This is a genomic window from Pseudoalteromonas sp. 2CM36K (assembly GCF_023161865.1).
Lineage (GTDB): Bacteria > Pseudomonadota > Gammaproteobacteria > Enterobacterales > Alteromonadaceae > Pseudoalteromonas > Pseudoalteromonas tetraodonis.
The window spans coordinates 115,343-173,013 of sequence record NZ_JALNTK010000003.1; the positions used below are offsets into that span (position 1 = coordinate 115,343).

The following is a 57,671-nucleotide window of genomic DNA, read 5'->3' on the forward strand; positions in this document are numbered from 1 at the left end:
TAAAGCCTTCTTCAATGGCTTGGCGCATTGAATACACATGAAAGGGTAATGGCTTATTAGTATCACTTAGCGGTGCGTCTAAATCTTCAGGGCGGCCAAATAGCTCTAGAGTTTTAGCTTTAGGTGTTGCTGTAAAGGCAAAGTAACTAATATTATTAGAGCCTTTACGGGCCTCTAGCGATAAACGCAGCATATCCTCGCTGTCTAGCTCGTCATCGCCTTCAAGTTGCTCAGCCATTAGCACTTCACGCAACTTACGTGCGGTTGTTCCCGTTTGGCTAGAGTGCGCTTCATCGGCTATTACCGCAAAACTTCGCCCAGCTAGGGTAGAATCTTTACGTATTGCCTCTAAAACATGAGGAAAGGTTTGTATGGTTACAATAATAATTGAGGTACTGGCTTTTAGCTCACCGGCTAACTGGCTCGATTTACTGCCTTGTGCCTCTTCGCGGTTAACGCGCGCTATCATCCCTTCGTTATGATCAAACTGATAAATTGTGTCTTGTAGTTGGCTGTCTAAAACGGTTCTGTCGGTAATTACTATTACTGAGTCAAATACTTTGTCGCCCGCTTGTTTTTGTAATTCTGGGTGCTCAGTTAAGTAATGTTTAGAGGCCAGCTGATGCGACAACCACGCAATAGAGTTCGACTTACCCGAGCCCGCACTATGCTGAATAAGGTACTTTTTACCCGTCCCTTCAAAATCAACTGTATTTATAAGCTTAGACACCACAGCCCATTGATGATAACGCGGGAATATCATGGTTTCTTTTACTTTTATTGGGCCATCAAGTTGCTCTTCGTCTTTTACTTCTAAGTGAATATAACGGCTTAAAATAAGTAACAAGTTATCTTTTTGAAATATCTCGTTCCAAAGGTACGAGGTCGCATAGCTGCCATCAGCCGGAATATCATTTCCCGCAGCGCCTTCTGCTGTACCTTGGTCAAACGGTAAAAAGAAGGTTTTATTCCCCGCTAAACGCGTTGTCATTGCCACGTTATATTGGCTTACTGCAAAATGAACTAACGCACCGCGTTTAAAGGTCAATAATGGCTCTGCCTTTTTAGTGGTTGGATCTTTTGGCTGGCGGTCTTTCATGTATTGCACTTTGGCATTATTGAGCGACTGCTTAAATTCAGACTTTAACTCGCAAGTTACAACCGGTAACCCATTTACAAATAAAGTTAAATCTAACCGGCCATCATAACCATTCGGTGAGTATTTTAGCTCAGGTACCACGCGTAAAATATTTTTGTTATAGCGTTTACTCGCATCAGGGTTTAAATCGTGATCTGGCTTAAAACTACATAAACTAAATTTAGCGCCACGGTCTTTAATTACATTACGTAATACCCAAAGCGTGCCTTTGTTTTTTAAGTTACGCTCTAGGCTTTTAAGTAAAGCATCAGCGGTTGCATTAGGGCTTCGGTCAGTCTCTGGGTAATGTTTTTGCAATTTATCCCATTGCTCAGGCTGCGAGTCTTTTACAAAGGTAACAACATCTTCTGGGTAAAGAGCTAACTCTTTATTATATTTATTCGACTCACCCAGTAACCAGCCCTGTGCAAGCATTTGGTCAATAATGTCATTTTGAAATTGCAACTCTCTTACTGTTTTTGCTTGGCTCATTTACTCATCCTTTTGATTTAATCGTTGCTTTGCCTTGGCAATAGAGTGCTGTAATTTTTGTTCGAGTAGTTCAACATCCATCAAATGCGTTAGGTATTCTGCAACATGAATATCGCTGCCTTCCATTTCAAGTAACTCAATTTGTTCTTGTTTTTTACTGGAGCACAAAATGATCCCAAGTGGTGGGTTTTCACCCTCTTCGGTTTCATATTTTTTTAGCCAGTTGAGGTATAGCTCCATCTGGCTTTTGTGGCTGTGTTTAAACTTTTCGAGCTTTAAATCGATTGCCACCAAACGCTTTAACTTACGGTTGTAAAATAGCAAGTCGATATAAAAATCATCGTTGTCAATTTGGATACGCTTTTGACGGGCCACAAAACTAAAACCGGCACCCAGCTCTAATAAAAACTGCTCAATGTCTCTTAAAATGGCATCTTCTAAATCTTTCTCTAAGTAGCGGTCATTCAGCTCTAAAAAATCGAGAATGTAGGGGTCTTTAAGCAGCAGTTCCTGATTATACTGGCCTGTATTTCGCAGCTCAGAGAGTTCGGCCACAATGGTATCGTCTGGCTTTTTAGAAATAGCCGTGCGCTCAAACAACAAGGCACCTATGCGCTCATCCAAGGTGCGGGTTGACCAGCGTTCCTGAATGGCCATTGTGGTGTAAAAGTCTCGCTTTATGGGTTCATCAATAGCAATTAACTGGCGAATATGGGTCCAGCTCAATTGTGTACGCAGTGCGTGCACAATGTCTATATCCCAAAAAACCTCTGCAAACTTAACCATTTGCGCAAGGTTGCGCTTACTCCACCCTTTGCCAAATTGTAACGTTAGCTCATTAGAAAGCGTGGCAATCACTCGTTTGCCATAATCGGCTCGCTCGCCGCCCAGCACAGCTTGATTAATGCGATTACCCACTTGCCAATACAACAAAGTAATTTCACTGTTCACTGCGACCGCAGCGCGCTGCTTGGCACTGTGGATCAGTGCGGCCAGCTCTTGGCTTAAGGGAGCTAGGCTTGTTAGATTACTCATCCTTAAACTCCTTGTGACTCCCAATCACGCACGTCTATCTTTCCTGTTACTGCTGCTGAGATAAGGGCTATTTTGCGTTCTTTCATTAAGTCAATAGAACATGCAGCTTTACTGATCAAATCAGAGTATTGCGTATTTTTTTTCTCTATATAGGAGATTATTTCCTCAATTTCATTTTCTGGAGGTAAGCCAATTTTAATTCCTCCAACAGTATCTGTATTAAGATTCAGCTGAGTACCCATCTTCCCAAGCCCTAAATATGCTTGTCCTGCATCAAAGATATAATATAGGTATTTGTTGTTTATTCTAAGCTGTGGGAAGTAAACGAAGCCATCGTGAATACAGGCTTTAGATGTTGTAATGCAAGGCTTGCCCACTGTGCCAGCAATACTCAAAAACAACTCACCAGCTTCCAACCTAACACTTAACGATGAACCAAGCGCTGAAAGTCTCTGCGTAGTTTCAGTTAGATACATACCTGAACTCGAAACGTCAGCAATGCGTGTCCAAGAATATTCGCCGTTATCATCGAAATATTTGGGATCATCAATAGGTCTTGGACTAGCTCCACGTTTTACCTGTGATAGGTGCTTAATGAAGATTATTTCCCAATGCTCAGGCACTTCACCCAACCATTCCACACCAGAATCTTTCATTGGAGCATTTGGGTTAAGCCCTTTGGTCACTGCGTGAGAAATGACCGCTTGGCGCTTTTCTTTTAACAGCTCAATTAGCTTTTCTTGCTTGGCAATTAAGGTGTCGATTTTAGCGGTTTCGTGATCGAGAAAGCTGGCTATTTTTTGTTGTTCTTTTATTGAAGGTAAAACAATAGGAAGTCGCCTAAAATCTTCAAATTTCATTGACTGCCTCAATCCTCCCCCCATACCATAAAAAACTTTAGTGGTATCATATGAGTGAAGTAATCTATAAGCAAAACTAGGCTCTATAATATCTGTAGACCGTAACTTCAAATATGCAGAAGTAATAATTCCTCTTTGTTTTGCCTGACCAACACGTAAACTTTTTTTATCATTTTGTAAGTCTGTCAAACGAAGAATCAAATCACCATCATTCACAATTTGGTAAGTATTGAAAGATTCAGGTAGTAACCCAAAGTTTTTTTCTACGTCTCTTTTTATGATATTTCCATAGCTAAGTGATAAAACAACAGCCTCTTTGCCATCTACATTTTTTACTGTTGATGGATCAAATACTGAAAAAGTAGGCTTAACTTCCCAAGTGCTAGGGATATCTCCTACCCATTCAATTCCTGATTTCTTATATTCAGGATATGATTTATAACGACCTGTCATTATGAATGCACCTCGTTAAGCAGCTGCATAATATCGCTCGATACTTTATCTAAGTCCGCATCAATTTCGGTAAGTGATCTTGGTGGTACGTATTCGTAAAAATGGCGATTGAATGGTATTTCGTAGCCAACTATACCTACTTCACCGTCTTGCTCGTCAGTTTTTTTAGTATCAATCCACGCATTTGGTACATGGGGTAGTACTTCACGCGCAAAGTAGTCGTCAACGGATTCAGTGAGAGGTACGTTTTCGTTATCACGTAAGTCTGGGTTGGCTTCTATTTTACCTTTGGTTTTGCATATTTCGGCTTCGTCGTCGTGTTCACTTAAGTGTTTAACTATCAGCTTGAGCTGTGCAGCGCTTAGCTTAACTGCTGGTGTTGCTGTATCTAATTCAGTAGTCAGTGCTTTTAAAAACACATCGCGAGATAAATACTTGCTATTAAGTGAGGCAAGCGCTGCAAGAATAGTGTGTTGTGTATGCTCGTTTAGCTTATTCCATGATTTATCGGTTGTTAAAGCACTAATGCGTAGCTCATCTTTTGGATAAACAGCCAGTTGTAATGGGCGCTCTACTGTAATACGGCGATAACCAAATTCTTGGTAATCGAATATTTTACTAAAGTCGTTTTCTACAAATTGGCCGTATGTTTTAACAATGGTTTCTATTGCATCTTCTGTTAGTTCTTTACGTTTGCTACCGAGTGACTTACGCATAGCTGCATAGAATACATTCTCATCATTTCCTTCAACTTCACCACCACCGCTGCGGCCTCTGCCGTCTGTTTTAGCACGTTCTTTTGCCGCATTTATAAGTTGTACTTTACCTTTACGGTTAGCTGGCTTGTGGCTTGAAAGCACCCACACATAAGTTGCTATGCCGGTGTTGTAAAACATATCTGTAGGTAGGGCTACAATGGCCTCTAGCAGATCGTTTTCGAGAATGTAACGGCGTATTTCACTCTCACCACTACCCGCACCACCGGTAAATAACGGTGAGCCATTTAAAATAATACCAATGCGCGAGCCCCCTTCGTGTTGTGGGCGCATTTTGCTAACTAGGTGCATTAAAAACAGTAACGAGCCGTCAGACACGCGCGGTAAACCCGCACCAAAGCGGCCTTCAAAGCCTTTTTCGGTGTGTTCATCGTTAATTTGTTTTTGAATTTTTTTCCAATCCACGCCAAATGGCGGGTTAGATAACATGTAATCAAATTTTTCGGTGCGTAGCTGGTCGTTTGATAATGTATTACCGAGTTTTATGTTATCGACCTTTTGGCCTTTAATAAGCATATCGGCTTTACATATAGCGTATGACTCTGGGTTTAGCTCTTGCCCAAATGCTGAAAGCGATGCTTTATTGTTAAGCTCTAGTACGTATTCCATACCTGATGATAAAAACCCGCCCGTACCCGCTGTTGGGTCGTAAATTGAGCGCACTAAGCCCGATTGCGTAAGCGCATTGTCGTCATTGGTAAACACTAAAGACGTGGTTAAACGTACAATGTCGCGCGGGGTAAAGTGCTCACCTGCGGTTTCGTTAGAGCTTTCAGCAAAGCGCCTAATAAGCTCTTCAAACACTAAACCCATGCCATAGTTATTTATAACATCTGGGTGTAGGTCGGTTGTAGCAAAGCGTTTAGCTACTTTATAAAGTAGGTCGGCTTCTGCCAGCTTATCTAGGGTGTTAAAAAAATCAAAATGTTCAAAAATTTCACGCGCATTAGGGCTAAACGATTGAATATAGCTTTCTAGGTTACTGGCTACATCGGTTTCGCCAAGGCGGTTTAAATCCATTTTTGAATTATTGTAAAAGCTTAACTGCGCTGCGTGAGTAAGGAGCTTGTCTTGTGCTTCAATAGGCATGGTTTTTACTGCTTCGTACTTCTCAAGCACAGCTGGTTTAGTGGCTTCAAGCACACACTCCAAACGCCTTAACAGTGTAAAAGGTAGGATTATACGGCCATATTGAGATTGTTTAAAATCACCGCGAAGTAAGTCAGCGACTGACCATAAAAAAGCAGCGGTTGAAGAGAAATTGTTATCTGTCATTTTGACCCTTTATTATTTTGTTTTCCGTAACTTAACTTACCATATCATTAGATATGCTATTTTTTAAGCAAGATTTAAGGATTATTAACCAGCACTGAAGGCAGTGCTTTTTATTAAGGGTATTGTAACCTTTATTGTGTTGTAGGTAGAGAAGCTTTATCAGATTAAGGTAATATTCATAATTAACAAATAGTAATCTATAAATAACTCATAGCTTTAAAAGGGAATTAAATTATGAAAAAGGAAGAAGTAGACGCACATGTAAGAGGTGTAGTAGATAAGCTAATTGAGCAAATGCAGGAGAACTTGGGGGAATGGATAGCACCTTGGCATAATGGCTTTTTAGAACCTAAAAATGCCATTACACACCACCTTTTTAGTGGAATGAACGCAACATTACTTTGGGCGTCTACCCTTGATAATGCATTTCAATCGGATGAATGGGCGACACTTAAACAATGGAATACAAAAAAAGCGAAGGTAAAAATTCGTTCAAAGGGAACGCGTTTATTTCGCCCTATTTACGCTAAAAAAAATAACCCTAGTGATGAAGATTATATTATTTATTTTAAACCTTATACGGTATTCAACGCTGACCAAGTAAATAATTACAACCCCGCGCACCCTGATTTATTTGCAGATGATATAGCGATAGATCCGAGTGCTGATAAATTTATAGCTCGATGCAAAGCTAATATTACGCATGGTAATACCGATGCGTTTTATAGAGTATACGAAGATAAAATATATCTGCCATCCCCCACTAATTTTGTAGATAGTTCTCATGGCAGCAAAAAGCATAATTATTATGCGACTGCTATTCATGAGTTAATTCATTGGAGTGGTCATGACACTAGAATGAAGCGCAACTTAGCTAACAATAGTACTGAGCAGTATGCATATGAAGAGCTTGTTGCTGAACTAGGTGCTGCAATTATATGTACGCGGCTTGAAAATACAATTACACCAAGAACAGATCATGCAGCTTATTTGAAGTCTTGGATAAAGCATTTAAAAGATGATTTTCGTTACTTATTTAAAGCCGTAGATGACGCAAAAAAAGCAGTACATTTTTTGTATGAGTTAACAGGCATTGAAAACGCTGATGTGGATTGTGAAGATAAAGAGTTTGAACAACTTAATGATAGTGAAGCAGTAGAACCAGAGAAAATAATTCTTACAGGTTTTGTAAGTACGCTAAAAGTTAGTACGTGCTGTAACCACTGTCATGAAAGTTATAGTGTTACGTTAACCCGTTATGAAAATTTATCGTTTTGTGAGCAATGCTCTAAACCAAATAAACATCTTATTGAGTGGTAATTGCGAGCTTTATAATAGCTTTTACACCTAGTGCATGTTAGCTACTAGGTGGGTAGTGTTTAGAAATCTGTGTCATTTCAGTAATATTAAGAAAACAGGAGTGACACATGACTCAATCTTTCGACTTCAACAAAGCATTAGCTGAACTTCAATCTGGTAAAGGGTTAACTGGTGAAGATGGTGTTTTAACACCGCTAATTAAACAATTAACTGAAGCTGCACTCAGAGCAGAGCTAGAGCAGCATCTAGAAGCTGATCTGCAACCAAACCGTAAGAACGGCACTAGCAAAAAAACCGTTAAATCATCTGTAGGTCAATTTGAACTTGAAACACCAAGAGACCGCGCTGGCTCCTTTGAACCGCAACTCGTTAAGAAAAACCAAACTAAGTTAACGCCAGAAATTGACCAAAAAGTCCTATCTATGTTTGCGTTAGGCATGAGCTATCGTGATATTCGCAGTCACATTCAAGAAATGTATGGCATTGAAGTATCAGAAGCCACAATAACCGCTGTGACTGACCAGCTAATACCAGAGCTTAAAGCGTGGCAATCTCGCAGTCTTGATGCGTTGTATCCATTTATCTGGCTTGACGCTATTCACTATAAAATCAAGGAAAATGGTCGCTACGTTAGCAAAGCGGTTTATACTGTGCTGGGTATTAATATTGAAGGCCGTAAAGAATTACTTGGCCTCTACGTATCAGAAAGCGAAGGTGCTAACTACTGGTTATCAGTGCTGACCGATTTACATAATCGTGGCGTATCCGATATTTTAATCGCCTGTGTTGATGGACTAAAAGGTTTCCCTGAAGCCATTGGCACTATCTATCCTGAAACAGAGGTTCAACAGTGCGTTATTCATCAAATTCGTAACTCGATGAAGTACGTAGCCTCTAAGCACCAAAAAGCCTTTATGGCTGACTTAAAACCCGTTTATCGTGCAGCAACTAAAGGTGCCGCAGAAGCAGCACTGGATGAGCTAGATGATAAATGGGGCAAGCTATATCCCATTGTTATCGACTCTTGGCGTCGTAAATGGACGAACCTGTCGGTTTACTTCAAGTACCCAGATTACGTGCGAAAAGCCATTTACACCACCAATGCTATCGAGGCGGTTCACCGCCAGTTTAGGAAATTGACCAAGACTAAAGGCGCATTCCCGAATGAAAATAGCTTGATGAAATTATTGTATGCAGGCATATTGAACGCCTCGAAGAAATGGACACTGCCAATCCACAGTTGGAACCTGACATTGTCGCAATTAGCCATTCACTTCGAAGGTAGGTTAGATGGCGTGCTAGATATTTAGCAATTTAGGCTGACACAGAATTCTGAACGCCCTCTGCTACTCGTGGCGACTTAATAATTTCCCGTTCAGGAACAATCGACGAGGTGTGTGTAATACCAGATGAAACGGAAGACGGACTAATTTCAACCAATTTGCTACGTGTAACACTTTTAAAAGAGCTTATTGACCCTGAATTTTTTTGTTTTACTTTCAAGGGGAGTGAGATGGTATGAACAAAATTAAAGATATGTGCGCAGGTACTACTAGATTGTTTCTTAATCAAAAAATACTTAAGGCATTAATCTTTCCAATTCCACCTCTTAATGAGCAAAGAAGAATTATAAGTAAGGTTGAAGATTTATTCTTAGCTTGTGAAGAGTTGAAAACTAAAATTGATAAAGCGAAACTCATCCAAAAGAACCTTGCAGATTCAATATCATCTTCATTAGTAAACTAGCCAAATAGTAACAAGGACGTTAAATGAAACTCATTAACGAAAAATATCGCGCATTAAAACCTTCTTTGGGTTATTTAACTGATGAAGTTGTTATTGCCCAATCATGGAAGACAACTTTAGTTGGCCTTGATTTTGTTGCACTAAAACTGAGTTATAAGGGATAGATATAGCATGGAGCTTTTCGAAGGTATTATAAAAACGTTACTTGAACATGAAGGTTATTGGGTCAGGCAGTCCTTCAAAGTCAATTTAACGAAGGAAGAGAAGCGCGCAATCGGGAAGCATTCCATACCAAGGCCAGAAATAGACCTGTTGGCTTTTAAACCTGGCACAAACTCACTGATTGTATTAGAAGCTAAATCATATTTTGACTCTCTTGGGGTGAAAATTAGTGAGCTACTTGAACATTTTGAGATCCCCGATGGGCGCTACAAAATCTTTACCTGTGAAAATTACCGAAATATTGTTTTTTCCCGCTTAGTTAAAGATTTAGTTGAGTTAGGGTTAGCTGAAGCAGATGTTCAACCACAACTAGGCTTAGTTGCGGGCAATGTTTACCAAAATAAATCTAGTGACATAGCCGAATACTTTACCCAGAACAATTGGTTTTTTTGGTCACCTGAAATGGTGAAAGATAAAGTGAATGCTTTAGCAGAGCTTGGCTATGAAAATAATACGGCGATTATTACTGCAAAGATCCTAATGCGAGGAAGCGCTTTACCAACACCTTTAAGCCCAAACTTTACTGAAAATTCACTTTCAACCCAACAGCAAGCAAAAAACTGGCTTGAAAAGAACTTTCCATCAGAAGTTTTTAAAGGTGTTAGAACATCTAAGTATTATCAAGATAAAGATATCTGGTTCATTACGATCCCAAAAGATTTGCTTGAAAATGAAGAGTACCTAAAACTGGCTCTAGCCGAGCCTGATTTCGTGGGCTTTAATTATTTGAAAATTCCTACAGAATACCTCAAACGTAATTTAGATAAGTTAAGTGTGAGGTTGAGTGGCGATAAAATTGATTTTCATATAAATGCCACAAGTACAAATAGATACAAAGATATTAGGGGGCAGGGATTAGAATTAAAGCAGTTCTTACTAACACCTGAGTTAATGGATTAAGGAACAATCAGATGGATTTCAAGTCATTAAAAAGTAAACAACGTGAAATTAGAAATAAGTTTTCTGACAACTTAGGATTGAGAGTACATCGTGCTCTTAGCTGGCTAGAAAAATCAGAGCAATGTAACGATGACCAAGACAGTCAACTCATATTTCTATGGATTGCGTTTAACGCCGCATACGCACAAGATACCGAAGTGTTAAGGCATACCGAGTCTGAAGCTTTTTCTCTTTTCATAGCTAAACTTGTCGAACTGGATGAATCTAATAAACTATATAACCTAATATGGGCTGAGTTTTCATCAAGTGTGCGGGTGTTGCTCGATAACCAATATGTTTATCAACCATTTTGGGATTACCAAAATGGTAAGTTAACCGAACAAGAGTGGAAAGAACGATTTGCTAAGGCAAAAGTTGCAGCCAACAATGCACTTTCTTCTAAGCGCACAGATCTCTTAGTAGCCATTATCCTTCAACGCTTATACACGTTGAGAAACCAACTAATACACGGTGGTGCAACTTGGCAAAGTTCAGCAAACCGTTCGCAAATTAGAGATGGCGTAGCATTCCTAAGTAAGCTCGTTCCAATAATAGTAGATATCATGATGGATAATCCTCAAGTGCTTTGGGGAAGTGCGAATTATCCAGTGGTAAAGGAGTAACTATTCAATGTCTTATTACATAAACTTTATTGATCCTGGCAACGCTGGTGGCAGCGTCCCGATACCCGATACCAGCTACAGAGGCCCCAATAAACCAATCCAATATGGCTGTCGTTATTGTAAAGCAACATTTCTAAGTGATGCTGAACGTATTCAACATGAATGGGAAGCACACCCTACTCGCAATCCGTTACTGTTGATAGATCATATTGAAATTAGTGCAACTCGCTTAAAAGTGAGAGATATCAGCTTTTTTGAAAATATTGAATTTCTCTACGCCGATCAAATAACGATAAATGATGAGGTTGTAGAGGAAACTGAGGTTAAGCAAATATTAACTTCTTCTAATAAGAAATTCTTTAAAATTGAATTGTTGAATCAGCAAGTTTCAAGAAGCTTTGAGCTAGAAGTTGATATTGTAGATCCCAACGATATTCAAGCAATAGACGCTTTGTTTTATGAAATGCTTGCTGGTGACGATATTAAAGATGAACTAGTAAACAAATTTATCGACATATGTGAAGAGCGATATCCGAACGCTACATCGTATACAGATGCATTGGTAAAATATCTGCAAGGCATAAAAGCCAAAGATGGCAGTGCTATCCATATTACTTTTGAAGAACATGTAACCAAGCTAAATCAAGCTTTAGACACTTTGAAATGGTTTAAATCAGACCTTGCAAGATCAATTATAAATCTAATTGAGTTTAATTTTAATCGCTTTGACACAAACCAGGGGGCATATCAAAGTCCCAGCTTAGATTTTTCATTAAGTTTCTTTAATGGCAACGAACTCCCTAAAGTTAACCTTGATTTAGAAAGTAGCTCTGTCCCTATCCCAGTAGATTGGGTTACGTCACTGATCATCAATTCAATATTAAAAGAATATGACAAGCTTGAATATCAAGAAATAGAAGGTTTAGCCAGATCGTCCAAAACAACAGGGTTTACAGCTCAAGATAGAGCAAAGCTGAATTTTATTTTATACAGAAAAGCATTAGCAGAAGGGCTTTCAACGGAAGCCAAAAGACTTTTGAAGAAATTAAATCATGACGAGGTGTTTAAAGACAAACTCGTAGTAGAGAATTAAAATGAACGAAACATTATCATTAAATAAAGCAGCCAAAAAAGAAGTCGTTTTTAATAGTATTGACGAGGTTATCGTTGATGTATTTAAAGAGGGTGAAGCTGGAAAAACTAAAAAACCATTAAAACTATTATCTACTCACAAGAAGTACCTTAACAATATCGTTTTTAAAGATAGAGTGTCTGCCGATATTTTAAAGAAATATCCAGGTATTATTTTTGCCAGAGATTCAGATCTTAAGCTTACAACTGAAATTGTCACCAATGTTTATAATGCTACAAACAATGAAGCAAAGAATAGTTGTATTAACTTTTTTTGCGACGTTATTGGTGAGATATCGTTCTTAAACCCTACTAAGCATGACTCTAACGTGTTTCGCGCAATTCTGTCATCACTAGGTGACAATGAAAACGCTCTTCCTTACCTGATAAATGAGTTAAATAAGCGATTTGATAAACGTCTTGAGGGGATTAAAAAATCCAAATCAAAAGCCGAAGCAGCCAAAATTAACGAAAGTGAAATTGATTCTGCGCCTAAAGGCATGACAGCGGCTCAGTTAAAGAGTTTAAGGTATAACGTATTGGCAATAGCCGCTTTGTGGTCAGTTAGTCTTGGTAAAACAACTCAAACTAAAGCTATTGATACCCTTTCCAATATTTTAACGGCAGAAATTGATGAAAAATCACCTAGTTTGTCTATCGAGTCTTTTCTCGCTGGACACATAAACAGTAGCAGTAAAAAAGAGCTAGGTGCTCTTATAGCTCGCTTCCTAAAAACTCAGCAAGACGCCCAAGATGATAAAAGAAAAGCACAAGAACAATCTCAATATTACAAAAAGCAACTAGATAAAGCGTTAGCAGATACGCAAAGTCTAAATTTGCAACTAAGTGATAGTAATAAGAAGATTGAAGAACTTCAGTCGCAGCTACAAAAATTACAGGAAACCATTGAGTCAAAAGAGCAGCTGGGTAAAGCTGAGAGAGTACACCTGAAAGATGACACAGGAAAAGTAAAATCCAAAGCGATCAACTTGTTAGAAGAAGAGGTAATTCCCCCACTTCGCACATCTCTTAAAGCGTTAGACAGAGATGAACCTAAAGTTAAAGTAGCGATTCATAACATAGACGTAATCATTGAAGAAGTAGAAGGAGCATTACAATGGTTCAAAAAATAGGGATAGATTTCGGGACTACCAATAGTCTGATCTCAGTTGTTACTCAGCAAAATAAAATAAAATCTTTTACAGAAAAAGATAGACCTCATCCTTCTGTTGTTCATTATGAAGGGGAAAGAGTTATTTGTGGCATGAAAGCCAAGAATAAGCTTGAACAAAATACTATTGGAATACACGGTAACGCTGTTCGTGGGCCAAAAAAGTTTTTGGATAAAGATGCCATAAATGTTGGTGGAATTATCAAAAACCCGAAAGAGGTTGTTTCAAATCTAATGTCTTTTTTGATTGAGCACGCTCAAGAAGAAGATGAAGACGGCATTGCAGATTTAAAGCACGCCGTTGTGACTATTCCAGTTGCGATGGATGGCCGTGGTCGCCAAGCTCTTCGTGAAGCATTTCTAGATTCAGGTATATTAATTGAATCATTTGTACATGAACCTTTAGCAGCCTTATATGGATATTACAAAGATCTCGAAGATACTCAAAATGCGATATTAAAGGATGAAGGCCAGCTTATTTTAGTTTTTGACTGGGGCGGTGGTACGTTAGATTTAACACTCTGCCAAATCAAAAACGGAAACATAGTTCAAATTTTAAATAAGGGTAATAACAAGATAGGCGGTGATTATCTTGACGAAGCCATCTTAAAGTATGTTGAAGAACAACATGCTGAAAAATTCAATTGGACAGAAGATACTCAAAAGTCACGTAATCCAAGCATGAGGGCTAGATTACTTGAAGAATGTGAACGTGCCAAAATAACCCTTTCTAAGAGAAGTGAAGCACCAATATTTATACCGGATTACTACAACGCTGATGGTGATGAAGCTGAAATCGATTGCTGGTTATCAAGAGATGATTTGGACAAAATATCTAAACCGTTGATAGATGCTGGTCTTAGAGAGATTGATTCAATTCTCAGCCCTGAGCAAGCAGATATAGATAGACAGTGTGTCGCTTTGTGTCTTGCTACAGGTGGAATGGTTAACATGCCAGCGATAAAGCAAGGCTTACGTGAGATATTTGGAGTGTCGGCTCTTCACGTTTCGGAAAAAGGTGACAGAATAATTTCTGAGGGTGCTGCTTGGATTGCTAAAGACAATGTAGCTCTAACATTGGCAAAACCCATTGAACTTGTTGAAGCAAGGAATTCTCTACTAACTCTTATCCCCGAAGGAACATTGCTCCCTAAGCGCGGTAACACTCAAAGCACACAACAAGCTCTCTATTGCGCTGATCCGCGTGATGGTAAGGCTGTATTGAGTTTTAAACGTGCTCAAATGGTAGGAAAAACTGCCGCTGCTGACAGACGAACATCTATAGGTAACTTGGTAGTTCCTGTTAATAAAAACTTTCCTCCATTAAAAGAACGGATTGATATAGATGTTAAAATCGATGAAAACTTGATTATGACAGTTAATGCTAAATCGTTAGATGAAGACATTCCACAAGAGTTAAATGTCTATGATATTGAGTTTTCTATTAACGTATTAGGTGACTCAACTCAAAAAAAAAAGACTTCTAGGATAACGAAAGGTATTGGTGAAAAAATGGGAGTCGCAGTCAGGTCAAACGTAACCCATCAAAATGAGGGCTGGAGTTTAGTGCCTGGAGAACTTTTAAAAAAATACAACGACGACAACCCTTATTTAAAGCAAAAAATGACAAATGAACAAAGGTTGGAAGACCTTTATTATAAACCATGTTCAAACTGCGGTGCCAGATGGCAAGTGGGCTGTTGTAATAGCTTATCGACCTCTGGTGTTACCTAAATGATATTAGAAGTTAGTGGTCTGACTAAATGGTGGCATAGACTACGAGGAATAGATGTCAGAATTGCTTTAGACAATACAAGTATTGGTATTGTCAACAATGGCATCTCCTCACAAATATCCATAAATGATGTTGAGCAGATCAGTATTCACAAGGGTCTTTTGTCTAGCGACCTTGTCATAATGGCTTCTGAAACAAAGCCTCTAATTTTTAAAGGTTATAGGAGTAATCAACTTAATGAGTTTAAAAATAACTTTATTCAAGCTTTGTTAGCTTTTGTTGCATCAAGTGAAAAGTGGAAAGCTTTTGAAAAATCACTAGAGAACCGAAAAAATAAGGATGTTTACTTATCTAGTTATGAATGGCAACCATTGGCCCAGTTACACCAACTTGTTACCCGCTTTTTAGATTTAGGTATAAATCCCGAACTCTTAAAAACAGATACACAACGAGCTGTATTTAAACAAGCGCAAACACTCAGTAAAAATGACGTTAGTGAGCTTGGCCGAGAATTACACAATCAAAACGTTGTCCCTGTTTTGGTCGATAAATATAAAGGTTTTTTCGATACTGTTGAAAAGCTACCTTTAACAGAAAAACAGCGTATAGCTTGTGTTACTAATGATGACCATAATTTAGTTATCGCGGGTGCCGGAACTGGAAAAACTTCAACATTAGTTGGAAAAGCAGGATTTCTTATAGAAGCAGGCATTGCTAAGCCCAAGAACATTCTAATGTTAGCCTTTGGTAATAAGGCTGCGGCAGAAATGAATGAAAGAATACAAGAACGTATCCCTGACGTAGCTAGCGACATAAGGGCTAGTACATTTCACGCTTTGGGAAATGACATTGTAGCTAATACCTTTGGCTACAAAAAATCAGTTACAGCGTTTGCTGAGCAACCTCACCTATTTTCAAAATTTATAGATAGTACCATTGAAAAAATAGCGGAAGAAAATAGTGACTACAAAGCACTATTAGTGCATTACTTTTCTAGTCTAGGTACACCAGCAAAATCTGAACTAGATTTTCAGTCTATTGATGATTACCACGAATTTTTATCGAGTTGCAGGCTGATAACATTAAAAGGTGAGTGGGTAAAAAGTGTTGGTGAATTACGCATTGCTAATTTTCTCACATTAAATGGGATTAGCTACGAATATGAAGCACATTACAAATTTGACACTCGAAGTATCTCAAGACGTCAATACCAACCAGATTTTTACCTGCCAGAAGCTGAACTCTACATTGAGTATTTAGGGTTAAATGAAAATAACGAAACGGCACCGTTTGTCGATCAAGATAGGTACTTAGAAGACCTTGCGTGGAAGCGAGAACTTCACAAATCCAAAGGTACAAAAATGGCCGAGCTATATTCGTACCAATTAATGCAAGGTAGTCTATCAAAATGTTTAGCTGAGGTTTTAGAAGAGAATGAAATAGCATTAAAACCAATGCCGCTAAATGACATATTCGAACAGTTAAGAAAAGAAAACGAAACTCAGTGGTCTGGTTTTATAGAGCTACTTCAACGATTTTTAGGTTTGTTTAAAGAAGGTAACTTCTCTATTGAATATTTAAAGCAAAGCTTAAACCCTGCTTTATACGATATAGAGAGAACAAATGCATTTCTTAACATTTTTCAGCCTATTTTTGAGGGTTACCAAAAGCAGTTAAAAGATACTGATTGTGTAGACTTTAGCGATATGATCGCATTAGCTGTAGACATAGTGGAAGAAGGTAATTTTCACCATAGCTATACCCATATACTAGTCGATGAATTTCAAGACATTTCTGGCGGCAGAGTTAAACTTTTGAAGGCTATATTGGCATCGTCCACTAATATAAGACTTTTTGCTGTTGGGGATGACTGGCAGTCGATATATCGTTTTAATGGTGCTGACATCGCACTTTTTACAGAATTTAACCAAGCATTTTCTCCATCTACAGCTATCCCATTAGACAAAACTTTTAGGTTCAATAATAAAATCCATAATGTCAGTAGTCAGTTTGTCATGGCAAACCCAGGACAAATAAAAAAAGACATTGTGACTCATTCACAAGTTGATGTTCCCGCACTTAGATTAGTGGATATAAAACAAGCAGTGGAAAATAGCTCGTTATCAATTAGAGAGCAGAAGTTATGTGCTTATCAGCAAAGCTTAATTAGAAGCTTAAATACCTTTAATAAAAGTGGGCAGCAAAAAGATAAAAAACATACGGTTTTGATCATTGGTCGATATAAACAAGAAAATATGCAAATGTTAAAAGGCTTTAAAATTAATAAAGGTCAGTTTCCATATTTAGATATCAACTATGTAACAGCTCATGCAAGTAAGGGATTAGAAGCTGATTTTGTTGTGGTGTTAGGAGTCGAATCAGGAAGTTTTCCTTCTTCTAAAGAAAATGATGAATTAATTGATTTGGTTCTTCCCCATAAAGAAAGCTACTTATATGCCGAAGAGCGCCGTTTGTTCTATGTGGCCTTAACAAGAGCAAAGCATTTTATTTATATATTGTTCGATTCAGATCAGGGGAGTCCTTTCTTAGTAGAAATAAACAAATATGGAAATAAACTGATCGACAACAAACTAGCTAGCTCATTTGCCAAATGGCATTGCCCTTCTTGTGATTCAGGGACACTTAAAGCTATTCAAACAAAACACAATAGAGTGTTCTATAAATGTTCATTAGCACCAGCATGTGATGCAACTCTAAAAGCCTGTAAGCACTGTAATTCTCCTATGCATGTAGATACTAAAGGTTTTAGGTACTGTATTGGCTGCGGTGAAATCGAAATTGGTTGTGTCCGTTGTGGTATTGGTACTATGGTAGCCAGATTAGAAAATGATCCTAATCGAGAAACTTTTTACGGATGTAATCGTTTCAGGCGAGGAGCAACCGATTCCTGTGGAGAAAATATAAAAGTGGAAGCTTTTGAACGTAGATATAAGGAAGCCAAAGTACAATTATCTAAAATGCATTAAAAGTGAAATTTAAGCAGTGTTAATCTCCTTCATTCGTAGCTATTTAGTCATGCAGGACAAAACAAAAGAGGACTGCATGACTTCGAATCAAAGACTTAAGTTGTTTTTCATTAGTGAATTGGCAACGATCTTCAAGATATTATCAACTGTGATTTTAATCACCATCGTTCTTGAACGAGTTGTTGGTATGGAGCTACATAAATCGCATCCATTTCAAGGTGGATATGCCCTCATAGCTTGGTTTTTAACAAGTTTATTGGAACTTAGTCTGAGGATTTTCAAACTCAAACTTAAGAAGAAATATCGACAATAATCTGAAGCGCTCAATTGAGCGCTTTTTTTGTTTGCATCTCATTCAATTTTCATTAAGTTTAAGAAGTACCGAAACAAAACAGGTATAGAATTATGAATTTATTAAGTTACCAACTATTTGATCATTGCACTGTTGAGTATGATTCACCAAGCTCGGAACCAATGGCCCTTACAGAGACTTTTGAGGTTACTGTTACAGGAGTCAATCCATCAACTGGATTAGCATTAATAGACAATAGCTGCATTGATGTTGGCGTTAATCCATTTGGCGAATCAATTGATGTCGGCGTTAGCGATGCATTGGATACTAGTTGTTCAGCAATGGATATTACTGATACCTGTTTTGATGACTCAATGCTTAATGGAAATTCAGAGTTTTTCATAAGAGTGTATATAGTTGAACGTTATAGGCCAGTCATAGTTATAACTTCTTCGCGTCTTATCAGATCGTTTGGACTTGTTGGTCGAGGTGAGTAAGTTTCATTTTGTACTAATTCTTTTATTTGCTCATAGTTCGGTTGCTGAACATTATTACTTTTAATTAGTTCTTTAATGGAGTCAATTTGACTAACGAGGTGTTGAAGTTCATCAATGGTATGTTTAGAACGTAACTCTATATTATCGAGTAACATAACAATCGCTTTTTTATCTTTGGAATTCATGTTTATCACCAGCTATTAAAGAGACTTTAGGCTAGTAGTAAACACTAAATATGGCGACTTTCTCGTGCATTAATAGTGTGTTTTGGCTTATTTTTGATGAACAGCAAAAATGCATCAAACACTCTGAATCCCTTTAAAACCGTGGTGTGCGATTAAATTGTGGTTTGTAATGAGTTACTAGTGGGTGAGTAGTAGTGAAAACCCCTTCCAAGCCCCGTGTAGTGGGGGCTTGGTGGGTTTTAAAGTGGTGGAGCTGGGGGGATTTGAACCCCCGTCCGAAAAGCCTCGACCGTCGGTACTACATGTTTAGTATTGTCATTTAATTAACCTTTAAATCCCGGACAAACACGGTAGATAAAGGCGAGGCCGCTTAGTTTTAACGCTTCAACCCCGGCCAGGGTTTCCGTCGCGATCAGGTGTTAGGGTGACACTCCAAAATCCAGTCCACAAGAATACATGGAAGGAGCGCTAGCCAGCCTAAGCTGCTAGAGAGTAGTTATCGTCGTTTGCGATTACTTTAAATTGCGGCTTTTTTACGAGGCAAACCGCACCTCGACATGCACCTCGGGCTTCTTGAATTCCGTCGAATCCTAATCAGCCCCTGAATAAGGTTACTCATTCAGAGTGTGCAAGCAGTATAACCGAGTAACCTACGAATACTCAACACCTTAGGCGTTTTATTTTATCAATTGGTTAATCATGCATCAAACACACATGTAAATGTAAAATATCGAACAATCAAGAAACAATTACTTAACAAGTGTGATGCTTTATGCTCAAATGCAAGGCTAAACCTTGGTCTAATAAATTATAAAAAATAATAACAGACATATTACCTAGAGGATTTATAAATGTCGGTTTTTTCTTTTGATGAGCAAACGGGGTATATCTCTTTAGTTTCACACCCTCATGTATCAGGTTTAGCCTCAACAGCAACACAGCTTATTGAATTAATTAGGCAGTCAGAATATTGCGAGTGTGAGGTTATTGCTAGCAATATTGGTAAGCTGTTTGCTCAAAATAACGCCGAAGAAGCCCCCTCTTTAGTAATTGCTCAAGCCATTGATGCAAAGCTAACCATTAACATTGATGAAAAAAATATGCTTGTTGAAGCTACTCTTATTACTGCTAAGGGCGGTAAATTACTTAACATGGAACAAGCAATTGACGTGTTAGCTCAGGCAGGGATTGTAAAGGGTATTAGCTCTCATGCATTAGAACAGTTATTGGCGCAACAGTTTGAACAACTCTCAGGAAGCACGCATTGCGCTGAAGTCGCTTTTGGTCGTGCACCTAAAGTGGGTAACGATGCCAAATTTGTGCGTCTTTGCTGCACAGCGCAAGACCGCGTACTTAGCCCACAAGCTAAAGGCGGTGGTAAAGTCGATATGAGAAACCTAGGTGATATTATTACTGTAAAACCTGGTTGTGAATTAATGCGGCGCATTCCAGCAACATCGGGGGTTGATGGGTTTACTGTGTTTGGAGATGTGCTAACTGCAATCCCTGGCAAAGAGCATAAATTACAACCTTTTGACGGTACTAAAATTGCGCCCGATAACCCCAACTTACTAATTGCCGACTGTACTGGTGTACCGGTTGCCCTTCCCCGTGGTATGCGTGTTGATGATGTTTTATGTTTTCATAATATTGATCCCAGTACTGGCCATGTTGAATTTGATGGCAGTATTATAGTCAGTGGTGATATAAAAGATGGCATGCGCGTGACTGCTACCGGCGATATTACTGTTTTAGGTTTTGTTGAATCGGCGCAGTTAAAAAGTAATAGCGCTATCACAATAGTAAAGGGAGCAATTGGCAGAAAACGAGAAGCCGATGAGCCATTCACCTGTTCTATTTTTGCTAAACGAACTGTTGCACTTGGTTACTCTCAATACTGTGACATAAAAACGGAGCAAAACTTATTAATAGAACGCCAATCATTACATTGTGACTTGAGTGCTGGAAATTTAATTAGGGTTGGCAGCGCAAAAGCTCCTAAAGGGAAAATTATTGGTGGCCATATTCTAGACGCAATGCGCATTGAAACAGGTGAATTGGGCGCACCAGCAGGAACTAAAACCCGTGTTTGCATTGCACAGCGGTGGTATGTGCTAAAACAAAAACAAGCGCAAATCACTGACTTTGAAAAAGTTTTAATCAGTAAGTCAATTGAACTACAGCAAGCGCGCCAGCGAATTAATAAACAAGTTGCAAGCGCACAGCGTCAGCAGTTCTTGAATAAAATAACAACGAATGAAGAACACATAGCAAACCGAAGCGCCAGTATCAGTCAGCAAAAGCAGTTGCTAAGAAAGAAAATGGCGCAGCTTTTAGCGCTCAGTCGTTTAAAAGTTAATGAGCTTATGCACCCCGGGGTGGAGCTTAAAATTGCACGAGAATCAATTAGCTTTTCGCGTAATTATCCACCACATTTAATCACTCACAGTGAAGGTAAAATAACGCAATCTTTTTAATAACGCTTATTGAGACTGGCTCAACTCAAAAAGTAAGTATTCACTATTGTGAACTTAATCTTGGTTGCTTGCTTCGTCTAAGTTTTGTTGTGTTTCATCTATAGCAAGTGGCCAACCACCTAGTTGCTGCCAACGATTAACAATTAAACAATATAATTCAGCGGTGCGTTCTGTATCGTATAACGCAGAGTGTGCTTGTTTGTTATCAAACTCTATTCCTGCCGCGCGGCACGCTTTAGCCAATACTGTTTGCCCTAATGCTAAGCCTGCAAGTGATGTGGTATCAAAACTAACAAACGGATGAAATGGTGTGCGCTTGATGTTATTACGCTCAATAGCGGCATTTAAAAAGCCATGGTCAAAAGCGGCATTATGAGCAACCACCACAGAGCGCTGACACCCTGCGGCTTTTTGCGCTTTGCGCACTACTTTACAAATTTCTTTAATCGCCTCTTCTTCAGGGACAGCCCCTCGAAGTGCTGAAAAAGGTTCAATACCATTAAACTCAATGGCGGCTTGTTCAATGTTTGCGCCCTCAAACGGTTGCACATGAAAATGAACGGTATGATCGATACTAAGCAGTCCTTCGTCATCCATTTTTAAAACGGATGCTGCAATTTCTAGTAGTGCGTCGGTTTCTTTGTTAAAACCGGCGGTTTCAACATCAATAACCACAGGAAAAAAGCCACGAAAGCGTTGTGCGAAAAGTGTTTGCTCAGTATTTGCCATAGTATTCTTGGTTTATAGGGATTAGCTGTCTATTATGTCAAAATTGAGCCCCTGTCGGCTAGGGGATTTATTGATTAATTGCAGTTAAACTATAGGCATGTTACTTGCTTTGTAATTAGCGTTTGCGCTGAATTATTTGCTGTTGCGTAATATTTTACGGTTTTTGTCATTTTTTTGGCAGAACTAGATAACTGGAGAATTCTCGATGAAGTGTAAGTTGTTATTTATTAGCCTAGGCATTAGTAGTGTGCTGTATAGTTTGAATACAACTGCAGCAATGCGCCAGTACACGGCTAACCAAGATAATTCAAACTGGAACTTGGTTAAAACAACTCGCTTACAATGCCAATTAAATCATGAAGTTCCCTACTATGGCGAGGCTATTTTTAAAGCATCTGCAAGTAAAAATAAAGATCTTACCTTTAATTTAGACATGGTGGTACGCCCAGAAAATTACGCGATTGCCGGTTTAAAAGCGGTGCCACCTAGTTGGCGAGCAGGTCGCCCTGCCCGTGATATTGCTGATATGAAATTACTTAAAAAGTTTGATGGTGAACTAGGTAATAAAACAGCGTGGGAAATGCTAACTGAACTTGAAAAAGGCAACCAACCTACCTTTTACTATCAAGACTGGCAAAATAGTGCCGACAAAATTGCCGTGGGAATGTCTAATATCAACTTTAAACAAGCTTATTGGGCCTTTTTACAATGCCGAGACGAATTGCTGCCATACAATTTTGAAGATATTTCGTTCACTATAATGAACTACGAATCGAATAGCAGTAAATTAACCAAATCATCGCAGCAGCGCCTTGATAAAATTGCTGAGTATTTAAAAAACGATCCCAGTGTAGAATCAATTAGTATTGCATCGTACACCGATAGTTATGGCGGTCGTTGGAATAACCTCGATTTATCAAGAAAGCGTGCTAAGGAGATTAAAGATTACATGGTTGGCTTAGGCGTTGATGAAGCTAAGGTGGTTACTGAAGGCTTTGGCGAAAAACGCTTTGTAGACACCAATGATAATATTTTAGGCCGTGATAAAAACCGCCGCTTGGTAATTCAAATAGCAAAAATGTAAATTGTCGTATTCCTTTTCGACCGACGGTGTAATGGATAACGCTTTCGGTCAATACATACCATTTTTGTGATGCCTATTTTATACATAGCAAACAGCCTCCCTTTTAATTATTAACATTTAGCTTTTTATTTTTTCATTTATATTAATAAGTTAAATTTCCTTTTTTTGATGATTTTGGCTTTTTTAGTACAGTTGTAAATAGAAGATTACATTTTATTTTGTCTCTTTTATGACAAAACTATTTAAGTTTTACACAACTAGTTATATCTTGCGTGTCTCTCACGTTTGATCAGGATCATTAAGTGCTTAAAAATAAAACAATAGGTAGCATGTTAATTGTTGCAGGAACCACCATAGGTGCAGGTATGCTTGCCCTGCCTATCGCCTCTGCAGGGCTTGGATTTAATACCGCGATGGTATTAATTATCGGTTGTTGGTTACTTATGACCTACACCGCTTTACTTATGTTGGAACTACATCAATACGCCCCTCGCGACGCCACTTTAAATACCTTGGCTAAGCTTTGGCTAGGTAAGCGCGGTCAGTATGTGGCTAACTTTTCAATGATATTTTTATTTTATGCGTTATGCGCGGCCTACATAGCAGGTGGCGGAGCCCAGCTACAAGAACGTATAAACACTGGTTTCAACTTAAGTATTGCCCCACAGTTAGGCTCCGTTATTTTAGCGGTGGTGATTGCAGGTGTTGTCACTTTAGGCACCAGCAAGGTAGATAAGCTTAATAGAGTGCTGTTTAGTATAAAAATAGTGGTATTGGGTAGCTTATTTTATATGCTTACGCCTTATGTGCATGGCCAGCACTTACTTGAAATGCCAGTTGAGCAAGGGCTGATACTTTCGGCTATTCCTGTGGTATTTACCTCTTTTGGTTTTCATGGCTCTATCCCTTCTATTGTTAAATACGTTGGCCTTGAAATAAAAACTTTACGCAAAGTAATGATTGCAGGTGCCTCTTTACCACTGGTTATTTATGTATTTTGGCAAGTATTAAGCCAAGGCATAATGAGCCAAGCCCAACTTCTCGAAAGTGAAGGCTTAAGCGGGTTTGTAGCCAGTGTGGCAAATATTGCTAACAACACGAGCGTTTCTACAGCGGTTAAGCTTTTTGCTGATTTAGCGCTGGCTACGTCATTTTTGGGAGTGAGCTTGGGGTTATTTGACTTTTTTGCTGACACATTCAAAAAAGCAGATACGGGCGCAGATAGAATAAAAACCGCATTTATTACTTTTATCCCTCCTCTTGGGTTTGCCTTATTTTATCCGCAAGGGTTTATTATGGCATTAGGTTATGCCGCTATTGCATTGGTGATATTGGCTGTATTTTTGCCGGTGAGTATGGTGTATAAACAGCGTCAAGGTGTTGAAAAAAGCGGTTATAAAGTACGAAGCGGTAATATTGGTTTAGCCATAGCAGCATTGTGTGGCATTTCAATTATTAGTGCGCAATGCCTGCAAATGGCAGGCCTAATACCTGCAATAGGTTAATACCCAATAATAAGTAATATTCTATTGGCAGTCCCCCCAAACAAGAGTTTGGGGGGATTGCCATGCAAACGCTAATGTTAAAACACGATTGCTTTTCCTCTACCGCTTTGCTCTGACGCCGCATCTAATTTACCATTACGATTAATAATCACATGCATATCACCAAAGTGGCGTTCGTCCACTGTGTAACCCATTTTTATCAGCTGTTGTTTTACTGATGGCTCCAAGCCGGCATGTGCTCTGATCACATTTTTTGGCCATAACTGATGATGAAAACGCGGGCTATTTACCACATCATCGGCGCTCATATTAAATTCAATCGCGTTGAGTATCGATTGATACACCGAGCTAATAATAGTAGTTCCACCTGGCGATCCTGTTACCATTTTCACTTGGTTATTACTTAATAAAATAGTGGGGGTCATAGAGCTGAGCATACGTTTATGTGGCTGAATTTCATTTGCTTTGCCGCCAATGGCACCAAATACATTCATAACCCCGGGTTTAGCGCTAAAGTCATCCATTTCATCATTTAAAATGAAGCCTGCGCCTTCTACGACTACGCCACTACCAAACCCTAAATTAATGGTGGTGGTATTAGCTACAGCGTTACCCATGTTATCGACAATGGAAAAGTGAGTGGTTTGCTCGCTTTCTTTTAAACCGGGTTTAACGTTTTCGGTGGTTGAAATAGCCTTTAAATCTATACTGTTACTACGGTTTTTAAGATAGTTTTCTGCAAGTAGCTTAGCTGTAGGCACTTGGTAAAAATCAGGATCGCCTAAGTATTCTGCTCTATCGGCAAATACTCGCTTACCTATTTCAGCCAATAAATGCACATACCCTACTGAATTATGTTGTTGTGCAGGCGTTGGTTTTTTAAGCTCATACATCTTAAGCCATTGCAATATAGCAATGCCGCCTGAGCTTGGTGGCGGTGAAGTAAGCACTTGGTAGCCATTCCAATTCGCTTTTATAGGAGTCCGCGATTTAGCACGATAACGTTTTAAGTCATCTTGGTTAATGATCCCGCCATGTTGGTGCATAAATTTTGCAATAATTGCGGCAGTTTCACCTTGATAAAAGCCATCTTGACCCTCATCGCGAATGCGTTTGAGTGTGGCAGCTAGCTCTGGTTGTTTAAAAAGCGCACCTGCCGTAGCGGTTGCAAAATAACTGGCAAAATTTACATTAATGTTTTTATTATTTAGATGCGCTATATAGTCCTCAATCAGCTGAGCCAACTTTTCAGGCACAACAAAGCCCTGCTCTGCTAATATTACTGCCGGTTGCACTAACGCTTTCCACGGTAACGTACCATGCTTTTTATGGGCTAACCACATTCCTGCGACACTGCCAGGCACGCCACTAGCGTGTATGCCGTAAATAGATTTATTTTCAATTACTTGCCCCTGCTCATCTAAATACATATCACGATGCGCGGCACTGGGCGCGGTTTCGCGGTAATCTATAAAATCACCTTTTCCATCTTTATGGATAAGCATAAACCCACCGCCACCAATATTACCCGCTTCGGGGAGCGTAACGGCTAATACAAACTGAGCAGCAATAGCGGCATCAACCGCGTTGCCGCCTTGCTCTAATACGGCTTTTGCAGCGTGCGCACTAAATGTGTCGGGCATCGCCACCGCACTTTGTTTAGCCGCTACATTAAAAAAGCCTACTTGTATTATTAAGACACTGCTAATAATTAGCTTGCGTGGTGAAAAAAGTGTTCCCATCCCATATCCTTAGTTTATTTTTATACATTGATGGCAAACATTAATGCACAGTAACAAACACTAGGTCAATATTTATACGTCGCATTTAAAGAGCTTAGGATTGTTGTTAGATTATCCACATGACTTTGAATAAAGCACGGCTGTTAAATTTGAGCCATCCTCTGTATGAATATAATAATGTTTAAGCTGCATACCGAGTTTTTTCATAACATTAATTGAGCCAACATTTGAGGTCAGTGCTGTAGCGCTAATTACCTTTACTTGGCGTTGTTTTTCAAGCTCTGAACAAATAGCGCCTGCAGCTTCAATAGCATACCCTTTGCCCCAACTCGCTCGTTTAAACCGCCAGCCTACTTCAATATCACTAAAGTCAGGTGTATCTGAAAAAAAGCCCATCGGCCGAACAAGCACCCAGCCAATAAAAGTATTACTTTCACGCAATGTTACTTGCCATAGCCCCCAACCTTGTTGCTCATTGCGATAAGCGAGCATTCTTGGAATGGCTTTCGTTTTTATCTCTTCAAGAGTGGTAGGTTTACCTTGAGTCAAATACTGCATAACGGCTGGGTCTTGATCGAGCTCATATAATTGCTGCCAATCATTTTCGTCCATTAATTTAAAACTTAATCGTGTTGTTACAGCTATGTTCATTTTCATTGTTGTATAGTTACCTCTGAAATATATTTTTCACTAAAGGAGATAGTCAATGAAGAAATTAGCAGGTTTAGCATTATTAGGCACTTTAATTACACTAACAGGGTGTGAAGATGCCAACGAAGTGAAACAAGACGCCAAACAAACGAGCGCTGAAGTTCAAGAAAAGCTAAACGAAACGTGGAACGACGTTAAAGAAAAAACCAATGAGCTTAAAAATGACGAGTCATTAAATGAGCTACTTGAAGAGAGTAAAGCGATGGGCTTAGACATGTACGATGACGGCAAAGAAGTAGCTGTTGATGCATGGATCAAAAGCAAAGAAGCGGCTGGCGAGCTAACTGAAAAAACCAAGCAAAAAGCACGTGAAATTGCCGCAGAAATTGAGCAGGCACGTAAAGAACATAAAGAAGGTTAATTATTTTTAACCATAAAAAAGGTAAGCCATGGCTTACCTTTTTTGTTTTACTTTTAAAGTAAATAGACTTTGGTAATCTCTGAATAGTAAAGTCATCAGTTATTGCAATTGTGGTTCAAGTTCAATACATTGTGCTTTAGACTGACCTGTATTCTCAACGATAGTTACAAAGCCACCACACCCGCAGTTGGATCTGAGAATGGTAGTGCTTTGGTAATCTCTGAGTCTAAATAACCTACCCTGCGAAAAGTGTCCGGCTGGAGTTGAATAGAACACTAAGCGAGTTGAGTTTTTTCTATTAGTGCTTCACACACCGCGATTACTTCAAGTACAGTTTTTCAAAAGGGCCATAAAGGAGTTGAACTTGATTGATACTTGGCCAATTTCATCCTCTGAATTTACGCGCAGATTAGTGCTCAGTGATCCTTTACCATTTGCCAGTAAACTGAGGTTATTCGCGGTATCACTTGCTAATAGCCATAAAATTAACGACACAATAGATACTACCAGCATCAATGTGAGTGCCTGATCTGAGCGCTCTTTAGTACTTGCAACCAACTTAAAAAAAGTGAGCATCTGCTTTTGCCTGAGCTACTTTAAATTTTTCAAGCACATCATTGTACAGCGATGCTTTTCTTTGCGCCTGTTGCTGGATTTTACTAAAGTCGGCCGTACCATTTACCATACCGTTTGCAATATTTGATGATATTTTTTCGTAATATGCTAACTGAACTTTTGTGTCACTATGAATATACGAAGCGTTTATTTGCTCAACCGCACTTATGTTGCTGATTAATGTGTTGTATATATTAACAGCTTTCTCTATTAACTCTTGCTCGTCAAATGTAACGGCTGCGTATACAGCTCATCGAGTTTTCCGACAGGCTTACATTAGCAGAAGTAAGCTTAACAACTTGATAGGAAAGCTTTTCCATTTCATCAAGTGCAGCCCTATTATCATTCATTGCAAAGTAATTGATTAAAACAATTACTAAAAATGCGACTACAGCGATACTGGTCATAGCATGAATTTCTTACTTATGCTGAGGTTTTTTTAAAAGAGAAACCTGAAGCTATACTCATTTACTCCGTTTAATTATCTATAGTTATTATCGGCTTAAGATGCAGAAATGTTAACTTTATTTTTAACTTTAGACGCTTTTTATACATAAAGTTAAATACCGTAACATTCGTTCGTAAACACTAACAACTGAAATATAGAGTGTTCTACTCAATGATCAACATTACTTCTAAAAGAGTTGTTTAATATTTTAAATTTTAGGCACAAAAAAACCAGTAACATTGCTGTTACTGGTTTTTGTATTTGGTGCGGATGGGGGGACTTGAACCCCCACGCCCGAAAGCACTACCCCCTCAAGGTAGCGTGTCTACCAATTCCACCACATCCGCATTTTTTAAGCTATTGCTTAGTGCTAAGTCAGCATGTTTATTTGAGGGAAATAAACAACTTAACGATTTAAAACTAAATTAATTTGGTACGTCAGAGCTTTGCTCTTTAGTTGATGTTACTGGCACATCTTCTTCAATTGGAGTCACTGTTTCAACAGCTGGAGCCGCTTCTAGGTTTTCCCATTCGTCAGTCTTTTTAATTTGACCGGCAGTTAGGTTACCTAACACAATACTAAGCACAAAAAAGATTGTAGCTAGTACCGTTGTTGTTTTCGTCATGAAATTTCCAGCCCCAGAAGAACCGAAAACTGTAGACGATGCGCCGGCACCAAATGATGACCCCATGTCCGCACCTTTACCTTGTTGGATCAAAACCATACCAACAAGCGCTAAAGCTACAATTAAATACACTACTAATAAAATTTCGTACATCTTATACGGTCCCTTTTGCACTATTGCAGATAGCAGTAAATGATTTTGCTTTTAAACTTGCGCCTCCAATTAGGCCGCCGTCTATATCTGTTTGCGCAAATAATAATTCGCTATTTTTTTCATTAACGCTACCACCATATAAGATGGTTAGCCCTTGTGCTAAATCGCTATCTAGTTCAGCAATTTTGTCACGGATAAATTTGTGAACGCTTTGTGCCTGTTCAGGCGATGCAGTCTTACCTGTGCCTATAGCCCAAACGGGCTCATATGCTATCACAGATTCTTTTAGTGCTGCTACACCTAATTTATTAATTACTGCGTCAATCTGCGCAGCAACTACTTGTTCTGTTTGACCGCTTTCTTGCTCTGTTTCGCTTTCGCCAACACATAAAATAGGCGTTAGACCTACTTGTTGCGCGCGAGCAAATTTTGCAGCAACGGTATCATTGCTTTCTTTATATATACTGCGTCGTTCAGAGTGACCAACCAGTACATATTTCGCACCTAGCTGCTTAATTAGCTCTGCATCTACTTCACCAGTAAACGCACCTGGGGTATTCTCAGACACTGTTTGCGTGCCTGTTGTTACACCACTTGCAATCATTGCTGGGACTAGAGGAAACGGAGGAAATAAAACAATGTTTACTTCAGAAGATTTAACATCGTTAATAGCATCAGACAGTTGTTGAACGAGTTCTAATGAACCATTCATTTTCCAGTTGCCTGCGACCATCGCTTTGCGTGCTGCCATTTTTCCACTCCACATTAGAAAGCGGGCGAGATATTAACTCGACTCGCCCAAAGTTACAAGAGGTTATTGTTATCAATCAGTTTGTTTGCTCATAGATTCGACAACCGCTGCTATTTTCTGTGCACTATCTATTACTATTTTTTCTTGCTCAGCTTCAACCATTACTCGTACTACAGGCTCAGTGCCTGATTTACGCAGTAATACGCGCCCTTTATCTGCTAAGCTTTGCTCTACTTCAGCAACTGCGGCAAGCACCTCTGGAGCTTGGGTCGGATCAGTACCGGCAGTGTAACGTACGTTAATCATTTTCATTGGGTACTTTGTAAAACCGGATCCTAAGTCTTGAAGTGTACGGTTTTGTGCTACCATAGCCGCAAGTACTTGTAAGCTTGAGATGATGCCATCACCCGTGCTGATTAAATCTAGATTCAACACATGCCCAGAGCTTTCACCGCCAATTTTCCAGCCTTTTTGCTGCAGCAGTTCCATCACATAACGATCACCGACTTTACTGCGAGCAAAAGCAATGTTTTTTGCTTTTAACGCATTTTCAAGTCCCATATTCGACATAACCGTGCCAACAACACCACCGCCTAAATTGTCATCTTGTGCAGCTTGGCAAGCAATAATATAAACCAAATCATCACCGTCGAATACGCGGCCATTATGATCAACCATCATCACACGGTCGCCGTCGCCATCATAGGCGATACCGACATCAGCTTTGTGTTCAAGTACTTTACGCTTTAATGTGTCAACATGGGTTGCGCCACATTCATGGTTAATGTTTACACCGTTTGGCTCACATGCATGGGTGATCACCTCTGCACCAAGCTCTCGCATTACAGAAGGAGCAATATGGTATGTAGCACCATTAGCACAATCTAAAACAATTTTAATTCCTTCAAGGGATAACCCTTGTGGAAACTGGCTTTTACAAAATTCAATATAACGGCCATCAGCGCTAGATAAACGTGTTGCTTTACCTAACTTGTCAGAAGCAACACAGGTCATAGGCTCGTCAAGCATCGCTTCAATTTCTAGCTCTACCTCATCATCTAACTTTAAACCTTGGCCATTGAAAAACTTAATGCCGTTATCATAATAAGGATTATGTGATGCGCTGATCACTATCCCCGCTTCAGCGCGAAACGTTTGCGCTAAATAAGCAACTGCAGGCGTTGGCATGGGCCCTAAAAGAATAACATCAATACCTGCTGCAATTAATCCAGCCTCTAGGGCAGTCTCCAGCATGTAACCTGAAATACGAGTGTCTTTACCTATAATGACTTTTTTAGTGCCATGAAGTGAGAGTACACGCCCTGCGGCCCAACCCAATTTCATCGCAAACTCTGGGTTAATAGGACCTTGACCTACTAAACCACGCACACCGTCCGTGCCAAAATATTTTCTTTCTTTCATTTAAAGTACTCCTTGTTTGCAGGCTTGATATACGCCAAGCACATCTGCGGTTTCTTTTACATCATGCACACGAATAATGTGTGCACCGTTTTGTGCGGCGATCAGTGCTCCAGCTAAACTGCCTGCCAATCTATCGTCTGTGTCTCTATTTAATAATTTACCAATCATTGACTTACGCGATAATCCCGCGAGCAAAGGAAGTCCCAATTTTGCATAATCGTTAAATTGAGCCAATATTTGATAATTATGCTTTAGTGTTTTTCCAAAACCAAAACCAGGATCTAAAATTAACTGGCTTTGTTTAATGCCAGCAGCTTCACATGCGGCTATTCGCTGGCTAAAAAAATCATTTATCTCACCCGCTAAGTCATTATAGTGAGGAGCGTGTTGCATACTACGAGGTTGTCCTTGCATATGCATTAAGCACACTGCTACCTCAGGAAACTGTGCAACCACATCGATTGCGCCGGGCTCTTGCAATGCCCGTACGTCGTTGACAATATCAGCACCGGCTTCAATCGCTTGGCGCATCACCTCGGCTTTACTGGTATCGATTGAAATAACGCAGTCACTTTGCTCACGAATAGCTTTAATAATAGGAATAACACGCTTTAACTCATCTTCAAGGCTAACATCAGGTGCGCCTGGGCGTGTTGACTCGCCACCGATATCTAAAATGGTCGCACCATCATCAAGTAGTTGCATCGCATGACTCAGCGCGGCAGTTGTATTTAAGAACTGACCGCCATCAGAAAATGAATCAGGGGTAACATTCACGATCCCCATAATCACAGGCTCTGCAAAATCAAGCGTTCGGCCGCGCGCAAGGTTAATTTTATTATTCATCGCTAACCTTAATATGTGATAATTTTGGTTATTAACATCAAACTGATACAAAAAAGCCCCGAACTTCGGGGCTTTTGGATACGTTATTTTAACGATTATTCAGCTTTATCATCAAGGTTTGTTTCATCTTTTTTAGATTCATCAGCTGGTTTTTGTACTTCATCAACTGATTTGTCTTTAGAAACACCTTCTTTTTCTGGTTTAGCTTCATGACGATCATGCGCATCACGTGGTTCACGTACAGGCTGACGAGCCATTAAATCATCAATTTGCTTCGCATCAATGGTTTCATACTTCATTAGTGCATCTTTCATTGCATGCAGAATATCAATGTTTTCTTTCAATATTGATTCTGCACGTTGATAGTTGCGGTCTGAGAATAAACGCACTTCTGAATCGATTACTTTCGCCGTCTCATCAGACATGCTCATAGAGCGACCACCGCCGCCACCCATGTACATCTCGTTTTGATCTTCAGCGTAAAGTAACGGACCTAGTTTTTCACTCAAGCCCCACTGCGTTACCATTTTACGTGCAATATCTGTAGCACGTTCGATGTCGTTACTCGCACCCGTTGTTACTTTGTCTTCACCATAAATAAGTGCTTCAGCAATTCGGCCACCGTAAAGACTTGAAATCATTGATTCTAAAAGCTCTTTAGAGTGACTAACACGATCTTGTTCTGGTAAATACATAGTCACACCTAGCGCTCGGCCACGTGGGATAATAGATACTTTATAAACTGGGTCGTGCTCTGGCACCATACGGCCAACAATAGCATGGCCCGCTTCATGATACGCCGTCATTTCTTTCTCTTGCTCACTCATTACCATGGTCTTGCGCTCAGCACCCATCATGATTTTATCTTTAGCAGCATCAAATTCAGCCATACTTACAACACGTTTATTACCACGTGCGGCATAAAGTGCAGCTTCGTTTACAAGGTTTGCTAAATCAGCACCAGAGAAACCAGGCGTACCACGCGCAATTACTGCCGCTTCTACGTTATCGCCTAATGGCACTTTACGCATATGTACTTTAAGGATTTGCTCACGTCCACGAATATCAGGCAAGCCAACCACTACTTGACGGTCAAAACGACCAGGACGAAGTAATGCAGGGTCTAGTACGTCAGGGCGGTTAGTTGCCGCTATCACGATAATACCTTCGTTACCTTCAAAACCATCCATTTCGACAAGCATTTGGTTTAGTGTTTGTTCACGTTCGTCGTGTCCACCGCCCATGCCAGCGCCACGTTTACGCCCTACCGCATCAATTTCATCGATAAAAATTATACAAGGAGCTGCTTTTTTAGCTTGTTCGAACATGTCACGTACACGTGATGCACCTACACCTACAAACATTTCAACAAAGTCAGAACCCGAAATAGTAAAGAACGGTACTTTTGCTTCACCAGCAACAGCCTTAGCAAGTAATGTTTTACCTGTACCTGGAGGACCGACCATAAGTACGCCTTTAGGAATACTACCGCCTAATTTCTGAAACTTAGAAGGGTCACGTAAAAAGTCCACCAGCTCGGTTACATCGTCTTTGGCTTCATCACAGCCAGCTACATCAGCAAAGGTCGTTTTGACTTGATCTTCACTCATTAAGCGGGCTTTACTTTTACCAAATGACATGGCGCCTTTGCCACCGCCACCTTGCATTTGACGCATGAAGAAAATCCACACACCAATAAGCAGGATCATAGGGAACCAAGAAATAAAAATGCTTGCTAAAAACGATTGTTCTTCAGGTTTAACACCTTTAACGTTCACATCGCTTTTTAACAAATCATTCAAAATGTCTTTGTCATAAATAGGCATAATGGTTTGAAAACGCTCGCCACTATTTTTTATGCCAGTAATTGTGCCACTAGTACTTTCGATAGACACTTCTTGTATAGAGCCGCTACGGGCGTCTTTTACAAATTGACTGTAACTTGTTTGACGATCAACTTGATCGCCGCCATTAAAGCTCTGAAATACTGACATAAGCACTACTGCAATAACCAGCCAGAGTATTAGATTTTTCGCCATATCGCTCAAGGGGTTAACCTCTTGTATCCAATTAATTTAAATTCAACTAAACGCCAAGCAACTGTACTACAGTTTGTATCCAGTCGCTACTATATATACTTCCCGAGAACGGGGACGCGAGGCATCCGGTTTACGTATCTTCACTGCTTTAAAACTATTACGTACATCTTGCAAATATTGATCAAAGCCTTCACCTTGGAATACTTTAACAATAAACGCGCCATTTTTCTTTAAAACTTGGTTGCACATATCAAGTGCAAGCTCAACCAAGTACATGCTACCTGCCTGATCAACCGAGTTATTGCCACTCATGTTAGGTGCCATATCAGACAATACCACATCTACATTTTTACCATCAATACGTTTTAACAATGCATCAAGTACCGCTTCTTCACGAAAATCGCCTTGTAAAAAGTCAACACCCGCTAAAGAGTCCATAGGTAAAATATCACACGCAACCACTTGGCCTTTGTCACCCACTTTTTCAGCTAAGTATTGTGACCAACTCCCTGGGGCTGCGCCTAAATCAACAACGGTCATCGCTGGGCGCAATAACTTATCTTTGTTTTGGATTTCGTCTAATTTGAAAACAGCTCGAGAGCGCCAGCCTTTTTTTTGCGCTTCTTGAACATATTTATCATCAAAATGTTCTTTAAGCCAACGTTGTGAACTGGCTGACTGTTTTTTATTTGTCATAAATTAACACGCAACTAATTAGTAATATTCTCTAGATGGCGTTAGAATACCCTTAATTCAAGCCATATTCAGCAAAATTTGTAATATCATGACATTATCAAACAAACAAAAGCAGTTTTTAAAAGGTCAGGCGCATAGCCTTAAGCCCGTAGTTTTACTAGGTTCTAACGGTTTAACCGAAGGCGTAGTAGTTGAAATCCAAAGCGCACTAGAAATTCACGAATTAATTAAAGTGAAGGTGCCAACAGACGATCGTGAAACCAAAAAGCTTATTTTTGATGCCATTGTTCGCGAAACAGGGGCTACTAAATTACAGACTATCGGTCATACGATTGTGCTTTATCGTCAAAGCCCTGAGAAAAAAATTCAATTACCTCGTGGCTAATAAGGTCATTTAAAGGTAAAACAAAAAAACCAGCCATTGCTGGTTTTTTTATGCCTGCTTAAAAACCCATTGTCAGCGTTTTAACTTCATAACTATTATTTTCTAGTTTACTCACTAAATAATAATGCCCGTACTGACTCTCATCCATACTTTCAATAGCTTGGTTACTCAATAATGAAGCCAACTGCGGTGTGGTATTACTATGCCCTATTACTACCACAACGCCATTTTGTGCTAATAATTGTTTTTTCAATGTCATTAGATCAGCAGCATCATAGGTAATAACTTTAATATTATAATACGCGGCTAATGGCGCTGCCGTGCTTAGGGTGCGGTTATAGTTACTGCTGAATAACGTTATGTTTGGGTAAGTGTTAACTAACGAAACCAAGTGCTTAGCACGCGCTTGGCCTTGGGCAGTTAGAAATGGATTTTCCCCTGTTTGTTTTTCGCTATGTCGAAACAAGTAAACCTGTTCAGGGGCAGAAAAGGCGGGTTGGCAAATAAATAATAATGCTATCAACAATGTTTTTATGTGGGCGTTCATTATTGCTTCTCTCGTTTATATACTAATAGGCGATTTATAAACTCAGTTGTAAGCTCATTTATGAGTCCAGTTTCTGCATTTAAAATTAAGCTAAAGCCAACATTTAAGTGTGGAAACACAACCAAATCACTGCGATAACCTTGCACCCAACCACTGTGGTAATAAAGCGTTTCATCATCATAATCATACACACGCCAGCCTAGCCCATAGTAGGCTTCGTTCATGTGCTCTCGCCATACTCGTCTGTAGCGTTCTTTTTTAGTATGTGTATAAGGACGCGTTTGCGTGATCAATGCATCTAAGGATAATACCGATGGATATTGCCCTAATTGCGCATTTAACCAAATAGCCATATCTGACGCACTGGCGTTTACTCCAGCTGCCGGAGCGACTTTATAATAATTCTTTTTTAAACGGGCACTGTACCAACGCTTTTTTCCACGCACATGAGGGTGTGCGTAGTTACTATCTTGCACCATGGCATCGTAGCCTAAGCTTGCATCGTTCATTTTTAGAGGGATAAAAAATGCGTCATTGAGCCACTGAGTATAAGTTTTGTTGGTGCTTTTTAAAATCACGTCATCAATTAAACTAAACATGACATTTTGATAGCCATAACAGTCACCGGGTTCGCATATAGGTTTTACACTTAATAGCTTTTCTACAATATCGCTATACCCCATTCGCGATTCGATTAAATTATCGTATGCATTCGGTACTAGCCCACTAGAATGGCTTAAAATATGAAAAACCTTTAAATCATCTTTGTAGTCGGTTTGTTTAAATTCAGGAATGTAATGACTAACAGGAAAATACAAATTAAGTTGTTCTTCATTTGCAAGTTTTGCCGCTAACGACCCTGCAAACGTTTTAGATACTGAGGCCAAACGAAACCGAGTGTGTGGATTAATTTTTTGCCCACTGCGCACTTTGGTATGCCCCATAGTATGTATATAGTCACGCGCTTGTGCGTTGACGATGGAAAGCGCTCCGCCCGGAATCTTTTTTACTTTTAGTTTTTTTTCTACGTAGCGTCCATAATTTTTAACAAAAGCTTCCCAGTCAGGATCTGTGCTTGCGCTTGCCTGTAAATGCGTCCCTAAAATACATAAAGCAAAAAAATAAAAGGGTAAGGAGTTAAGATACTTCATTCTTAGCTAATTTTTCTTTTTTAGTCATAATCAGCCTCTATAATATCATGAACTTTTGCTCGGACTAACGTACAATATGTTCGATTAATGGCTTTTGAGTGGATGTAAAATATTTATGCGTTTTTTAGTTGTATCACTTTTTATTGTATTAGCTTCAGGTTGTGCCGTAGTTAAGCAGCCTGCAGAACCTTTAGCAATGCCTGCAAAACCTTTGCTTAAGAGTCAAACTTACCAACTTAAATATGAAACCGAGCATGCTTCACCGAAAGTAAAATCGGTGCAATTACCTGCACATAACATCAAAAAAAATCAGACTGTCAGAGTGATCGTAGACCGTGCAAGTGTCACCGACACATTAGTATCTCAAATTAGCCAAGCACTTAACGATAAACAACTAAAAGTTACCACAACCGATAACAGTGATTACACGTTAGCTATTCATCAAGTTGACCTTGAGTTTATAGATGATGCAAAGTACATCCTAGCGCAGCCAGAAAAACCTTATTCATTGTTTTCAAAAGTAGCACAACAATTCCCTTCTCAACAATGCGCAAATATACTGGCACAAGTTAGTATGCGCCTTACACACAAAGCATCGGGAGATGTAGTGTGGTTTGCCAAATCATCAATAGATAGTGCAAGCTTTCACCGTGAGCCCCTAATCTATAGCTTTACTGAAGAAAAGAAGATCACTAACGAGTTAGAAGTTGTTGCGTTTATTCATAAACATAACACCGAACAGGCTCGGCTTAAGCGTGCTGAACTTGAAAATGAAGTAACGGCCCCTGCTTATAAAACCATCACTAAATTGAGTCGTTTAACTAAATTAAATGGGCCATGCACACGTACTGAGATCAGCGCGTTAACTCCCATGATGCAATTTTACTTGAGCAGCATACTTATCGATAAAATTAAGGTTCAGTAAATTCAGGACGACTGCTACATTTTTTTACAGATTTAGCCTAGAGTTTGACAATATACTACCCTTTTAAGCAAACTCTAATTTAGGTTCCAAGGATGAAGCATTTCCCACAAAGACATTTTTTTCGTTGTGCAGCCTTATTGTTTGCGCTCATTTTTAGTGGCCAGAGCACAGCAAGCAATCGTTACTATGCCGATAACACATTGGAACCCACTACAGGGTTTGCCTGGGACTGGAGTGCGGGAGCAGGTTATTACATAGAAGATTCTTATTTGGTGGGCATGAATTCTTATGATGTTGGCGCCGAGTTAGATTTAAGCCTTGCAGTTTCTTACGATAATTTTTACCTTGATTTTGATCATAATCAACTCAGCGGTGGACTTGTTTTAGGCTATAGCTTAATTAACAAATACGATTGGGGCCTTGATTTATTAGGCACTAATTCGCAAGCCGGGTTTGACGAACAAGGCTTAGGTATTTATAACGATGGCATTATTGAGCCACTACGCGGTATTAAAAAACGTAACTATGATTTTGATACCGGCCTTCGATTAACACGTCGATTTGAAAACTCACAAATTTCCCTTGAATACTTACATGATATATCTGGTGCTCATAATGGCTGGGTGGCAAACGTATTTTTTAGTCATATTCAGCCTTGGCGTAATTGGGAGTTTCGCTCTGGTATTGGCCTAAGTGCCTACTCTGCAGATTTTACAAACTATTATTTTGGTATTGATAGCGATGAAGCAAACGCAACTCGCCCTATTTATCAAACCAATGCCAGTACTAGTATTATGTTTGAATTTCATGCTGAATACCCCATTAATCAAGATTGGGTCTTTTTAGCAGGCTGGTTAACGACGTGGTTTTCAAAAGAAATTGATGACAGCCCAATTATTTCCCAAGGATATCAACACAAAGCCAAGGTAGGCGTGCGTTATGTACTTTAGATTTTTTTACTGTTTATTGTTTAGTTATTCAGGCTCTTTGCTGGCAGCCCCAGTGCAAATACCCGCTCAATTGAGTGCAGTACCTGATACCTGTGTGGCCTTACGTGAAGGACGTCACTGTTACGCCGATGTTGTTTTGTCATGGCAGCAAGTAGAAGTGGGAAATTATTGTCTACGCGATGCCACCTCAAAGTACATTATGCAGTGCTGGCTTAAACAGCGACAAGGTTCGTTTAATTATGCCTTTGACTCAACGCAAAGTATTTCGTTTGAACTATTTGACAGTAATACATCACAAGTCATTGCCGTCACAGAAGTAAAATTACAATGGGTGTATCAAAATAGGCAAAAAAAGCGGCGTTGGCGGTTATTTTAGTCACACACTATAAACATTATGATAGCTAAACATCATTTAGGTATGCGAAGAAAGCTTATGGATAATTACGGTACTATTTTACTGGTTGAAGATGATATTTCTCTTGCACAGTGGGTCACTGAGTATTTAACAGAGCAAAGCTATGTTGTACATGTATGTCATCGAGGTGATGAGGTTATAAGCCAAGTAAAACGTTTAAACCCACAACTTATTTTACTCGACATTATGCTGCCAGGGCTTGATGGTATTAGTGTATGTCGTGAGCTACGTAGCTTTTATCATGCCCCAATTATAATGCTTACTGCCCGCGATGAAGAAATGGATGAAGTCATTGGGCTGGAAGTCGGTGCTACCGATTACATAATAAAACCGGTGCGCCCTCGCGCATTGCTTGCACGCATTAAATCGGCCTTGCGCTACAGTAGCGACACGCCTAAAACCGATGATCAAGCAAATATGATCAATATCGGTCAATTAAGTATTAATACCGAGTCACGCAACGTTTCCCTTAACCAACAGGATGTGAACATTTCAAGCGCAGAGTATTTATTACTGCATTATTTAGCCAGTAATGCAGGACAAGTTGTATCACGCGATGCGGTGTTTAAAGCAACCAAAGGCAGGGAATATGATGGCCTAGATAGAAGCGTTGATGTGCTTATTTCTGCCTTGCGTAAAAAGTTTCATGATGACCCACAAAAACCAGAAAAAATTAAAACCATTTGGGGACGTGGTTATTTGTTTGTGACTACAGCGTGGTAAGTTTTAATGCCTGAGTGCTTAAAATAATTAGCGCGATAGTAATAAAAGTCACTTCAATACACCCTGCCTATTATGGAATAGCATCAATGAAAAAGTTTTATATTTCACTACTTGGCAGTGCGCTGCTTTCAATTATTGTTTTAGGTTGGCTTATTGATGCATTTAGCCAACAAGCGCATGCGCCTTTGGATGAGTTTAGCGTTCAAAGCCAGATTATTGTCGGGTTAAGTAAACAGCTCACGGCGCTTAAACCCGATGCTCGCCCACAACAAGTAACAAAACTAGCCGCTGACTTTGACCTTATACTTAACTACAAATTAAATCAGTCGCTGGCACTGCCCTTAGCGCTATTAGATAAAATGCAAACCCAAGGCGGATTAATACTCGAAGATGAGCAAGGCTTTTATATGCTCTACACAAATGATGAGTTAAGTCCTTATCATTTAACCATGCGTTTAGATAAACCTTATGAGGCCACACAACGAAACGATATTATTTTAACGCTATTATTTTACACTGGCTTATGTGTTTTTATGGGTTTTATTATTACCCCTTTAGCAAAGCGCCTTACGGTGTTAAACGAAGCAGCAAAGCAATTTGCATCTGGTAATGTTAAAGCGCGTATTACCCCCTCTCGATTTACCTATATAAAAGATGTGGAACTGACCTTTAACCGTATGGCGAGTCAAATTGAAAAGCTAGTTGCTGAAAACAAGCTAATGGCCTCCAGCTTATCGCATGATATTAGAACTCCAATTGCTTGCTTACGCTTTGGTGTCGACGCCGCTCTTGATAGTCATGACGAGAGTAAAATAAAGCATTATTTAACTCGCATGGAAACCGACTTGGATCACATGGAGTCAATGCTAAAAAGCTATTTAACGTTTGCTACTTTAGAGCAAAATGCGAATAAGCTTACTTACTCATCAGCAAACCTTAAACAATACCTAAGTGATATTGTATTGCAACTTGAGCCTAGAATAACCTCTCGCTCGCTTAATATTTCTTTAGAATGTGATGATCATACCGTTTATGCTGACTTACATTGGCTGGCAAGAGCAATCACCAACTTAATTAATAATGCCTGCGACTTTGCAAATCACAGCATTCAAGTAACCGCTTCAGTACAAGAACGTTCTCTGGTAGTGAACATCGCCGACGACGGACCAGGCATTGCTCAAGAAAATAATCATAAAGTATTTAGCCCATTTTTTCGAGAACGCAGCCACCGTAATCGCAGTGATAATAGTTATGGCTTGGGATTAGCAATCGTCGCCAAAGTTGCCGATTGGCATCATGGCACTGTAAAAGTGAGTAAAAGTGAACGACTCTCAGGCGCCTGCTTCACATTAACCATCGCTCAGTTTGAACATTAATCAACAATGCAAAGATGCTCAATACAGCTGATAAACGAAATATAATTAAAAAATTGTGCTATTTATAATCAAAATACGCACGTGTTATTTATACAGCTAAATAAAACGCAATAATTGTGCAACACAGACAAATAAGCACTTTTTATTTAATTACAATTCCAGTAGATTGTCACGGCGTCGAAAAAATAGAGAAGCAGAATAATATGAGTGCAGTAAGAGGTGAGTTTAGCTCCCGCTTTGGTTTTATAATGGCTGCGGCAGGATCAGCTGTTGGCTTGGGTAATATTTGGGGTTTTCCGACCCAAACAGCAAGTAATGGGGGCGCTGCATTTTTAGTCGCGTATTTAGTACTGGCTTTCTTTTTAGCCTATCCGGCTTTAATGGCAGAGCTGATGATAGGTCGCCATGGGCAAGCTAATGCAGTCTCTTCATTAACTAAATTAACCACGCGACCATGGCAAAAGCAATTTGCCTTTGCTGTCGGTTTTGGTGGTATTTTATGTGCTGGATTTATTTTAAGTTTTTATGCCATTGTTGCCGGTTGGATGTTAAGTGCCACTTTAGAACCGGTAACCACATTGGTCGGGGCTGATGCCGCCTCTTTATGGTTAAGTGAGCAGTCGCTTACTCGTAATATTCTTTTCACTGTTTTATTTATTATTTTAACTGTTGCTATTATCAGCCGCGGTGTAGAAAACGGCATCGAAAAATGGTCTAAACGCTTAATGCCCGCTCTGCTCGGTATTTTGTTTGCCCTAATTGCCTACGTGATGACTCAAGAAGGCGCAGTTGAGGGGTTAAAAGCTTACTTAGTCCCTGACTTTTCTTCTATTTTTGACCCTACATTGTTAGTGAGTGCCTTAGGCCAAGCTTTCTTTTCATTGTCACTGGGCACCAGTGTGATGATTATATATGGCTCCTATATCAGTAAAAAAGAAAACCTTGTGTCCCTTGGCGCGTATGTAACCTTAATTGATGTGTTTATAGCGTTTGTAGCGGGTTTATTGATCATCCCTGCTATGTACGTGGCACAAGCGCAAGGTGTTGAAATATTCTCTTCAACTACAGGTAAACTTCTCTCTGAAGATACTCTCGTATTTCAGGTATTGCCTGCCTTATTTGATGGCATGGGTGGTGTAGGTTTATTTGTTGGTTTTGCTTTTTTTGCATTGATGAGTATTGCCGCACTAACTTCATCTATTTCCATGCTAGAAGCGCCAGTGTCGTACACGGTAGAGCGCTTTGCGATGAAACGTGTTCAAGCAACGTGGTTAATAGGCGCTTTAATTGCCATAGTGAGCATTATTATAGTGTGTAACCTAGGCACTTTATTTGGCTTAGTGATCACCCTAACAACCAAAATTGCACAACCTTTATTAGGGCTTATGTGCTGTATATTTGTAGGTTGGATCTGGTACAGGTCGTCACTACTTAAAGCGATTCAGCAAGGTAACCCTGAGGTGCATAATACCTTATTTTGGAAAATATGGCCTTGGTATACCAAGTTTGTATGCCCTGTTGCGATTAGTTTAGTGTTTTTGCACTCCCTACTAAGCTAGTTATAAGATGCATAAAGCCCACATCAGTGGGCCTTTTTAGTGGAGCAATACTACTGCTTTAAAATCATATCTTGATGGGGTATACCATCTTCTAAATATTCATCACCAACACATTCAAAACCGAATGAACGATAAAAATTCAGTAGATAGGTTTGTGCGCCAATATAAATATCGCGAGTCGGCCATTGCGCCTTACAGCATGCTATTGCTTCATTGACTAACTGTTTGCCTAATCCAGAACTTCGCTGTGATTGAGCAACCAATACACGCCCTATCGCACTGTACTGAGCATCTTTTTCATAACAACGGGCATAGGCATATACTGTTTGCCCATCAAGTAAATAGACATGGCGTGTAGTGTCTGCGATATCGTGATCATCAAGTTCGGGGTAAGGACATGCTTGTTCTACAACGAATACGTCGACACGTTCACGCATGATTGAAAATAGGGTTTGGGAATCGAGCGCAGAGAATGGCTCACATTTAAACGCCATTTAAACACCTTTTTTATTGCAGGGGCTTACTTAAAGTAAACCCCTAAAGCGATTAAGCAAATAATCGTTCTAACTGATCACATAACTGCGATAAATTAACATGATCATGCTCTATGGTTAAATCAACATAGCCATCACTTCTAAACGCTCTGTCTAATTCAATTAATACATGGGTTTTATGTGCTTCAGGAATAAACGACAACTCTATTTCTTTTATGCCAAACAAACTGCGGCTATTAGGCTGATACTCAAGCTCTTGATAACACCCCGACACAGATTGAAAAGTAGGGGCACGTAAATGGCCTTGCTCTACATCGGCTTTAACTAAGCTAAAACCAAGCTTTTCCATCGCTTGCATGCATGTTTTAACCGCTTCATTAGGATAAATGTGTAAATGGTCTTTATCTGTTGGATCAAGCGCAAGGTCAATATCAAGGCCTGTTTCTAACCATACATAAGATTGATTATAACCTGCATTAATTTCAGTTATAGGCGTTTCTGAGTGTAAACGGGCTTCAAACGGAATAGTTCTTACTTCACCGGGCTCAATAATACCAATATCGGTAATGCGCCACTGGTCAATCACATGATTAGTGAAATAATCACCGTCTTCACTCGCCACTTTTACACGGGTAACTAACATTAAGTCTAAACCGGTAATTTCTTGGCTCACATCACCTGCAGTAATTACAATTTGCGCGTTAAATAATTGCCCTGGCTGAAGATGCTCGGTCTCTAAAATAGTATCTACTTTGGCGGCACCAATGCCTACCGATGCTAAAATCTTTTTAAACATATTTTCTCCTTAAGCTAAGCAACTCTAATGTTTGCTTACGCTTAAACTCCTTCGTTATGGCATCTTAACCACATTTAAAAGCTCTTGTCAGCGAAAAACTGCTATTTACATGCTGTTTACGATAAAACTAGCCATATATGTGCATTTTTTATACTTTGAAGCTACTTTACCTCTGCATAAACTGACAGTAGCAATCATTTGATAAATACTCTCTATCACGTAACTAACTGCGTTAAATAAATAGATTAATTGTCAATAAGCATTGTTTTTCGCTACACTACAGTGCCTAAAAAAGTGGTATTAATAACTATGGAACTAATTTATTTTGCTACCGCCTTCGTCTGCGGTTTTGGTATATACCAGCTAAAATTGCCGCCACTTATCGGCTTTCTTATGGCTGGATTTATTCTTAATTTAGCGGGTTATAAAAGCACGGAACTGCTGGAAACAATTGCATCTTTAGGGGTTACACTGCTACTTTTTAGTATTGGCCTCAAGCTTAAAATTTCAAATTTAATAAAACCTCAAGTCTGGGCTCCGGCCACCTTACATATTATTCTAAGCAGCGCTTTATTTAGTGGCTTTATGCTACTACTGGGTGTTTTTGCACTGCCATTATTCGTCGATTTAAGTTGGCAAAGTGCGCTGTTAGTTGGTTTTGCTCTGAGCTTTTCAAGCACCGTATTTGCGGTAAAAGTTCTTGAAGAGCGCGGTGAAATGGCAAGCCTGCACGGTAAAATAGCCATTGGTATTTTAGTTATGCAGGATATATTTGCGGTTATATTTTTAGCGGTCAGTACCGGTAAGTTGCCGAATATTTGGGCCTTAGGGTTAATTATTGCCTTACCTTTATTTCGCCCTGTTATGTACTGGGTTTTAAACCGCTCTAAACATGGTGAATTACTGCCGCTATTTGGGTTTTTCTTTGCCTTAGTAGCAGGTTATAACGCCTTTGAATTTGCAGGTCTCAAAGGTGATTTAGGTGCTTTGATTGTAGGTATGATGTTCGCACCACACAAAAAAGCCGGTGAATTGTCTAAGTCATTGCTTAGCCTAAAAGATATATTGCTAGTTGGCTTTTTCCTAAGCATTGGTTTAAGTGCAGAGCTTACTGCCCACTCCTTAGTCGTCGCTTTAGTGCTGGTATTAATTATTCCAATTAAAACCCTGCTTTATTACATACTAACCAACCTATTTAAACTTCGTGCGCGTACCTCTTTGTTAACAGCATTTAGCCTAGCTAACTTTAGCGAATTTGGTTTGATTGTGTGTGCAGTTGCCGCATCTACCGGCATGGTTACCTCTGAGTGGCTTGCTGTTATTGCGATTGCGGTGTCGATCACCTTTGTAATTGCTTCTCCTTTAAATAAACGCTCTAACGAGCTATACGTTAAAATTGAACGCTTTTTATTAAAGTTTGAAAGCAAAACCCGCTTAGCTGAAGAGCTCCCAGTAAACTTAAATGACACAAAAATTGTTATTTTTGGTATGGGTAGAATTGGCACAGGTGCCTATGAAACAATAAACGCAACTCATCCGGATGTTGTTGCAGGTATTGATATTAGGCCTGAGGTAGTTGATAAGCATGTAAAGCGAGGTCGCCGAGTATTAATTGCCGATGCCACCGATCCTGATTTTTGGCAACGTGTTAACCACTCCCACGTTGAAATGGTAATGCTAACTATGCCTAAGCACATGCAAAATATTTTTGCCTTAGAGCAATTACAAGCATCGGGTTATAAAGGACAAGTAACGGCGATTGCCAACTACCCCGATCAGCAAAAAGAATTAGAAGAAATGGGAATAGACTCTACTTACAACTTTTACTTAGAAGCAGGTAGCGGTTTTGCAGAGCATGTAAAGCAAACCCTGTTTCCTTAATAGGGTTTAGATGCAAATAGATTGCATTTACATTCCTTTACATCTGCGTATTTTATTGGTTTAAATATAAGGTAAAATGTCAGTGTTGGTTTAGTAAAGCTAATACCTAAGTGTGTATTTAAATAAAATATACACAACTGGACCCCTTGCTTTTAATTAACCAATAAGATTCTCAAATTAGAGGGCCTACTCCCTCTATCAATAGGCTGTTACTTGCCCGTTACAGCCTATTTTAATTCTTTATTATCCCTTACACTTAGCACCTCAATTCATAAAAGATGTCAATAATAGATCCTCAACAACTTAAAGTCGCTATTAATACCATTATGCCGTTTGGTAAATATGCGGGACGTCCCTTACTTTTGCTGCCTGAGCATTATTTAGTGTGGTTTAAACAGCAAGGCTTTCCTGATAGCAAGCTCGGCTCTCAACTTGCAATGATGTACGAAGTGAAGCTTAATGGTTTAGAGCAAATGTTGATGCCATTACTAGAAAAAAATAGTAAATAAAATAGAACTTTTCTATAAGTGGCCTGTCTATCTATTTGCTACTTGTTGATTTTTTGGTTTTAAACCGCAAAAAAGCGCCCTTAAGGCGCTTTTTTATTGTGTGGAATTTAGTTGTCGAGCGTAATAATAAACTTAGCCCCACCATGTGTTGAGTCTACAATTGCGCACTGCCCTTTATGCCATGACACAATTTTACTTACTATCGCCAGCCCTAGCCCAAACCCTCCGGTTTTTTTATCACGACTTTTATCTAAGCGCGTAAACGGCTTAAATACTTTTTCGCGCTCAGAGAAGACAATACCAGGGCCATCATCTTCAACCACTAACAGTAACTTTTCATCGGCAGTACTTAAACTAATATGTACACTTTTCGAGGCATGTTTAAGTGCATTACTGATTAAGTTTTGCAGCACCCGCGACATAAAATGACTATCGCATGAGTAAATAAATTGAGTGGGGAGCGTTGTTGTTAGTTTAATACGGGTATCAAAGTTTACTTTTTCAATATTAGTTTTAATTAATGCAACGATATCACAAGGCGCTAATTGTAAACTAGGTTGCTGTGTGTCTAAACGGGCGTATTCCAACATTTCAGATACCAAGGACTCAAGTTCATGAATATCCATTTGCATGTCAGATAAATAGTGCTGTGCTTTGGTATCATGGGTTTTATCCTCGAGTATTGCAATAGCAAACTTCAACCGCGCTAATGGCGTTCTAAATTCATGAGATACAGAAGAGGTGAGCTCTTGCTGAGCACTCAGTAAAAACTCAATACGTTGCTGCATTACTTGCAATGTATCGGTGATGGGTAAGAAGAATGACTTTGAGCCATCGCTTAATTGAAAATCTTGCGAGCCGCCCACTGCCTCGCATGCATGACTCAGCTTTGCAAAGTCTCGCCACAACAAAAAGCTCCACAAACCTATTGGTAAACTTATAATAAACAACACCAGTAAATACGGTAACACAGTCCCTGAGCTGCTGTGTTTAACACCTACAGGGCCTACTTGTAGCAATTGTGAATTATTTAGCGTTACATACCAAACGATACGCTGCTGTTTATCATATAAATAAAGGTAATGGTTTTGAAATAGTTGTGCTTGCTGTTCTGGTGGGAGCACCAGATCTTGCTGGGCAATGACTTGGCTATTAAAATTATGTTTAAGCTGCTCAAACCCATCTGGGGTTTGCGAAAGCAGCCATAAAGACTGCCCAAATTCGTCATCTAACAATACACTTTGCTGAGATTCATCATAGGGCCAAAACTGCTCTATAACACCACTAACAATAAACAAAGAGGCAATAATATACACGTAAAGGCTTATAAATAGCTTTCCCATTAACCTAGCCTAATACCTTGCATTTATTACATATCCCACGCATCTGATACAAATAAATAGCCTTGCCCCCACACCGTTTTAATACGGTATGGTTTATCACTGTTATCACCGAGCTTTTTACGAATACGTGATACACGAACATCCACCGTGCGGTCTAACCCGTCGTACTCACGCCCTATCATATGTTGATGGACATGCTCTCGACTGAGCACTTCACCAGCATTTGAAGCCAATAACCACAGCAATTCAAATTCATGAGAAGTCAGGACAATTTCAACACCGCTTAGCTTTACAATGCGGCTGGTTTTATCTATTGATAAATCACCAAATTGAAGTTCTTCAATCGCTTTAACATTTGGCTGTCCACGGCGAAGCAATGCACTAATTCGAGCAAGAAGTACACGCGGCTCTGCCGGTTTTATAACGTAGTCGTCAGCCCCGAGTTCTAAGCCTATGACTTGATCGAAGTCTTCACCCTTTGCTGTTAGCATTAAAATAGGGAGAGTGTATTTATCGCGTACTTGTCGACATACGCTAAAGCCATCTTTTCCTGGCAACATTACATCTAAAATGATCAAGTCGACGTGGTTTTCACTAAGATAAGGGAACACTTCGTCACCGCGTTCTAAAACGTCAACTTCTAAGCCATTATGCTCAAGATAGTCTTTGGTTAATTGTTGCAACCCTAAATCATCTTCAACAAGTAATATCTTTGGCATTTACTGCTCCTAAATTAAAAAAAGCTCCAAGGTGAGCGTAGCCGATGTTTTTTCTTAGCGTATGCGGTTTGCACTTCTATTTGCACACTCGCTAACGATACACCTGTATGGGGATTAATCAGGGAGTATATGGTCTCCACCTGAACACGCGCTTTATAACTAAGTTGGCCTTTTTTGACACCTTGCCAGCATTGCAATTGTGTATTTTGTTGGTATAAACACACATCGCTAGCGGCTGACAGTTGCCACTTAAATTTTAACTCAAGATCACAAAATTCTTGTTGTTCGGAAACCACACAGACTTTGGGTGATACGTTAAGTGAAGAGGCTTTTGCAACGCTAGCGTTGCTAAAAAATGAAGCTGCAAGCACAACCAACATAAAACACTTCATATTAAAATGTATGTTCGAATCCTATAAAGGCGGTCATTGAATAGTTATGTTCAAAAAGCGGGCTGCTATCCATTGCTGAATAATCATAATAGGCTAAATGAAAACGAAGCGCGTTGACTCCATCTACAGGCCAACGGGCGTCGATTTTAGCATAAGGTTGCCAACTACTACCAACTTCTATTTCACCGTGAATAGATTCAGCGCTATTTAAACCATAAAAGTAGTTATTTAGTTGGGTTGATTTGTAATTAACGCCTAACGTCGACTTTAACGTTAATTGCTTAAACTCATGGTGATATTGCCATTGCAACGATCCTCTGTAGCCATTATAAACACTGTTTACATCATGCAATAATTGCACAGAAAATACTTGCTGCTGCTTTACAAAAAAATAGCTTATACCGGCATCAAGTGCGACTCGTCTTTTTTGTATATTATTTATGTTTACTTGACGCGGTGAATCAGTGTGTAGCGATTCTAATATCTCGTTCTCAGCGGTTGTTTTAAAAGGGAAAATATTTTGTGGATGCCAATCAATAAAAAAGCGTGACTCAGGGTTAATTTCTGACACAAAACTAACGTTATGTTGTTTGCTTTGTAAAAAAGAATAACCAAGACGGCCATTATCAAAAAACCAATTTTGACCATAATAGGCCACTTGCGGAATAACAACTAAGGGGATGTTATCTGCACCATACAGAGGATTTGTGATCACCCCAGCACCAACACTCACACTAAGATTAAGCTCATCAGTGGATATATGTTGCTGCTTCTGAGCAATCGCATTAGTGTTTAATAGCACTAATAACAGGCATATGTTTATTCTCAGATGGAACCGCATGAAGTTAATCGCTAGTTTATAAAGTGGCTTTGACCCTATAGTAGCAAGTAGTATGAACACAAGCTCTAGAGGGTTACAATCATTAACAAATTTGATACAAACAGAACACGTTTACATATCGGCCGCTATTTCGACCCGATTACGACCATGGGTTTTAGCTAAATAAAGTGCTCTATCTGCCTTTTCAACCAATAAACAGCTCTTACTAGAAGGTTCCATTAAAGCAATGCCGAAACTGGCTGAAATATTACGTTTATTACTGTCTTCTTTTTTACGAATCGTCAATTTGGCAATGCTCAAACGAAGCTGATTACAAAATGCCATCGCATCATTAATGCTTTCAAAGTAACCCGTAATACAAAATTCTTCACCACCAAAACGATAAGCTCTGTATTGCTCTTGTACACTATTTTGCACTTTTTGAGCGACTAGCTTGAGTACCTCATCGCCTTTTTGATGGCCAAAATCGTCATTAAAACGTTTAAAATGATCAATATCGAACATAATCAACACCGCTAATTTACCGTGTTCATTTTGTGAAGAGGCGTTCAAACAAAACTCAACAATGTCTGTATCAAACTTACCGCGATTAAATAATTCGGTTAAGGAAATCTTTATCAACCGCTGCTTGGGTCACGCTAAGCACTTCTTTTAAATCTTTAATTTCGTTGTACGCTTGCGCTAATTAGGTTTGGAATCCACGGGCATAATCTTGCATCGCAATTGATTCGTCAGTTAGGCGCTCAACGCAAGAAAGGATCTCATTAAATGAGTTAATACTAGAGAGCGTTTTTAATTCATTTTGTGAATCAACTAACGAGGTAGTAAAGCTTTTCGAATATTGAATGGAGTCACTAAGATCAAACTGCATTTGCTCTACGGTGCCATGAAACCTTTCAGACATTTGTTGAAAAAATGCAAGCTCTTCGTCATTAATATGCTTATTAAAAATTTCTTGGGCGGTTTGAGCTGAATACGTATTGTGCAAAGAGATGACTTTATCAAGCTCTGTGTTTAGTTGTGGGTTGTCGCCCTGTACATAACAGTACCAAACAGCATAATTTATTGGCATTACAGGCATTTTGTATTTAACCATCAACGGAATGGCTTTTTTTAACACTGGGCAGAATGAGCAAGTGAAACCGTATTATCCATAATTAAAACTCTTAGACATCACAACAAAGATGTTGATAAACACATAAATATCAACGGTTTATATTAACATTTTTTTATCATCCAATAAGCCTATATTATGTTTTCCCCCATATTTTGTGCAATATTCCAAAGCGCACTAATAGCAGGGTCGTTTAGTTCTTTGTGTAATACAGCCAAACCAATTTTAAACCCTTGTGGTGGCTCGCCTTTATACTCTAAAACCTGAACCTTATCGTTAAGCGGACTATTATCGAGTACAATTTTTGGGATCATGGCCACGCCTAACCCTAAACTCACCATAGATACCATAGCTTCATGCCCTGCCACTTGCGCGTAAATTTTTCCTTGCACATTATTTTTTCGCCACCACTGCTCCAACCTTTGTCTTGAAAATCCTTGTTCAGCAACAATAAATTCAAGCTCAGACCAATCAATAGTTTCGCTACTAGTGGCTAATTTTTCTGTGATCGGACATTGAATAGTGGGTGCAATTAATACCAATGGCGAGTAGCCAATATCTACAAATGCAATTTGTGCAGGTAATTTACTGGGTCTGGCTGCAATGGCCATAGATTCATGTCCATCTAACACTCGGTTAATAGCCAAGGCGGGATCGCCCGTATTTAAGGTAATTTCAATATGCTGATGCTGAGCTCTCAGTTGCTCTAAAATATGATGCAAAAAACTGTAGGATGCAGTAACGGAGCAATAAAGGCTCACATTGCCATAAATATGTTGTTGCGGTTCGTTTAAATTAGCCTTAAAGCGCTGCCAATTATTAAGCGTAGCACTGGCATACTCCTTAAATGCAACGCCTTCGCGGGTAAGCTTTACACTGCGATTATCACGCTGGAATAACATCACCCCTACTTCATCTTCTAACTGCTTAATATTACGACTTAAAGTGGGCGCACTTATGTGGCATAACTCACTGGCACGAGAGAAATGAAGCGTTTTTGCCAACGCCAAAAAGTAATTTAAATGCTTATGATCCATAACAACACCAGTATTTCATATTATGAAACACTTTAATTCAAATATATCATTTTACGCAAGAAAAGATTTTCCATATTGTTATTCCAAGCAAAGCAAAAGCAATGCATCTAACAAACTGAATTAATAGGAAACTTATCATGGCAAATTATTTTAATAGCTTACCTTTACGCGAACAATTAGCGCAATTGGCACAATGTGAATTTATGGGCGCAGACGAATTTAACGACGGTGTTGCTGCACTTAAAGGTAAAAAATTGGTAATTGTAGGCTGTGGCGCACAGGGCCTAAATCAAGGCTTAAACTTACGTGATTCTGGTTTAGATGTAGCCTATACACTACGTGATTCAGCCATTGCTGAGCGTCGTCAGTCATTCTTAAATGCATCTGACAATGGTTTTAAAGTGGGTACATATGAAGAGTTAATCCCAACAGCCGATGTAGTACTTAACTTAACACCTGATAAACAACATACTGCAGTTGTTAATGCCATCATGCCATTAATGAAACACGGCTCAACCCTTGCCTATTCACATGGCTTTAATATTGTTGAAGAAGGCATGCAAGTTCGTGAAGACATTACCGTTATTATGGTTGCACCAAAATGCCCGGGGTCAGAAGTACGTGAAGAGTATAAACGCGGCTTTGGCGTACCTACATTAATTGCGGTTCACCCAGAGAATGATCCTCAGGGCCATGGCTTGGCACAAGCAAAAGCCTATGCAGTAGGTACAGGTGGTCATCGCGCGGGGGTACTTAAATCATCATTTATCGCTGAAGTGAAATCTGATCTGATGGGCGAGCAAACTATTTTATGTGGCATGCTACAAACTGGCTCTATTTTATGTTTTGACAAAATGATTGAAAAAGGAATTGATGCCGGTTACGCCTCAAAACTTATTCAATATGGCTGGGAAGTGATCACAGAAGCACTTAAATATGGCGGTGTGACAAACATGCTTGACCGCTTATCAAACCCTGCAAAGATTAAAGCGTTTGAGCTAAGTGAAGAGCTTAAAGTAATTATGCGCCCTCTTTATAACAAACACCAAGATGACATTATCGATGGCACATTTTCACGTGTAATGATGGAAGACTGGGCAAATGATGACGCTAACTTACTAAAATGGCGTGCTGAAACTGCAGAAACTCATTTTGAAAAAACCCCTGCAGGCGATGTAGAAATTGCTGAGCAAGAATTTTTTGACCACGGTATTTTAATGGTGGCAATGGTAAAAGCAGGTGTAGAACTGGCATTTGAAACCATGACAGCGGCCGGTATTATTGCAGAATCTGCCTATTATGAGTCACTGCATGAAACGCCGCTGATAGCCAATACTATTGCACGCAAAAAGTTATTTGAAATGAACCGCACTATTTCAGATACCGCTGAGTACGGCTGCTATTTATATAACCATGCCTGTTTGCCGCTTCTACAAGAATTTATGCAAGGTATTGATACTGATGTTATTGGTAATGGCTTAAATGAGCAAAGTAATCAAGTTGATAACCAAACTTTAATTCAAATAAATACGGCTCTACGTGAGCACCCTGTTGAGAAAGTAGGCGCAAAATTACGCGGCTACATGTCTGCAATGAAAAAAATAGTTTAACCCAAGGGTCCTAAAACTCTCACTTGTTAGAAACCAAGCCCACTTGCATTTTGCTGTGGGCTTTTTTAAGTGCAAATTAATCATCAATAGCTGAAAATAAATAATGTGCTAAAATAATTCCTCTCATTGCCTCAGTTGTAAATATAAGCATTATCATGACGATACAAAATCTCTCTATTACTCAAAAAATAACAGCGCTTGGAAGCATTATTGCTATTTGTGTTGCTGTATTAATTGGTTTGACGTCTTTGCATAACTCAAAAAATATTATTGAGCAACGCATGATCGAATCAGAACTGCCAAGTAAATTACAAACAATAAGTAATCACATTGGTGGCGAGATCAATGAACTTCTTGGGGCTGCAAAGCAACTTTCGGCCAATACCTATATTTTAAATTGGGCAAATACTGGCAACAACAACGACACGCTATTACTTAAAGAGCTCAATCGCTTGGTTGATCAATACAATCTTGCCACGGCTTCGTGGGCGAATAAAAACACCGCACAATATTGGAACCAAGATGGCTTTTTACGTGTTTTAAAAAATGATGCCGCAGATGGCTGGTTTTTTGCTTTTACTCAATCAAAGCAACCTTACTCAATTAGTATTTATCAAGAGTCTGAAAACGATGTAAAAATGTTTGTTAACCACCAACAGCCTAATGGTTTAGGCTTGGCAGGCTTAGCAAAAAGCATTACAGATATGCAAAAGCTGCTACAACAATTTAAAATTGAGCAATCAGGGTTTGTGTTTATTGCCGATAAAAACGGCTTAATACAGTTACATAAAGATGCAGACAAAGTCGCTAAGGTGAATATAGATAGTATTTACAGCGCTAATATTCATAACAAATTACTTGATAAAAATGGCTTCGCTTTAGAGGAAGTAAATATCAACGGGCAAGCCACACTCATTGCAGCTACACCGATTAAAAACACTGACTTATTTGTATTAGCTCAAGTCCCAAAAAGCGAAGTGTTTTCTAGTGTAAATATCCTAGAGTGGCAAATATTCACCTTCACTATCATCACTGCGCTAATCGCAAGCGTGATCAGTTACTTATTAGCTCGCTCTTTAGCTTCACCGTTATCAACAATGGCTGAGCTATTTTCGCGTTTAGGGCGTGGCGATGCAAACTTAGCCTATCGCTTACCAACATCTCCCCAACCTGAGCTAAATAATTTAACCACCGGCTTTAATCAATTTATTGAAAAAATAGAAACCGCTATTGTGCAAGTAGCCAATGAAAGCCATGGAATTCGCCACAGCTCAGATCATGTATTTGCGCAAGCCAAGCAAAACTCCTTAGCCCTTGATAAGCAAAAAGAGCAAACTATTTCAGTTGCAGCAGCCATTAATGAAATGGGCGCTACAGTGCAAGAAATAGCGCAAAGTGCTGCCAATGCAGCTAAGTTAACCAACGATAGCCGCGATAACACCAAGCAAAGCCATCAACAAGTGTTACACAGCCAAACGACAATCTCAGCCCTTGCCAGCGACATTGACGGCATAACCGAGCAAGTTGCTTTACTTTCTAAAAAGACTATTGATATCGCTAGTATTGTGGATTCAATTAGAGGTATATCTGAACAAACCAACTTATTGGCACTTAATGCAGCTATTGAGTCTGCCCGAGCTGGTGAACATGGACGAGGCTTTGCTGTCGTTGCTGATGAAGTAAGAGCACTTGCAAATCGTACGTCGCAATCAACCACTGAAATTCAATCTATGATTGAAGAGCTCACTCAAATTTCAGATGATGTTGTAAATGATATCAGCCAATCAAAAAATAAAGCCCAACAAAGCGTTAGCGCAATGCAAAACTCGGTTGAGTTACTTAATAACATTACTGAAACAGCCAATGAAATTAACGATATGGCAACTCTAATTGCCACCGCTACAGAACAGCAAAATAGCGTTGTGAATGATGTGGGTCGTAGTATTGAGCAAATAAGTGAGATCAGTGATAAATCAATGAGTGAACAAATCAATACCGAGCAAGCAATTCGTGATTTAGCCACCAGCGCACAAACACTTGATGCACTCGTTGCTACGTTTAATCAGCAACGTTAAATAGAGTGTTACATTAAAAAATAACCTCTGTACAAAATAACCACTATACTTAAGTGTTTTTTGTACAGAGGTGTATATGAATGCTCTCCAAGGTAAACATTATTTACTGATTGTGCCTGATGGCTCTTTGTGCTTGTAGCACCACAGATAACGCCAATATAAGTGTGCCAATCCCCACTATTACTCCTCCCATGCAATTACAACAGCAGCTTGTAGAGTCTGAGCAACAAATATTTCAACACGACGACGGCCTCAAACAGCAATTAAATGCTTACGTACAATCGAGTAAATCAGTTGATGAAATTACCTATAGTGTACTTAGTTTTTTACTCACAAAGGTGATAACTCACTATCTTATCAATCTACCAGCACTCAAACTGCGTCACAAAGCTATCAAAATTTAAATGCCAATTGTCTTTCACTCTCTATTTTAGCGTATAGCTTGGCCGAACATTTAGGCCTTAAGGCCCGCTTTCAAAAAGTACACATTCCGGAGTATTGGTCACTAAATCAGGGGTTTAATTTACTCACTGGGCATATCAACCTTGCCATAGACAATAAAACGAAACTCAAAGACAGCTCACTTGTTTATCAGCGTAATAAGCGTTTAATTATTGATTTTGACCCCAATAGCCGACAAGCCCGTTTTGCAACCTCATTGCTTTCAAAAAAAGGGTAACCGCCATGTCACCAACCTTACATGAAAGCCACTTTGGACTGGCGCGAAGTTACTTTGAGTTAAATAATATAGCTAGGGCGGAATTTCATTTGCGTAAAGCCAGAAAAAAAGCAGACTTTACACATGACAAACAACGCTATGATAATAAACTCATCGCATTAAAATCACTTATCGTTAAGGCGAATCATTATTAAATTATTTAGTTTAACCTGCATTGTATTTTTTATAAGTTGGAGTGGACTCTCAAAGCCGATTGAGCCGCAGTTATTCACTGATTTAACAACGCTAACCAGCTCTAAATTAGCAGGAAGAAAAACGAATAGTCACTCGGCTTTACTCACCAGAGAATATTTAAAAGCACGCTTTAAAGAGCATCAACTAACGGTTATTGAACAACCTTTTACTTATCCATCAGGGCTGTTTTCTAAGGCGCAAGGCGTAAATATTGTTGCGACCAAAACAGCAAAAAATACGCTCGAAAATATTAACACTACTCTTTATCAAGAAGCGGTATTGCTAATTGAGGCATTTATTAATCAGCTTTTGACAAACCCTGAGGTATTCAGTCCCCCCTTAAAAGCAGCAACGTAAGCCTCTTTTTTTGCCCGTGGAAGTTTTTTAATCGCATATTCTAATTTACTTGCGTCGCTTTTAGTCCCAACTTGTTGCTGATGAATGAGCACCAGCGGTCCTTTCCCTTTGAGGTTTTTTGCCCCTTTACCCGCTTGGTGCGTTGCTAAACGACGCGCTACATCAACTGTAATGCCGGTATACCAATGACCAAACCGTGTTTGCACAATATACAGTGACCAAACAGCCGGTTTACTTTTATTATTGCACAACTCATCGTTTAAACTTTTTTGATTATTAATGGTCAAAACCTCGCCTTAACGCGCTAAACAAAAACAATTACTCAAAAGGGTTTTACCTTGAGTGACTAATCGGTATCATGCAGATCATAAAAAATAAGGATCACAACTAACAATGCAGTCGTTAAAAACTTTTTCTCTTTGGCTTATTGTCGCTTTAACGCTTAGTTCAGCCGCAGGTTGTTCTAGCTGGGTGTAC

Annotated in this window: 53 protein-coding genes, 1 tRNA gene, 1 other RNA gene and 3 pseudogenes (2 of these 58 running past the window's edge); 28 read left to right on the forward strand and 30 right to left on the reverse strand. The window is 39.4% G+C overall.

Annotated features, from left to right (window positions below; genetic code table 11):
• The 4 genes in view from MTN97_RS02590 to MTN97_RS02605 are tightly spaced (at most 2 nt apart) and all read right to left on the reverse strand, a layout consistent with a single transcriptional unit that may run on beyond the window.
• Positions 1 to 1,630 carry the 5' portion of a type I restriction endonuclease subunit R gene (locus MTN97_RS02590; RefSeq protein ID WP_248473612.1) on the reverse strand. 1,601 nt of this gene lie to the left of the window's left edge, so the window shows 1,630 of its 3,231 coding nt (coding positions 1-1,630); the start codon lies at positions 1,628 to 1,630; the stop codon falls past the left edge of the window.
• Positions 1,631 to 2,665: a YhcG family protein gene (locus MTN97_RS02595; RefSeq protein ID WP_248473613.1), complete on the reverse strand. Its 1,035-nt coding sequence runs from the start codon at positions 2,663 to 2,665 to the stop codon at positions 1,631 to 1,633.
• 2 nt (positions 2,666 to 2,667) lie between these two features.
• Entirely contained in the window at positions 2,668 to 3,978 is a 1,311-nt protein-coding gene (locus MTN97_RS02600; RefSeq protein WP_248473614.1) for a restriction endonuclease subunit S, read from the reverse strand.
• Positions 3,978 to 6,029 (reverse strand): class I SAM-dependent DNA methyltransferase, encoded by a 2,052-nt coding sequence (locus MTN97_RS02605; protein WP_248473615.1) that lies wholly within the window; start codon positions 6,027 to 6,029, stop codon positions 3,978 to 3,980. Before MTN97_RS02605 ends, MTN97_RS02600 begins: the two co-directional genes overlap by 1 nt.
• A 234-nt stretch (positions 6,030 to 6,263) precedes the next feature.
• On the opposite strand from MTN97_RS02605, the gene MTN97_RS02610 reads away from it, so the two are divergent.
• The 11 genes from MTN97_RS02610 to MTN97_RS02660 all read left to right on the forward strand — a co-directional run bounded on the left by MTN97_RS02610 (position 6,264) and on the right by MTN97_RS02660 (position 18,692).
• Positions 6,264 to 7,349, forward strand: a complete 1,086-nt coding sequence (locus MTN97_RS02610) for an ArdC family protein (RefSeq protein WP_248473616.1) — start codon at positions 6,264 to 6,266, stop codon at positions 7,347 to 7,349.
• Between the two features lie 107 nt (positions 7,350 to 7,456).
• On the forward strand, positions 7,457 to 8,659 hold the full coding sequence (locus tag MTN97_RS02615) for an IS256 family transposase (RefSeq protein WP_248473617.1): 1,203 nt from the start codon (positions 7,457 to 7,459) through the stop codon (positions 8,657 to 8,659).
• A 208-nt stretch (positions 8,660 to 8,867) separates the two neighbouring features.
• Positions 8,868 to 9,095 carry a restriction endonuclease subunit S gene (locus tag MTN97_RS02620; RefSeq protein WP_248473618.1) on the forward strand — a complete coding sequence of 76 codons (228 nt, stop codon included), beginning with the start codon at positions 8,868 to 8,870 and terminating at the stop codon, positions 9,093 to 9,095.
• A 23-nt stretch (positions 9,096 to 9,118) separates the two neighbouring features.
• Positions 9,119 to 9,259 carry a hypothetical protein gene (locus MTN97_RS02625; protein WP_248473619.1) on the forward strand — a complete coding sequence of 47 codons (141 nt, stop codon included), beginning with the start codon at positions 9,119 to 9,121 and terminating at the stop codon, positions 9,257 to 9,259.
• Between the two features lie 7 nt (positions 9,260 to 9,266).
• Complete coding sequence (locus tag MTN97_RS02630; protein WP_248473620.1) at positions 9,267 to 10,217, forward strand: hypothetical protein; 951 nt, start codon at positions 9,267 to 9,269, stop codon at positions 10,215 to 10,217.
• 11 nt (positions 10,218 to 10,228) lie between these two features.
• Entirely contained in the window at positions 10,229 to 10,879 is a 651-nt protein-coding gene (locus MTN97_RS02635) for a HEPN domain-containing protein (protein ID WP_248473621.1), read from the forward strand.
• 7 nt (positions 10,880 to 10,886) lie between these two features.
• A complete protein-coding gene (locus MTN97_RS02640) occupies positions 10,887 to 11,972 on the forward strand; it encodes a hypothetical protein (protein WP_248473622.1) in 1,086 nt (361 codons plus the stop codon).
• Position 11,973: 1 nt separating this feature from the next.
• The gene (locus MTN97_RS02645; RefSeq protein ID WP_248473623.1) at positions 11,974 to 13,143 is read left to right on the forward strand and encodes a hypothetical protein; all 1,170 of its coding nucleotides are present in this window, start codon (positions 11,974 to 11,976) and stop codon (positions 13,141 to 13,143) included.
• On the forward strand, positions 13,128 to 14,915 hold the full coding sequence (locus MTN97_RS02650; protein ID WP_248473624.1) for an Hsp70 family protein: 1,788 nt from the start codon (positions 13,128 to 13,130) through the stop codon (positions 14,913 to 14,915). The genes MTN97_RS02645 and MTN97_RS02650 overlap by 16 nt, the downstream gene beginning before the upstream one ends.
• The gene (locus MTN97_RS02655; protein ID WP_248473625.1) at positions 14,916 to 17,903 is read left to right on the forward strand and encodes a UvrD-helicase domain-containing protein; all 2,988 of its coding nucleotides are present in this window, start codon (positions 14,916 to 14,918) and stop codon (positions 17,901 to 17,903) included.
• 405 nt (positions 17,904 to 18,308) lie between these two features.
• Positions 18,309 to 18,692, forward strand: coding sequence for a hypothetical protein (locus tag MTN97_RS02660; protein ID WP_248473626.1), 384 nt, complete (start codon positions 18,309 to 18,311; stop codon positions 18,690 to 18,692).
• Between the two features lie 430 nt (positions 18,693 to 19,122).
• On the opposite strand, the gene ssrA is transcribed toward MTN97_RS02660, so the two are convergent.
• Positions 19,123 to 19,479: a transfer-messenger RNA gene (gene ssrA / locus MTN97_RS02665) on the reverse strand.
• A 249-nt stretch (positions 19,480 to 19,728) separates the two neighbouring features.
• On the opposite strand from ssrA, the gene MTN97_RS02670 reads away from it, so the two are divergent.
• Complete coding sequence (locus tag MTN97_RS02670) at positions 19,729 to 21,354, forward strand: DUF342 domain-containing protein (RefSeq protein WP_248473627.1); 1,626 nt, start codon at positions 19,729 to 19,731, stop codon at positions 21,352 to 21,354.
• 54 nt (positions 21,355 to 21,408) lie between these two features.
• Here MTN97_RS02670 and rnt read toward each other — a convergent pair whose 3' ends face one another.
• The gene (rnt, locus tag MTN97_RS02675) at positions 21,409 to 22,083 is read right to left on the reverse strand and encodes a ribonuclease T (protein WP_069438664.1); all 675 of its coding nucleotides are present in this window, start codon (positions 22,081 to 22,083) and stop codon (positions 21,409 to 21,411) included.
• 205 nt (positions 22,084 to 22,288) lie between these two features.
• Here rnt and MTN97_RS02680 point away from each other — a divergent pair, with 205 nt between their 5' ends.
• Positions 22,289 to 23,167, forward strand: coding sequence for an OmpA family protein (locus tag MTN97_RS02680; protein WP_214551913.1), 879 nt, complete (start codon positions 22,289 to 22,291; stop codon positions 23,165 to 23,167).
• Positions 23,168 to 23,469: 302 nt separating this feature from the next.
• Entirely contained in the window at positions 23,470 to 24,672 is a 1,203-nt protein-coding gene (locus tag MTN97_RS02685) for an aromatic amino acid transport family protein (protein ID WP_214551914.1), read from the forward strand.
• Positions 24,673 to 24,749: 77 nt separating this feature from the next.
• On the opposite strand, the gene ggt is transcribed toward MTN97_RS02685, so the two are convergent.
• Positions 24,750 to 26,414 carry a gamma-glutamyltransferase gene (gene ggt, locus MTN97_RS02690; RefSeq protein WP_248473628.1) on the reverse strand — a complete coding sequence of 555 codons (1,665 nt, stop codon included), beginning with the start codon at positions 26,412 to 26,414 and terminating at the stop codon, positions 24,750 to 24,752.
• Between the two features lie 111 nt (positions 26,415 to 26,525).
• Positions 26,526 to 27,071, reverse strand: a complete 546-nt coding sequence (locus MTN97_RS02695) for a GNAT family N-acetyltransferase (protein ID WP_248473629.1) — start codon at positions 27,069 to 27,071, stop codon at positions 26,526 to 26,528.
• A 49-nt stretch (positions 27,072 to 27,120) separates the two neighbouring features.
• Here MTN97_RS02695 and MTN97_RS02700 point away from each other — a divergent pair, with 49 nt between their 5' ends.
• The gene (locus MTN97_RS02700; RefSeq protein ID WP_248473630.1) at positions 27,121 to 27,486 is read left to right on the forward strand and encodes a hypothetical protein; all 366 of its coding nucleotides are present in this window, start codon (positions 27,121 to 27,123) and stop codon (positions 27,484 to 27,486) included.
• Between the two features lie 22 nt (positions 27,487 to 27,508).
• On the opposite strand, the pseudogene MTN97_RS18080 reads toward MTN97_RS02700, so the two are convergent.
• The 11 genes and pseudogenes from MTN97_RS18080 to rlmE all read right to left on the reverse strand — a co-directional run.
• A pseudogene (locus MTN97_RS18080) lies at positions 27,509 to 27,695 on the reverse strand (hypothetical protein); the annotation flags it as partial.
• A 115-nt stretch (positions 27,696 to 27,810) separates the two neighbouring features.
• Positions 27,811 to 28,062, reverse strand: a complete 252-nt coding sequence (locus tag MTN97_RS02705) for a hypothetical protein (protein ID WP_248473631.1) — start codon at positions 28,060 to 28,062, stop codon at positions 27,811 to 27,813.
• Entirely contained in the window at positions 28,046 to 28,171 is a 126-nt protein-coding gene (locus MTN97_RS17855) for a hypothetical protein (protein WP_282447288.1), read from the reverse strand. The genes MTN97_RS02705 and MTN97_RS17855 overlap by 17 nt, the downstream gene beginning before the upstream one ends.
• A gap of 154 nt (positions 28,172 to 28,325) precedes the next feature.
• Positions 28,326 to 28,508, reverse strand: coding sequence for a hypothetical protein (locus MTN97_RS02710; protein ID WP_248473632.1), 183 nt, complete (start codon positions 28,506 to 28,508; stop codon positions 28,326 to 28,328).
• Positions 28,509 to 28,811: 303 nt separating this feature from the next.
• Positions 28,812 to 28,896, reverse strand: a tRNA-Leu gene (locus tag MTN97_RS02715).
• Between the two features lie 78 nt (positions 28,897 to 28,974).
• Positions 28,975 to 29,328: a preprotein translocase subunit SecG gene (secG, locus tag MTN97_RS02720; protein ID WP_036981843.1), complete on the reverse strand. Its 354-nt coding sequence runs from the start codon at positions 29,326 to 29,328 to the stop codon at positions 28,975 to 28,977.
• Position 29,329: 1 nt separating this feature from the next.
• Positions 29,330 to 30,079 carry a triose-phosphate isomerase gene (gene tpiA / locus MTN97_RS02725; protein ID WP_248473633.1) on the reverse strand — a complete coding sequence of 250 codons (750 nt, stop codon included), beginning with the start codon at positions 30,077 to 30,079 and terminating at the stop codon, positions 29,330 to 29,332.
• A gap of 72 nt (positions 30,080 to 30,151) precedes the next feature.
• On the reverse strand, positions 30,152 to 31,501 hold the full coding sequence (gene glmM, locus MTN97_RS02730) for a phosphoglucosamine mutase (protein WP_036981839.1): 1,350 nt from the start codon (positions 31,499 to 31,501) through the stop codon (positions 30,152 to 30,154).
• Complete coding sequence (gene folP, locus MTN97_RS02735) at positions 31,502 to 32,347, reverse strand: dihydropteroate synthase (protein ID WP_013465497.1); 846 nt, start codon at positions 32,345 to 32,347, stop codon at positions 31,502 to 31,504.
• Positions 32,348 to 32,442: 95 nt separating this feature from the next.
• Positions 32,443 to 34,386 carry an ATP-dependent zinc metalloprotease FtsH gene (gene ftsH / locus MTN97_RS02740; RefSeq protein ID WP_248473671.1) on the reverse strand — a complete coding sequence of 648 codons (1,944 nt, stop codon included), beginning with the start codon at positions 34,384 to 34,386 and terminating at the stop codon, positions 32,443 to 32,445.
• A gap of 66 nt (positions 34,387 to 34,452) precedes the next feature.
• A complete protein-coding gene (gene rlmE, locus MTN97_RS02745) occupies positions 34,453 to 35,082 on the reverse strand; it encodes a 23S rRNA (uridine(2552)-2'-O)-methyltransferase RlmE (RefSeq protein WP_013465499.1) in 630 nt (209 codons plus the stop codon).
• An 88-nt stretch (positions 35,083 to 35,170) separates the two neighbouring features.
• Here rlmE and yhbY point away from each other — a divergent pair, with 88 nt between their 5' ends.
• Positions 35,171 to 35,467, forward strand: coding sequence for a ribosome assembly RNA-binding protein YhbY (gene yhbY, locus MTN97_RS02750; RefSeq protein ID WP_008112687.1), 297 nt, complete (start codon positions 35,171 to 35,173; stop codon positions 35,465 to 35,467).
• A 58-nt stretch (positions 35,468 to 35,525) separates the two neighbouring features.
• Here the strand turns inward: yhbY and MTN97_RS02755 are convergent, their stop codons facing one another.
• Both MTN97_RS02755 and MTN97_RS02760 read right to left on the reverse strand, forming a co-directional pair.
• Positions 35,526 to 36,014, reverse strand: coding sequence for a histidine phosphatase family protein (locus tag MTN97_RS02755; protein ID WP_069438675.1), 489 nt, complete (start codon positions 36,012 to 36,014; stop codon positions 35,526 to 35,528).
• On the reverse strand, positions 36,014 to 37,165 hold the full coding sequence (locus tag MTN97_RS02760) for a serine hydrolase (protein WP_248473634.1): 1,152 nt from the start codon (positions 37,163 to 37,165) through the stop codon (positions 36,014 to 36,016). The genes MTN97_RS02755 and MTN97_RS02760 overlap by 1 nt, the downstream gene beginning before the upstream one ends.
• Positions 37,166 to 37,280: 115 nt before the next feature.
• On the opposite strand from MTN97_RS02760, the gene MTN97_RS02765 reads away from it, so the two are divergent.
• From MTN97_RS02765 to MTN97_RS02790, 6 genes are all read left to right on the forward strand, one after another.
• The gene (locus MTN97_RS02765) at positions 37,281 to 38,090 is read left to right on the forward strand and encodes a hypothetical protein (RefSeq protein WP_248473635.1); all 810 of its coding nucleotides are present in this window, start codon (positions 37,281 to 37,283) and stop codon (positions 38,088 to 38,090) included.
• Positions 38,091 to 38,182: 92 nt separating this feature from the next.
• Positions 38,183 to 39,040, forward strand: coding sequence for a MipA/OmpV family protein (locus MTN97_RS02770; protein WP_024602061.1), 858 nt, complete (start codon positions 38,183 to 38,185; stop codon positions 39,038 to 39,040).
• A complete protein-coding gene (locus MTN97_RS02775; protein WP_016899250.1) occupies positions 39,030 to 39,416 on the forward strand; it encodes a DUF3019 domain-containing protein in 387 nt (128 codons plus the stop codon). The genes MTN97_RS02770 and MTN97_RS02775 overlap by 11 nt, the downstream gene beginning before the upstream one ends.
• Before the next feature lie 57 nt (positions 39,417 to 39,473).
• Positions 39,474 to 40,178, forward strand: coding sequence for a response regulator transcription factor (locus MTN97_RS02780; RefSeq protein ID WP_248473636.1), 705 nt, complete (start codon positions 39,474 to 39,476; stop codon positions 40,176 to 40,178).
• Positions 40,179 to 40,264: 86 nt separating this feature from the next.
• Entirely contained in the window at positions 40,265 to 41,554 is a 1,290-nt protein-coding gene (locus MTN97_RS02785; protein ID WP_036981831.1) for a sensor histidine kinase, read from the forward strand.
• A 203-nt stretch (positions 41,555 to 41,757) separates the two neighbouring features.
• Positions 41,758 to 43,113, forward strand: a complete 1,356-nt coding sequence (locus MTN97_RS02790) for a sodium-dependent transporter (protein WP_069438678.1) — start codon at positions 41,758 to 41,760, stop codon at positions 43,111 to 43,113.
• Positions 43,114 to 43,163: 50 nt separating this feature from the next.
• Here the strand turns inward: MTN97_RS02790 and MTN97_RS02795 are convergent, their stop codons facing one another.
• Both MTN97_RS02795 and MTN97_RS02800 read right to left on the reverse strand, forming a co-directional pair.
• Positions 43,164 to 43,607 carry a GNAT family N-acetyltransferase gene (locus MTN97_RS02795; RefSeq protein WP_248473637.1) on the reverse strand — a complete coding sequence of 148 codons (444 nt, stop codon included), beginning with the start codon at positions 43,605 to 43,607 and terminating at the stop codon, positions 43,164 to 43,166.
• 52 nt (positions 43,608 to 43,659) lie between these two features.
• A complete protein-coding gene (locus MTN97_RS02800; protein ID WP_013465509.1) occupies positions 43,660 to 44,403 on the reverse strand; it encodes a sporulation protein in 744 nt (247 codons plus the stop codon).
• Positions 44,404 to 44,712: 309 nt separating this feature from the next.
• Between MTN97_RS02800 and MTN97_RS02805 the strand changes: the two genes are divergently transcribed.
• Together MTN97_RS02805 and MTN97_RS02810 are read left to right on the forward strand one after the other, a co-directional pair.
• On the forward strand, positions 44,713 to 46,284 hold the full coding sequence (locus MTN97_RS02805) for a cation:proton antiporter family protein (RefSeq protein WP_248473638.1): 1,572 nt from the start codon (positions 44,713 to 44,715) through the stop codon (positions 46,282 to 46,284).
• A gap of 287 nt (positions 46,285 to 46,571) precedes the next feature.
• Positions 46,572 to 46,793: a DUF3820 family protein gene (locus MTN97_RS02810; RefSeq protein WP_036981828.1), complete on the forward strand. Its 222-nt coding sequence runs from the start codon at positions 46,572 to 46,574 to the stop codon at positions 46,791 to 46,793.
• 107 nt (positions 46,794 to 46,900) lie between these two features.
• On the opposite strand, the gene MTN97_RS02815 is transcribed toward MTN97_RS02810, so the two are convergent.
• The 6 genes and pseudogenes from MTN97_RS02815 to ilvY all read right to left on the reverse strand — a co-directional run bounded on the left by MTN97_RS02815 (position 46,901) and on the right by ilvY (position 52,239).
• Positions 46,901 to 48,136 (reverse strand): ATP-binding protein, encoded by a 1,236-nt coding sequence (locus MTN97_RS02815; RefSeq protein WP_248473639.1) that lies wholly within the window; start codon positions 48,134 to 48,136, stop codon positions 46,901 to 46,903.
• Between the two features lie 26 nt (positions 48,137 to 48,162).
• Positions 48,163 to 48,855, reverse strand: coding sequence for a response regulator (locus tag MTN97_RS02820; protein ID WP_036981824.1), 693 nt, complete (start codon positions 48,853 to 48,855; stop codon positions 48,163 to 48,165).
• Positions 48,856 to 48,869: 14 nt separating this feature from the next.
• Positions 48,870 to 49,235 carry a DUF3019 domain-containing protein gene (locus tag MTN97_RS02825; RefSeq protein ID WP_036983411.1) on the reverse strand — a complete coding sequence of 122 codons (366 nt, stop codon included), beginning with the start codon at positions 49,233 to 49,235 and terminating at the stop codon, positions 48,870 to 48,872.
• 13 nt (positions 49,236 to 49,248) lie between these two features.
• The gene (locus MTN97_RS02830; RefSeq protein WP_248473640.1) at positions 49,249 to 50,088 is read right to left on the reverse strand and encodes a MipA/OmpV family protein; all 840 of its coding nucleotides are present in this window, start codon (positions 50,086 to 50,088) and stop codon (positions 49,249 to 49,251) included.
• Between the two features lie 111 nt (positions 50,089 to 50,199).
• Positions 50,200 to 51,243, reverse strand: a pseudogene (locus MTN97_RS02835) (GGDEF domain-containing protein).
• Between the two features lie 90 nt (positions 51,244 to 51,333).
• Positions 51,334 to 52,239 (reverse strand): HTH-type transcriptional activator IlvY, encoded by a 906-nt coding sequence (gene ilvY / locus MTN97_RS02840; protein ID WP_248473641.1) that lies wholly within the window; start codon positions 52,237 to 52,239, stop codon positions 51,334 to 51,336.
• A 137-nt stretch (positions 52,240 to 52,376) separates the two neighbouring features.
• Between ilvY and ilvC the strand changes: the two genes are divergently transcribed.
• The 3 genes and pseudogenes from ilvC to MTN97_RS18085 all read left to right on the forward strand — a co-directional run bounded on the left by ilvC (position 52,377) and on the right by MTN97_RS18085 (position 56,797).
• Entirely contained in the window at positions 52,377 to 53,849 is a 1,473-nt protein-coding gene (gene ilvC / locus MTN97_RS02845; protein ID WP_248473642.1) for a ketol-acid reductoisomerase, read from the forward strand.
• 155 nt (positions 53,850 to 54,004) lie between these two features.
• Complete coding sequence (locus tag MTN97_RS02850) at positions 54,005 to 55,924, forward strand: methyl-accepting chemotaxis protein (RefSeq protein ID WP_248473643.1); 1,920 nt, start codon at positions 54,005 to 54,007, stop codon at positions 55,922 to 55,924.
• Positions 55,925 to 56,000: 76 nt separating this feature from the next.
• Positions 56,001 to 56,797 (forward strand): annotated as a pseudogene (locus MTN97_RS18085) (hypothetical protein).
• 342 nt (positions 56,798 to 57,139) lie between these two features.
• On the opposite strand, the gene MTN97_RS02870 reads toward MTN97_RS18085, so the two are convergent.
• Positions 57,140 to 57,481 (reverse strand): GIY-YIG nuclease family protein, encoded by a 342-nt coding sequence (locus tag MTN97_RS02870; protein WP_248473647.1) that lies wholly within the window; start codon positions 57,479 to 57,481, stop codon positions 57,140 to 57,142.
• A 106-nt stretch (positions 57,482 to 57,587) separates the two neighbouring features.
• Here MTN97_RS02870 and MTN97_RS02875 point away from each other — a divergent pair, with 106 nt between their 5' ends.
• Positions 57,588 to 57,671: the 5' portion of an outer membrane protein assembly factor BamE gene (locus MTN97_RS02875; protein WP_013465523.1), read on the forward strand. 276 nt of this gene lie beyond the right edge of the window; the window shows 84 of its 360 coding nt (coding positions 1-84); its start codon is at positions 57,588 to 57,590; the stop codon falls past the right edge of the window.

What these genes read in the sequence shown, in the direction of transcription:
- MTN97_RS02595 (WP_248473613.1), bottom strand. Translation starts at nt 2,665, where the DNA reads ATGAGTAATCTAACAAGCCTAGCTCCCTTAAGCCAAGAGCTGGCCGCA.
- MTN97_RS02600 (WP_248473614.1), bottom strand. Translation starts at nt 3,978, where the DNA reads ATGACAGGTCGTTATAAATCATATCCTGAATATAAGAAATCAGGAATT.
- MTN97_RS02605 (WP_248473615.1), bottom strand. Translation starts at nt 6,029, where the DNA reads ATGACAGATAACAATTTCTCTTCAACCGCTGCTTTTTTATGGTCAGTC.
- MTN97_RS02610 (WP_248473616.1), top strand. Translation starts at nt 6,264, where the DNA reads ATGAAAAAGGAAGAAGTAGACGCACATGTAAGAGGTGTAGTAGATAAG.
- MTN97_RS02615 (WP_248473617.1), top strand. Translation starts at nt 7,457, where the DNA reads ATGACTCAATCTTTCGACTTCAACAAAGCATTAGCTGAACTTCAATCT.
- MTN97_RS02620 (WP_248473618.1), top strand. Translation starts at nt 8,868, where the DNA reads ATGAACAAAATTAAAGATATGTGCGCAGGTACTACTAGATTGTTTCTT.
- MTN97_RS02625 (WP_248473619.1), top strand. Translation starts at nt 9,119, where the DNA reads ATGAAACTCATTAACGAAAAATATCGCGCATTAAAACCTTCTTTGGGT.
- MTN97_RS02630 (WP_248473620.1), top strand. Translation starts at nt 9,267, where the DNA reads ATGGAGCTTTTCGAAGGTATTATAAAAACGTTACTTGAACATGAAGGT.
- MTN97_RS02635 (WP_248473621.1), top strand. Translation starts at nt 10,229, where the DNA reads ATGGATTTCAAGTCATTAAAAAGTAAACAACGTGAAATTAGAAATAAG.
- MTN97_RS02640 (WP_248473622.1), top strand. Translation starts at nt 10,887, where the DNA reads ATGTCTTATTACATAAACTTTATTGATCCTGGCAACGCTGGTGGCAGC.
- MTN97_RS02645 (WP_248473623.1), top strand. Translation starts at nt 11,974, where the DNA reads ATGAACGAAACATTATCATTAAATAAAGCAGCCAAAAAAGAAGTCGTT.
- MTN97_RS02650 (WP_248473624.1), top strand. Translation starts at nt 13,128, where the DNA reads ATGGTTCAAAAAATAGGGATAGATTTCGGGACTACCAATAGTCTGATC.
- MTN97_RS02655 (WP_248473625.1), top strand. Translation starts at nt 14,916, where the DNA reads ATGATATTAGAAGTTAGTGGTCTGACTAAATGGTGGCATAGACTACGA.
- MTN97_RS02660 (WP_248473626.1), top strand. Translation starts at nt 18,309, where the DNA reads ATGAATTTATTAAGTTACCAACTATTTGATCATTGCACTGTTGAGTAT.
- MTN97_RS02670 (WP_248473627.1), top strand. Translation starts at nt 19,729, where the DNA reads ATGTCGGTTTTTTCTTTTGATGAGCAAACGGGGTATATCTCTTTAGTT.
- rnt (WP_069438664.1), bottom strand. Translation starts at nt 22,083, where the DNA reads ATGGCAAATACTGAGCAAACACTTTTCGCACAACGCTTTCGTGGCTTT.
- MTN97_RS02680 (WP_214551913.1), top strand. Translation starts at nt 22,289, where the DNA reads ATGAAGTGTAAGTTGTTATTTATTAGCCTAGGCATTAGTAGTGTGCTG.
- ggt (WP_248473628.1), bottom strand. Translation starts at nt 26,414, where the DNA reads ATGGGAACACTTTTTTCACCACGCAAGCTAATTATTAGCAGTGTCTTA.
- MTN97_RS02695 (WP_248473629.1), bottom strand. Translation starts at nt 27,071, where the DNA reads ATGAAAATGAACATAGCTGTAACAACACGATTAAGTTTTAAATTAATG.
- MTN97_RS02700 (WP_248473630.1), top strand. Translation starts at nt 27,121, where the DNA reads ATGAAGAAATTAGCAGGTTTAGCATTATTAGGCACTTTAATTACACTA.
- MTN97_RS02705 (WP_248473631.1), bottom strand. Translation starts at nt 28,062, where the DNA reads ATGCTCACTTTTTTTAAGTTGGTTGCAAGTACTAAAGAGCGCTCAGAT.
- MTN97_RS17855 (WP_282447288.1), bottom strand. Translation starts at nt 28,171, where the DNA reads ATGGTAAATGGTACGGCCGACTTTAGTAAAATCCAGCAACAGGCGCAA.
- MTN97_RS02710 (WP_248473632.1), bottom strand. Translation starts at nt 28,508, where the DNA reads ATGACCAGTATCGCTGTAGTCGCATTTTTAGTAATTGTTTTAATCAAT.
- secG (WP_036981843.1), bottom strand. Translation starts at nt 29,328, where the DNA reads ATGTACGAAATTTTATTAGTAGTGTATTTAATTGTAGCTTTAGCGCTT.
- tpiA (WP_248473633.1), bottom strand. Translation starts at nt 30,079, where the DNA reads ATGGCAGCACGCAAAGCGATGGTCGCAGGCAACTGGAAAATGAATGGT.
- glmM (WP_036981839.1), bottom strand. Translation starts at nt 31,501, where the DNA reads ATGAAAGAAAGAAAATATTTTGGCACGGACGGTGTGCGTGGTTTAGTA.
- folP (WP_013465497.1), bottom strand. Translation starts at nt 32,347, where the DNA reads ATGAATAATAAAATTAACCTTGCGCGCGGCCGAACGCTTGATTTTGCA.
- ftsH (WP_248473671.1), bottom strand. Translation starts at nt 34,386, where the DNA reads ATGGCGAAAAATCTAATACTCTGGCTGGTTATTGCAGTAGTGCTTATG.
- rlmE (WP_013465499.1), bottom strand. Translation starts at nt 35,082, where the DNA reads ATGACAAATAAAAAACAGTCAGCCAGTTCACAACGTTGGCTTAAAGAA.
- yhbY (WP_008112687.1), top strand. Translation starts at nt 35,171, where the DNA reads ATGACATTATCAAACAAACAAAAGCAGTTTTTAAAAGGTCAGGCGCAT.
- MTN97_RS02755 (WP_069438675.1), bottom strand. Translation starts at nt 36,014, where the DNA reads ATGAACGCCCACATAAAAACATTGTTGATAGCATTATTATTTATTTGC.
- MTN97_RS02760 (WP_248473634.1), bottom strand. Translation starts at nt 37,165, where the DNA reads ATGAAGTATCTTAACTCCTTACCCTTTTATTTTTTTGCTTTATGTATT.
- MTN97_RS02765 (WP_248473635.1), top strand. Translation starts at nt 37,281, where the DNA reads ATGCGTTTTTTAGTTGTATCACTTTTTATTGTATTAGCTTCAGGTTGT.
- MTN97_RS02770 (WP_024602061.1), top strand. Translation starts at nt 38,183, where the DNA reads ATGAAGCATTTCCCACAAAGACATTTTTTTCGTTGTGCAGCCTTATTG.
- MTN97_RS02775 (WP_016899250.1), top strand. Translation starts at nt 39,030, where the DNA reads ATGTACTTTAGATTTTTTTACTGTTTATTGTTTAGTTATTCAGGCTCT.
- MTN97_RS02780 (WP_248473636.1), top strand. Translation starts at nt 39,474, where the DNA reads ATGGATAATTACGGTACTATTTTACTGGTTGAAGATGATATTTCTCTT.
- MTN97_RS02785 (WP_036981831.1), top strand. Translation starts at nt 40,265, where the DNA reads ATGAAAAAGTTTTATATTTCACTACTTGGCAGTGCGCTGCTTTCAATT.
- MTN97_RS02790 (WP_069438678.1), top strand. Translation starts at nt 41,758, where the DNA reads ATGAGTGCAGTAAGAGGTGAGTTTAGCTCCCGCTTTGGTTTTATAATG.
- MTN97_RS02795 (WP_248473637.1), bottom strand. Translation starts at nt 43,607, where the DNA reads ATGGCGTTTAAATGTGAGCCATTCTCTGCGCTCGATTCCCAAACCCTA.
- MTN97_RS02800 (WP_013465509.1), bottom strand. Translation starts at nt 44,403, where the DNA reads ATGTTTAAAAAGATTTTAGCATCGGTAGGCATTGGTGCCGCCAAAGTA.
- MTN97_RS02805 (WP_248473638.1), top strand. Translation starts at nt 44,713, where the DNA reads ATGGAACTAATTTATTTTGCTACCGCCTTCGTCTGCGGTTTTGGTATA.
- MTN97_RS02815 (WP_248473639.1), bottom strand. Translation starts at nt 48,136, where the DNA reads ATGGGAAAGCTATTTATAAGCCTTTACGTGTATATTATTGCCTCTTTG.
- MTN97_RS02820 (WP_036981824.1), bottom strand. Translation starts at nt 48,855, where the DNA reads ATGCCAAAGATATTACTTGTTGAAGATGATTTAGGGTTGCAACAATTA.
- MTN97_RS02825 (WP_036983411.1), bottom strand. Translation starts at nt 49,235, where the DNA reads ATGTTGGTTGTGCTTGCAGCTTCATTTTTTAGCAACGCTAGCGTTGCA.
- MTN97_RS02830 (WP_248473640.1), bottom strand. Translation starts at nt 50,088, where the DNA reads ATGCGGTTCCATCTGAGAATAAACATATGCCTGTTATTAGTGCTATTA.
- ilvY (WP_248473641.1), bottom strand. Translation starts at nt 52,239, where the DNA reads ATGGATCATAAGCATTTAAATTACTTTTTGGCGTTGGCAAAAACGCTT.
- ilvC (WP_248473642.1), top strand. Translation starts at nt 52,377, where the DNA reads ATGGCAAATTATTTTAATAGCTTACCTTTACGCGAACAATTAGCGCAA.
- MTN97_RS02850 (WP_248473643.1), top strand. Translation starts at nt 54,005, where the DNA reads ATGACGATACAAAATCTCTCTATTACTCAAAAAATAACAGCGCTTGGA.